This is a genomic window from Nonomuraea longispora, from assembly GCF_004348345.1.
GTDB classification, from domain to species: domain Bacteria; phylum Actinomycetota; class Actinomycetes; order Streptosporangiales; family Streptosporangiaceae; genus Nonomuraea; species Nonomuraea longispora.
In genome coordinates, this window is the sequence record NZ_SMJZ01000062.1 from 1 (window position 1) to 41,794 (window position 41,794).

Below are 41,794 nucleotides of genomic sequence, written 5' to 3' on the forward strand. Positions count from 1 at the left end.
GGGTGCTGCCGCGGGCCGGGAGGTTTCCGGCCGCGCTTGGACAGAGGTCATGGGGGCTCCGTTCCGGAGTGCGCGCACGCGAAGGGCGGGCGCGGGAAATGCGGGGGCGGCCTCGACCGGCAGCGTGACCGGCAGGCGGCCATGACGAACCGGCCGTCTCACAGCGGGACGGCGAGCCGCGCCGAAGGCGGGCGGGCACGGTCAGCGGCCCTGGGCGGAACGTCCGGCGTGTGGGATGCCGAGGCGTCGTGGGTGGGAACGTCTGGTGTGAGCGCTGCCGGGGCGTTGTGGGCGGCACGTCATGTGCGCGCTGCCGAGGTGCCGGGGCGGAACGTTCCGGTGGGTACGAGATCGCGGGCGGGCGCCCGTTACCGAGGCGGCCCCCGCCGGCACAACGTCCAGGCCAGCACGGGCGGGACGGCGACGTCGCCGGGAGCCGCGGGGACGAGCCCGGGGCGTGGCGCAGGGGTCGGCGCAAGGCGGGTGGTCAGCCGGTCCCACAGGCCGCGCAGCGAGCAGGCCAGCAGGGACGCCAGCGCCAGCAGCGCCGTCTCGCCGCGCCGCAACCACCACGCCGACACCGCCGCGACCAGCACGTGGGCCAACACCATGCCGGTCCCGGGGCCGAGCTCGGTCCCGGTGTGGAGGCCGCCCCCATGATGGCCGGGGAAGGCGGCAGCGCCCGAGCCGAAGAGGTGGTGCATGCCGTACTGCGCGGCGAAGGAGGCGGCGAGCAGGGTGCCCAGTGACCGCTGCCGCCGGGCGAGAACGTACGCGCCCGCACCCGTCACCAGGGTCGCGGCGACGACGGTCACCAGGCGGGCGTCCGGGCCTCCGGCCAGCACGTGCATGCCCAGCGCGGCGAACACGCAGACCACCGCGAACACCGCCGCCCGCAGCCCGCGCAGGCCGGCCCGGCCGGCCCGCGCGGTGTCCCTGCTGCCGGTGCCGCTTCCTTTCTGGTCGGCGTTCAAACGCGATCACCGCTCACACGAGGAGATACGGCGGCCGCCCGGCAACGGTTCAGCACCCAGGAGGCGCCCGTCAGGGTGTCACGACCGCCAGGTCTCCCGAGTCGCTGTTCAGTTCGATCGTCCGCCGGGCCGAGGGGACGCTCGGCGCCTTGATGTCCTTGTCGCCGTTGTCCGTCCGGGCCACGATGTTGTACGGCCCCCGCGGCACCAGGCCGGCCTCAGGGGCGCTGGTCGCGTGCGCGTGGCCCCTTCAGCGGTTCCAGGAACGCTGGAGGGCGTCCCGGAACCTGCGGCCCGGGGGCGGCGGCACCCCGTCGTCCGGGGAACCGTTCCCGCGGGGGAGGGCGGGCAGCTCGGCGGGTACGAGCACGGCGGCCTCCTCCTCGGTGACCGGCCGCTCGATCTCGCTGTACGCACCGTCGTGGCCGCGTACGATGACCCCGGTCTCCACACCGTGCGTGACGGTGTGCTGGTCGCGCGCCAGCAGCCCGAGGGCGATCCGCCGGGTGATCACGTAGCCCAGCACGGGCGCGGCGACGACGGCGACGCGGAAGATCCACGTCGTGGCGTTCAGCGAGATGTGGAACGTCGAGGCGATCAGGTCGTTGCCGCCGGCCAGCCAGAGCACGCCGTAGTAGGCGATCCCGGCGACGCCGAGGCCGGCGCGTACGGGCACGTCCCTCGGCCGGTCGAGAAGGTGGTGCACGGCGTGGTCGCGGGTGATCCACCGTTCCAGGAACGGGTAGAGCGCCAGCGCGGTGAACAGCAGTCCCGGCGCCACCAGGGCCGGGATGAGCACGCCCATGGTCACCGTGTGCCCGAGCACGGTGAACTCCCACGGCGGCATGATGCGCAGCGCGCCCTCCAGGAAGCCCATGTACCAGTCGGGCTGCGAGCCCGCGCTGATCGTGCTCGGCAGGTACGGCCCGTACAACCAGATGGGGTTGATCTGGAACAGCGTCGCCAGCAGCGTGATGACCGCCAGCACCCACAGGAAGAACACCGTCGTCTTGGCCAGGAACGTGGGGAAGAAGGGGGCGCCGCGCACCACCCGGTCGGTCAACCCTTTCGCCCTGAACTGCGTGTGCGTCTGCCGCCAGGTCAGCACCACCGCGTGCAGCGGGATGAGCAGGAGCAGCAGCGCGGGGATCAGCAGGACGTGGAGGCTGTACAGGCGGGGGATGATGTCCCCTCCGGGGAACTCGCCGCCGAACAGGAACATCGCGAGGTACGTGCCCACCAGCGGCACCGAGATCGTGACCCCGTGCAGAATGCGCAGTCCGGCACCCGACAGCAGGTCGTCGGGGAGCGAGTAGCCGAACAGCCCGTTCAGCATCACCAGCCCGAACAGGGCCACGCCGATCAGCCAGTTCAGGTCGCGCGGCTTGCGGAAGGCGCCGGTGAAGAAGTTGCGCAGCATGTGGACGACGATGGCGGCGAGGAAGATCAGCGTGCCCCAATGGTGCATCTGCCGCATCAGCAGGCCGCCCCGCACCTCGAAGCTGATCTCCAGGGTGGAGGCGTACGCCTCGCTCATCGCGACGCCCTGCAGCGGCACGTACGAACCGTCGTAGATCACCTCCTGCATGCTCGGTTTGAAGAAGAACGTGAGGAAGACGCCGGTGAGGAGCACGACCACGAACGCGTACAGGGCGATCTCGCCGAGCAGGAACGTCCAGTGGTCAGGGAAGATCTTCCGCATCGCCTTCTTCAGGAAACCGGCCCCGCCGATCCGGTCGTCGAGTGCTCCCGCCAAAGAGCTGGCCTTCATCCTCAACCCGCCTATGTCATGGTTAGCCCGTTACCTAACAAGACGGGACAGGCGCGGAGGATGTGACACCGGGCGGCCTCAGGCGAAGCGTTCGACCGTGACGGGGACCGGCCCCAGCGCGCGGACCGCCTGCCGGTGGTGGTCACGTAGTAGTCCACCCCTTCGGTGATCCTCGGCGGCCGGTCACGGTCGCAACACCGTCCCGCGCGGCGGCTCGCCGGTGAGCCGCCGCATGGGCCCCGCCCGTTCTGGGCAGGTAGGGCATCTGGCAGCGAAACCCCTATCCGTCAGGCACGGAGGCATCAGTGATGCGGAACGGCCGGACCGGCACCACCCACGGCGGCACCCTCACAGCGGCACTGCTCCTGATCGCCGGATGCACGGCGGGCGGCGGCTCGCAGGCCCCGGACGGGGCACGGCCACCGGAGGCCAGGCTGTCGATCACCCCCGCCGACGGCGCGGAGCGGGTCGCCCCGGACACCGGGGTCAGCGTCAAGGTCACGGGCGGCGATGTTGTCGCGCTGACCGTGGCCGACGCCAAGGGACGCGAGGTACGGGGCTCCGTGGGCGCCGACGGCACGTGGCGTCCCCGCTGGTCGCTGCGGCCTTCGACCCGGTACACGGTCAACGCACGGGCCACGGGCGCCGACGGCAGGCCGGTCACCGGCACGACCACGTTCACCACGCTGAAGCCGGAGCGTGTGCTGAAGAGCGGCATGTCGCCCCTGGACGGCGAGACGGTGGGGGTCGGGATGCCCGTGCAACTGCTGCTGTCCCGGCCGGTGACGGGCGGGAAGCACCGGGCCGCGGTCGAGCGGTCGCTGGAGGTGCGGATGTCCCAGCCGGTCGAGGGGGCGTGGAGCTGGGTGAGCGACCGTGAGGTGCAGTTCAGGCCGCGCGAGTACTGGCCGGTGGGGGAGCAGGTGACGGTGGTGGCGCATCTTGCGGGCGTACGGGCGGGCGACGGCCTGTGGGGCTCCAAGGATCGCCGGCTGACGTTCACCGTCGGGCCCGAGCACGTCACCAAGGTCAGCGCGGAGGCGCACAAGGCGGTGGTGCGGAAGAACGGCGACGTCGTCAAGACCATGCCGGTCAGCCTGGGCAAGCCGGGCGACGACAGCTACTCGGGCGTCATGATCGCCCAGGAGAAGGCACCGGAGATCGTCATGGACTCGGCCACCGTCGGCAAGCCGGGCGAATACCGCATCCGCACGAAGTGGAACGTGCGCATGACCTACAGCGGCACGTTCTTTCACGCCGCGCCCTGGTCGACCGGTGAGCAGGGCAGCCGCAACGTCAGCCACGGCTGCGTGAACGCGAGCCCGGAGAACGCCCGCTGGTTCTACGAGTTCACCCAGCGGGGCGACATCATCGAGGTCACCGGCACGTCCAGGAAGCTGAGGTTCGGCAACGGGCCGACGCCGTGGGCGAAGTCGTGGGAGGACTGGCTGGCCGGCAGCGCGCTCGGCACCCCGGTCAACGGCTGACGCCCGCGCGTCAGCGCACCCGGAGGCGCGGACCGGCAGGAGGACGCCACCGTCGCAGGACGAGTTCCTCGTGTTTCTCTAGACCCCCGGGCAGGGGGCCATGCCGGGCACGGGATGCTCGGCCCTGACGTGCGCCTGCGGGATGTAGCCCCATCCGCGGTTGGCCCACGACTCGTCGGCCATGGTGCGGTACCAGTGCCCGTCGTCCGCCTCGACGACGCACAGGAAGATGCCGGGGCCCTCGCGGTCCAGCCGTCCCACCTTCGTGGTGGCCGCGCCCGGCCCCGCGTGCACCGTTCCTCCGGCGTTCTGGCAGGCGAAGCCCTTCTCCCAGGTGACCCCGAGGTCAGGGTCGTCGACCGGCGGCTTGATGTAGGTGCGGGGGTCGGCTCTCCAGCACGCGGGCGGCGTGCCAGGGGACACGGGCACGAGGACCAGGCAGCCGGTCACGACGACGGCGGCCAGCGAGGCGGCCGCGACCCGCAGCGGCCCGCGCACCCACCGTGACGGCCCGGCCAGCAGCAGGCCGGCGTGCACGGCCAGCACCGCAGCGAGCGCGCCCCACACCCATGGGTTGTGCAGGTTGCTGGTGGCGAGATTGCCCGCCACACCGGTCACGGCCGGGAAGAGCAGGCTCAGGGCGACCTTGAACGTCCTGCCCCGCGGGGCCGGATCCTGCTCGGCGCCGTGCACGCGGTCCCACGCGGTGCGCCACAGGGCCTGTTCCTGGGCGATCTCCTCGTCGGAGCGGCCCCGTACGAGCAGGCAGGCGCGTACGATCTGCTCGGACGTGCGGCGGTCGGGGATGTCCGTGCGACCCTCACCCAGCACGTCGTCGATCGTGTGGGCGGCGAGGCCGGGCACCGCCGCGGCGAGCTCGGCGTCGCCGGGAGCTCCCGCCCAGGCCCGCAGCGCCCGCAGGCCGGCGACGTAGCCGTCCCGGGTCATGGCCGCGTCGGGCCGGGGAGGGAAGAGGAGCGCGCCGTCCTGTGCCACTGGTCACCGCCATCGAAGCGTACGATCCGCAGTCACGCAGCGTACCCGTTCGGATGCGCAGAGGCGCGGTGTTTTTCCGGGGTGTTCGCCCGGCGATGCCCTGGCGTCCGGTCTCGGGTGGACAAACCTCCACACTTGACGAGATAGGGGACAATTCATCCGATGACACTTTGCCCCTCGTCTGATGGAGCTAGGAGCAGGCAATGCAGATCGTACGGTTCACCAGCCCTCTGACCGGTGCGGACGCGGTCGGGATCGACAACGGTGAACAGGTAGTGGAACTGCCCGGGATCACCACCGTCGGCCAACTGCTCCGGCACCCGTCCGCCGGCATCCGTGCGCTGTGCGAGGACGCCGACGGTCCCCGGCACGCCCCGGCCGACGTACGGCTCCTGCCTCCGGTGGACGGGCGGATGGAGGTGTGGGCCGCCGGCGTGACCTACCGGCGCTCGCGCGAGGCCAGGGTCGTGGAGAGCGAGCGGGCCGCCGACGTGTACGAACTGGTCTACGACGCGGAAAGACCCGAGCTCTTCTTCAAGTCCGCGGCCTGGAAGGTCTCCGGGCACGGCGGACGCATCGCGGCGCGCGACGACTCGGAGATCGACGTGCCGGAGCCCGAGCTCGGCCTGGTGCTCAACGCCGCAGGGGAGATCGCCGGCTACACGGTGGTCGACGACGTGAGCTCGCGCACCATCGAGGGCGTCAACCCGCTCTACCTGCCGCAGGCCAAGATCTATCTGGGCGCGTGCGCGGTGGGCCCCGGGATCAGGCCCGCGTGGGAGGTCGCCGACCCGTACGCGCTGGACATCACGCTCACCATCGCCAGGGGCGGCGAGACGGTGTGGGACGGCAAGGCGAACACCTCGCAGCTCAACCGGCGCCTCGACGACCTGGCCTCCTACCTGTTCCGCGCCGACGTCTTCCCCGACGGCGCGGTGCTGGCCACCGGCACCTGCCTCGTCCCCGACCTGCCGTTCACGCTCCAGGACGGTGACACGGTGACCATCACCATCTCCGACGTCGGCACGCTGACCACCAGCGTGGTCAGGGGCCTGGACGCCATGCGCTGACGAGCACTCGCGACGGGTCACCCGCGACAGCAGCAGGCCCACGGTGGCGGGCGGGGACGTCCGCCACCGGGCGGTGATCAGTGTCGGTAGGTCCGGACATAGTCGAACCCGGCCACGGCGCCGGCCGTGTTCATCGAGAACAGGCCGATCCTGAGCGGGTCCTTCGCCGGGAGGGTCCAGACACCGTTGCGCACCCAGTGCTCGCCGTCCCCGCTCGTCGCGGCGCGCACCTCGCTCTCGTCGTTCGCGGTGTCATGGTGGTACGACAACCGCAACCACATCGTCTCCGCGGCGGGCCCGCCGAACATCGCGCCGTTGGCGTCGGAGACCGGCGGCGTGGTCGTCGGCCGCTCGCCCTCCTTGGCGAACTCGCTCGTCCGCAGCACCGCCCCGTCCCCCCTGGACAGCGGGAGCGCGGAGTGCGCCAGCTTGAAGTAGCGGTCGTCGTTCTCGTACAGCAGGATGCCGGCCTGCTGGTTGCCCTGCGCCGGCGCGAACCTCAGCTTCGCCTCCACCGTGTAGTCGCCCTCCGGCGCGTCCCTGAGCAGTACCGACGCGGTGTTGGTGTCCCGGAACAGCTCGGCGTTCTGGGTGGACCAGGACAGCACGCCGCCGGACAGTCCTCATCCGGCGGTGCCCTCCTTCTCGAAGGAGCTCAGCGTGGGGTCGTAGTCGAGGGCGCCGATGTCGTACATCGGGGTCATCCAGTGGTAGAAGTTGTCGCCGCGCTCGCGCAGCAGGTCGTACAGGCGGCGCATCATGCGACGGCGGACCGCGGCCAGCTCCTGGTGGGTGTAGCGGTTGCTCAGCTCGTGCGGGTCGGCGTGCAGGTCGTACAGCTCATTGACCGACTCCGGGTTGACGATCAGCTTGTAGCGGTCGTCGCGGATCATCCGCTGCGGGTAGGGGAAGTGGTGGCCGTGGAACTCGGCGAGCAGCTCGCCAGGCCACTCGGGCTGCTCGCCACGGACGATCGGCGCCAGGCTGCGGCTGTCCACGGCCGGCTTGGTGTCGCACCCGGCCAGTTCCAGGATTGTCGCCGTGCAGTCGGTGAGCGAGACGAACTCGTTCCTGACCTGCGGCTGCTCGCCGGGAATCCGGACGATGCCGGGGATGCGGTAGATGTCCTCGTACATCGCCGGGCCCTTGTCGTGCAGCCGGTGCGCGCCCGTGAACTCGCCGTGGTCGGCCGTGAAGAACACCGCGGTCTGATCGGTGAGCCCCAGATCGTCCATCCGGTCGAGGATGCGGCCGATCTGCTCGTCGATCAGCGTGACGTAACCCCAGTAGACCGCGATCAGCTTGCGGGTGACCTCGATCGGGATCGTGTCGAACGTCCAGTGCGCGCTGTAGTTGCGCTGCACCGGCGGCTTGCCCTCGAACGTCTCCGCGATCGACGGCGGCAGCTCCACCAGGCTCGGGTCGTACATGTCGAAGTACTCGTCAGGCAGCAGGTACGGCAGGTGCGGCCCGAAGAAGTGCGTGGCCAGGAAGAACGGCCGCCCGTCGGCGGCGTAGCGCTCCATGTGCTCGATCGCCCGGGTCGCCAGGTAGTGCTCGAACGTCGCCTCCACCGGCTGGTGCAGCCGCGCCGCCAGCAGGTTGCCCCGGTTGCCGTTGGGCGTGGTGCCCCGGATCAGGTCCGATATCCGGTACGGCGGCAACCCCCGCTCCTCCAGGTAGGCCAGGTAGTCGGGATGGTCGACCGGGTTGTGCCAGCCCGGCAGGTCGGGCCCGTCGAAGCCGTAGGAGGCGGCGTTGCGGCTCGTGCCGCCGTGCCACTTGCCGATCAGCCCGAGTTGGTAGCCGCGCTCCTTCAGCGCCTCGGGGAAGGTGAACGCGTCCTCGCGCAGGTCCTCCAGGTAGCCGACGTTGCGCTCGTAGTTGGCCAGCAGCCGGTGCCGGAACGGCGCCTGCCCGGTGAGCAGGCTCGCCCGTGCCGGCGTGCAGATGGCCGTCGGCGTGTAGAACCGGTCGAACCGCGTGCCGGTCGCGGCCAGCCGGTCCAGGTTGGGCGTGGCCACGTGCGGGTTGCCGTAACAGCCCAGGGTGTCGACGCGGTGCTGGTCGGTCATCAGGAACAGCAGGTTCACTTTTGGTAGGCCTCCGTGTAGAGGTCGCCGGTGTAGTAGGTCGCGGGGTCCGGGCGCGACTTCAGCTGGCCGGTGCTGACGAAGAAGTCGCCCAGGCTGTTCAGCCACTTGGCGACCGTGCCGTCCTTGGTCTTGGCGACCAGGTCGGAGGTGCTCATGACCTGTACGTTCGCCGCGTCGGCCGTGACCTTGGCCTCGTCGAGCTTGAGCAGCGCGGTCGCCTCGGTGACCGACTCCTTGGGATGCGCGGCCCGCCAGTCGTTGGCCTCCTGCAGCACCTTGATCACCTTGCGGGTGACCTCCTTGTCCACGCCGGTGCCGCCGACGAACGCGGTCGGGAACGAACTGTCGGGGAACTCCTTGGTGCTGGCCAGCTCCACCATGCCCGGCACCTTCTGCTTGATCGTGTCGATCAGCGGGTACCAGATGCCGGCGCCGTCGATCTGCCCGGCCGAGAACGCCGAGACGACCGTGGCCGGGTCCATGGGGATCTTCTGGATGTCCTTGGCGGTCATGCCCGCCTTCGTCAGGGCCAGGTTGAGCACCATGTCGCCGGACGTGCCCTCGGGCACGCCGACCTTCTTGCCCTTGAGGTCCTGCATGGTCCTGACGCCCGGCCGCCCGATGACGCGGTCGGCGTACGCGAGCGTGTTGACCGCCACGACCTTGGCCTTGCCGGTGGCGGGCAGCCACATGGCGCCCGGGCCGATGTAGCCGAAGTCGAGGTCGCCGGCGCCGAGCGCCTGGATCTGCAGGGGCCCGTTGGTGAAGACCTTGATGTCGGGAGTGAGGCCCTGCTTGTCCCACAGGCCCTGCTTGTCGGCGATGGCGAGCAGGCTCGCGCCGTTGTAGTCGCTGATGTAGCCGAACCTGACCGTGGAGCCGTCGTCGGAGCACGCGGTCACGGAGAGTGTCAGCAGGCTCACCGCCGAGGCGGCCGTCAGGGCGCGGCGAAGAGAACGCATGGCGGATCAGTCCTTTCCTGGTGGTGACAGCGGGGTCCGGAGGGGTCAGGCCGGGGCCTGGTGGTAGACGGCGTGCCAGACCTCGTTGCGGATCCGTCCGAACTCGGGCGACAGCCGCATCTCCTCCGTCCTGGGGTACGGCAGGTCCACGTCGATGATCTGCTGGATGCGGCCGGGCCTCGCAGCCATGACGATGACCCTCCTGGCCAGGTAGACGGCCTCGTCCACGTCGTGGGTGATGAACATGACCGTGCGCTGCTCCTGGCTCCAGGTGTCCAACAGCTGGTCCTGCAGTTGCACCCTGGTCAGTGCGTCGAGCGCGCCGAACGGCTCGTCCATGAGCAGCACCTGCGGGTTCACCGCGTACGCGCGGGCGATAGCGCAGCGCTGCTTCATGCCGCCGGACAACGTCTTGGGCAGCGCGTCGGCGAAGTCGGACAACCCGACCAGCTCGATCGCCCGCTCGGCCCGCCGCCGTCGTTCCCCGGCCGGGAGGTCGGTCAGCTTCAGCCCGAACTCGACGTTCTTGCGCACCGTCAGCCACGGGAACAGCGCGTACTGCTGGAAGATCACCCCACGGTCGGGTCCGGGACCGGCGACGGGCACGCCGTCGACGAGCACCCCGCCCGAGGTCGGCTCGACGAGCCCGGCGGCCATGCTCATCAGCGTGCTCTTGCCGCAGCCGGAGGGTCCCACGACGGTGACGAACTCGCGGTCGGCGATGTCCAGCGACACCCGGTCGAGCGCGGTGAACGTGCCGTCCTTGACCGGGTAGGTCTTGGCCACGTCGGTGAAAGAGATCTTGGCGTTCATCGGCGCTCCTGCCAGCCGGTGAGGCGCCGCTCGGCGAGCAGCAGCAGCCGGTCCATCAGCAGGCCCAGCAGGCCGATCGCGATCAGCCCCACGAAGATGGTGGACAGGTCGTAGTAGAGCTGGGCCTGCTGCATGCGGAAGCCGAGGCCCTCCTGGGCCGCGATCAGTTCGGCGGCGACCAGCGTGCCCCAGGCCGAGCCCAGCCCGACCCGCATCCCGACCAGGATGAACGGCGTGGACGCCGGCACCACGACCTTGAGGAAGATGGTCCGGTCGGAGGCGCCGAGCACGCGGGCCGCGTTGATCAGCGTCTTGTCCACGTCCACCACGCCCTGGAACGTCGCCACGACGCTGGACAGGAACGACGCCAGGAAGATCACGAAGACCTTCGGCACCTCGCCGATGCCCATGAGCACGATCGCCAGCGGGATGATCGCCAGTGGCGGGATGGTGCGGAAGAACTGCACGTACGGCTCCAGCAGGCCGCGCGCGGTGGCGTACCAGCCCATGAGGAAGCCGATCGGGACGGCCAGGAAAGTGCCGAGCAGAAAGCCCAGCAGCACCCTGCGCAGGCTGGCGAGGGCGTCGTCCAGCAGCGTGCCGTCGGCGATCAGCTCGCCCGCCTTGGCCGCCACCTGCAGCGGGCCGGGCAGGCCCTGCACGCCGATCGACGCCAGCAACGTCCAGATGATCAGGCCGAGGACGACCGCGAGCAGATTGAGCGCGATGGCGCGCCGGGGGCGTCCGGGACCGCGCCGCGCGGCCGGGGCCGCCGGCGACTTGCCCAGCGCGGTGAGCTGTGTCACGAGCCCACCTCCGCCGCTTCGGTGTGGTGAGGTGTCATTGGGGCTCCTTCGCGAGATCCGGGCCGGCCGGATAACGAGAAAGCAGTGGGGACTCGTGCAGCACCAGGGCGATGCCGCCGAGGGCGCCGGCGACCTCGCCGAGGGTGGCGCGGCGCAGGCTGACCCGGTGCCGGGACACGGGCATGACGTGGGCGCGCAGTGCCCGCTCGATCGGGTCGGTCAGCGCCGTCCCGGTCTCCGCCAGCTCGCCGCCGACCACGATCACGCTGGGGCCGATCGCGTTGCACAGGGCGGCGAGCACGCCGCCGACGTGGGCGCCCACGCCGTCCAGCACGGTCAGCGCCGCCGCGTCGCCCGCCCTGGCCGCCTTGGCAAGCTCGGGCACGCCTGCCGCGTGGCCGGAGTGCCCTCCGGCCGCGCGGTAGGCGTCGAGGACGGCCCTGATCGATGCGACGGTCTCCAGGCAGCCGGCGCCGCCGCAGTCGCAGCGGGCGCCGTTTTGGTCGACGGTGATGTGGCCGAACTCGCCGGACAGGCCGTACGCGCCGCGGTGCAGCGATCCGCCGACCACCAGCCCGCCGCCGACGCCGTGGGACAACCGCAGGTACAGCACGTCGCGTACGCCGGCCGCGGCGCCCCAGATCGCCTCGCCCAGAGCGGCGAGCCTGGTGTTGTTGTCCAGCAGCACGGGCACGCCGAACCGCTCGCGCAGCAGCACTTGCGCCGGGTGCGGACCGTCCGTTCCTTTCCCGGAGTCGTCGTCGGGGTCGCCGACCGGGCCGACCACGCCGACGCCGATCGCGCTGAGCGCTCCCAGGTTGAGCGTGCCGCCGGTGAGGGAGCCGACGAGCCGGGCTGCCAGCTCGGCCCGCTGCTCCCACGGCAGGTTGGCGTCGTGGGGTTCGCTGGCCGAGCCGACGATCTCGTGCGCCAGGTTGACGGCCGCGACGTGCAGCCCGCGACGGGCGAAGTCGATGCCGATCGCCTGGCCGGCCTCCGGGTTGAGGGTCAGGGTCTCGGCCGGCCTGCCGCGTCCGCGCGGCGCCTCACGCCGGCTCGCGGTGACGACCGCGCCGGCGGCCACGAGCTCGGCGAGGATGTCGTACAGGGTGGTGCGGGACAGCCCGCAGCGCCTGCCCAGCTCGCCGCGGCTGAGCGGGCCGTGCTTGCGCAGCAGCCCGAGCACGAGCTCCTCGTGCCCGCGCCGGAGCTGTGACAGGGGGCCACCGGGTTGTGACATACGGCCGAGTCTGCCCAGCCACCGTCTTTTTCGTCAATAACCCGGAAAAATCAATCTTGGTCCCCGATCACCTTTCTGAGCTGGGAAGGCAGGCACGAAAGAGTTCGAGGGCGAACTATAACGTTCACGTAACGGCCCCAGGCGCTGCGTGATCGCGACGGGCGGCCGTCACGAGTCGCTCAGCCACACGTCCGCCAGCCGCTTGCCCTGGTAGATCGGGCTGTCGTACAGGTCGCGCACCCGCTCGCTGTAGACCGAGTAGTCGAACTTCTGGATCGGGTAGTGGACCTGGCGGATCACCGTCTCCATCCGGATCTGCATCTGCGTGTAGATCTCGTTGCGCTTGTCGTCGTCGAGCTCGGTGCGAGAGCGGTCGAGCAGTTCGTACAGCTCCTTGTCGTCGACCTGGGTGTAGTTCTCCAGCGAGTCGGGCTCGAAGTCCCGCCAGACCTGGTCGGGCAGGTGCACACCGCGCAGCGCCTTGGCCACCGCGAAGTCGTGGGTGCGCCGACGGTCGATGCCCGTGCTCGGGTCGACCATCTCCAGCTCCATCTTGATGCCGACCTTGGCGAGGTCGTCCTGCATCCACTGCGCCTCGCGCACGTCCTCGTCGTCCACGCGCTGCACCATGAGCTTGGTGCTGAACCCGTTGGGCAGCCCGGCCTGCGCGAGCAGCTTCTTGGCGTTCTGCGGACTGTACGGCCTGAGCTTCAACACCTCCTCCTTGGTCAGCGCCGCGGTGGAGATGTCCGGCCTGACCAGGGAGGTCAGGTTGTAGCGGCCCCGGATGTTCTGACCCATGCCGTCCCAGTCGATGGCCTCCATGAAGGCCTGCCGGACCTTCGGATCGTCGAACGGCTCCCTCTCGGGGTTGATGAAGACGCTGACCGGGGCGCCCGGGGTCTCGTTGACGGTGAAGCCCTTGTCGTCGAGGCTCCTGGCCACGTTGACGTCGCTGGTGGTGCCGACGTCGAGGCGTCCGCTGCGCAGCGCGGCGGTGACGGCGGCGATGTCACTCATGATCGGGCGCCGGATCTCGTCGAGGTACGGCCTGCCCTTGATGTAGTAGTCGGGGTTCTTCTTGAACACCCACTCGACGTTCGGGGTGTGCTTGTCCAGCATGAACGGGCCGGTGCCGATCGCCTGCTTCTGCATGTCGAACTCGCCCTCGAGGCCCTCCCTGGGCAAGATCATGTTGAAGTGGTAGGCGAGGTAGTCCAGCAGCGGGCTGTAGGCGTGCTTCAGCTTGAACACCACGGTGTGGTCGTCCGGCGCCTCGATGCTCTCGACCGGTTCGATCATCCACTTGTGGACCTCGGTCGTCTTCTGCAGCGCCTCGAACGTGGCCACCACGTCGTCGGAGGTGAAGGGCCGTCCGTTGACCGGGGGGAGGTTGTGCCAGCGCACGTCCTCGCGCAGCTTGAAGGTGTAGGTCCTGCCGTCCTTGGAGATCTTCCACGACTCGGCCAGGTCGGGCACGATCTCCAGCGACGTGACGTCCGGCCCGGTCTTGTACTCCACCAGCTTCTCGTAGACGACGCCCGAGATGAGCCCCATCGTGGACGGGTCGCTGGTGGTCATCGGGTTGAGGCCCTCGTCGATCTCCGTGGGGAGCTGCAGCACGAGGGAGCCGCCCGGCCTGGGGTCGCCGGCCGGGGCGGCGTTGCCGCTCGCCTCGCCGTCGTCACCGCCGCCGCAGGCGGACAGGAGCAGCGCCGCGATGAGTGCCGCCGCGCCCAGTCGCGTACGGCGTATCACGCGGGCCTCCGGGGAGAAACGGCGATCGTCGCGCGGGTCGATGGGAGGTTCGCCTCGCCGGCAGCCTCGCCGGTCGGGGCGTACCGTCCTTTCCGTGCGTGTTCCATGTTCCTGCCTCCACTTGATCAGCGCGCCTCAGCGCGGTGGCTCCGAGGGACGGGGGGCTCCACCGGCCGCCCCGCCGGTGGATACGTTCTGCTCGGTCGCACGGACCAGGCTCGGGGCCAGCCGGGACAGCATGCGGCGCCCCCACCAGAGCCCGGTGACCCGGTCGGTGGCCGACCGGTGCAGGCGGGGGTCGAGATGGTCGCGCAGGGCGTCGCCGAGCAGGTTGAAGCTGAACACGGCGATCGACAGGGCGACGGAGGGCACGATGATCAGCCAGGGGGCGCGTTCCACGTAGCGCACCCCTTCGGAGAGCATCAGGCCCCATGACGGGGTGGGCGGTGGCGCGCCGATGCCGAGGAAGCTCAGCGCCGACTCCGCGATGATCACGCCGGCGAAGATGAGGCTGCCCAGGGTCAGCACCGACGCCAGCATGTTGGGCAGCACGTGCAGGGCCAGGATGCGCGGCGCGCGTGCTCCGGTCGCCCTCGCGGCCTCGACGTACGGCTCCTGGCGGACCCGCAGGGTCTCGGCGCGGGCGATGCGGTTGAACGACGGGGTGATGACCACGGTCAGCGCGATGATCGTGTTGCGCACCGACGGGCCCAGAACCACCGCGATGAACAGCAGCAGCACGATCCCGGGGACGGCCTGCACCGCGTCCATCACCCGCTGCACCACCAGGTCCAGCCCCCGGCCGAAATAGCCGGAGGTCACGCCGATCATGGTGCCGAGCACCAGGCTGACACCGGTGGTCGTGACGCCGACGATCAACGAGGTCCGTGCGCCGTGGATCGTCCGGCTCAGCACGTCGCGGCCCAGGTCGTCGGTGCCGAACGGGTAGGTGCCCGAGGGCGGCTCCAGGATGTCCCTGCGGAACTGCTCCAGCGGATCGAACGGTGAGATCCACGGAGCGAGCAGCGCCACCAGCACGAAGAAGCAGATCAGCAGCAGCGCGGCGGCGCCCAGCGGCTGCGAGCGCATGAAGACGCGCAGTGCCTTCAGCCCGCGCCGGAGCGCGGCTCCGCGCGGCGGCCGGGGCGCGGGAGAGACCGGGCGCGTCCCGGTCAAGGTCAGCTTCTCGGTCACGACAGCGCCTTCCCGGTCCGGATCCGCGGATCGACCAGCGCGTACAGCAGGTCGATCAGGATGATCGTGATGACGAACAGGGCCGCGTAGAAGATCGTGCAGGCCACCACCACCGGATAGTCCCGGTCGAGCACCGCCTGGTAGATGAGCTGTCCGGTGCCGGGGAGCCCGAACATGCGCTCGATGATCACCGTTCCGCCGAGCACGGTGGCCAGTTCCAGGCCGAGCAGCGTCAGCACCGCGATCGTCGAGTTGCGCAGCGAGTGCTTGAGCACCACGGTGCGCTCCCGCACGCCCTTGGCGCGCACGGTGCGGATGTAGTCGGAGCCCAGCGACTCCAGCATCGACGAGCGGGTCAGCCGGGCGACCGCGGCCATCCCTCCGGTGCCCAGGGCGAACACCGGGATCGCCATCTGCTGGGCCCAGCTGGTGAAGTCCTCGGTCGGCTGGGCGTACACCAGCGGCGGGGACCAGGCGAACCAGAGCGCGAACGCGGTCAGCAGCAGCAGGGCGATGACGAAGTTCGGGACCGACAGGAACGCCACCGCGAACACCCGCAGCGCGCTGTCCGTGACCGAGCCGCGGGTGACGGCGGCGATGATCCCGACCGTCAGGCCGAGCGCCGTGCCGACCAGCATCGCGAGCAGACCGAGCTGCACGGTCACCGGGACCCGCGCCAGGAACAGGTCGATGACCGGCTCCTTGTTGTAGAAGGAGGTGCCGAGATCTCCCTGGACGGCGCCGGCGAGCCATTCCCCCAACTGCACCCACACCGGGTCGTCCAGGCCGAACTCGCCGCGCAGCGCGTCGGCCGCCTCCTTGCTGACGCCGGTGTCCTGCAACTGCAGGCTCACCGCGTCGCCGGGCACCAGCCGCATGATCACGAACACGAAGACCGTGACCAGGCACATGACCACCACGCCGTACCCCAGCCTGCGCAGCGTGTAGCCGATCATCGTGCGCTCGCCTCCCGCCCGGCGTCGAACAGGTGACAGGCCGCGGCCCTTCCGTCCGCGACGCCGTGCAGGGCGGGCGCCTCCTCCCGGCACCGCTGCATCGCCTTCGGGCAGCGCGGATGGAACCGGCACCCGGGCGGGGGACTGCTCGGGCTGGCGGGCTCGCCGCGCGGCACCGCCCGTCGCGCCCGCCCGTCGGCCCGTTCGGGCGCGAACTCGGGCAGGGCGGAGACCAGCATCCCGGTGTACGGGTGACGCGGGTCGGCGAACAACGTGTCACCGTCGCCGCGCTCCACGATCTGCCCGAGGTACATGACGCAGACCTCGTCGGCCATGTACCGCACCACGTTGAGGTCGTGCGCGATGAACAGGTAGGACAGCCCGAGCTCGGACTGCAGCCGCTTGAGCAGGTTCAGCATCTGGGCCTGCACCGAGACGTCGAGCGCAGAGACGGCCTCGTCGCACACGATGAGGTCGGGGTCGGTGGCCAGCGCCCTCGCGATGCCGATGCGCTGCGCCTGCCCGCCGGAGAACTGGTGGGAGAATCTGTACAGGTCGGACGAGCGCAGCCCGACCCGCTCCAGTAGCTCCACCACGCGGTCCACCCGGGCGGAGCCCTTGGCGATGCGGTGCACGGCGAGCGGCTCCCCGACCGCGTCCAGCACCCGCATGCGCGGGTTCAGCGAGCCGAGCGGGTCCTGGAAGACGATCTGCATCCGGCGCCGCAGCGCCTGCATCTGGCCCCGCGAGGCGCGCAGCAGGTCGACGCCGTCGAAGGTCACCTGCCCCGAGGTGGGATCGAGCAGGCGCAGGGCCAGCCGGGCCACCGTCGACTTGCCCGACCCCGACTCGCCCACCAGCCCCACCGTGCGGCCGCGCGGGATCCGCAGCGAGACGCCGTTGACCGCCTGGACCACCGTGCCCCGCGACCGGAACCGCTTGACCAGGTCACGCGCCTCGAACAGCGGCGCCTCCGTCGTGGGCGCGTCAGGCGACATGGTGCACCTCGCCGGCCGTCGTGGGCGAGGCCTGCGGCGCGCCCTCGTGCAGCCAGCACCGGCTGGCCCGGCCCGGCTCCAGCCCGTACAACGGGGGTTCAGCCTCCGAGCAGCGCTCCAGCGCCGACGGGCAGCGCGGATGGAACCGGCAGCCGGAAGGCGCCTCCGCCGGTGTCGGCACGCTGCCCGCGATGGCCGGCATGGGCCGGTCGCGCGGGGTGGCCGGCGTCGGGATCGAGTCGATCAGAGCCCGCGTGTACGGGTTGCGCGGCGAGCGCAGCACCTCCGCCACCGGGCCATGCTCCACCACCCGCCCGGCGTACATCACCACGACCCGGTCGGCCGTCTCCGCGACCACTGCCATGTCGTGCGTGATGAGCAGCAGCGCCGTGCCGTGCTCGCGCTGCATGGTACGCAGCAGCTCCAGGATCTGCGCCTCGACGGTCACGTCCAGCGCCGTGGTGGGCTCGTCGGCGATGAGCAGCGCCGGCTCACCCGTCAGGGCGATCGCCACCATGACCCGCTGCTGCTGCCCGCCGGACAACTCGTGCGGATAGGCACGTACGCGCCGCTCCGGATCCGGGAGCCCGACCTCCCGCAACAACTCCACGGCGCGTGCCCTGGCGGCCCTGCGCGACATGGGCCGGTGCGCCCGCAACGCCTCGACCAGCTGGTCGCCGACCGTGAACAGCGGGTCCAGCGAGCTCATCGGGTTCTGGAAGATCATGGCGAGCTCGGAGCCGCGCAGTTGCCGCAGCCGCTCGGGCCCGGCTCCCACGAGCTCCTCGTCCCGCAGCAGCACCGAGCCCGCCGAGATGTTGCCCGAGCCGAGCAGCCCCAGCAGCGCGAGCGACGACACGCTCTTGCCGGAACCCGACTCACCGACCACCGCGACCGTCTCACCGGCCGAGACCGTGAACGACACGCCGGCGACGGCGTTCACCGGTCCGGCTGGAGTGGGGAAACGGACATAGAGATCTTTCACTTCGAGCAGCGGTGGGGACGGCACCGTCGTCGCTCCTTCGTCATCGGGGAGTTGCTAGGGAGGGGGCGGCCCGCGTGGTCAGAAAGGGTCCGGCGGCGCGCGGCAGATCGCCGCGACCTCATCGGGTGCGACTCTTGTCACGCCACTATGCGCTGGCCGGTATCGGCCCGCCACCGCCCTTTCGCCCTGCGAAAAGATTTCACCGGGGGCCGTGACACGGTTGCCGTGACCGGCGCGGACCGGCTCATCGGGGCGGGTCGACGCCCAGGAAGCGGTAGGCGTTGTGCCACGTGATGTCGGCCAGGGCGGCCTCGGGCAGGTCGAGGGAGCGCAGCGTGCGCCCGGCCGGGTCCTCGCGCTCCATGGCGGGGAAGTCGGAGCCGACGAGCAGCCGGTCGTGCCCGAGCAGGTCGATGAGATAGCGCAGGGCGCGGCGGTCGAAGACCATCGAGTCGTAGTAGAAGCGGCGGGCGTGGTCGAGCGGCGACGGGCCCTCGGTGTGCGCGATCGCGCGTTCGGGGACGGGCGGCTCCTCGTTCCAGGTGCCGCTCCAGAAGTACTGCGCGCGGGGGAGCACGAGCGGGAAACCGCCCGCGGCGTGGCTGAAGGAGACACGCAGGTCCGGGCAGGCCGCGGCGGTGCCGCCGGTGATCAGCGACGCGGCGGCCAGCGCGCCCTCCAGGCCCACGACGTACGTGCCCATGGCCGAGCGGGGCAGCCGGTCGGTGGGGGCGGGCATGGCGTGCACGAAGATCGGCAGGTCGAGCCGTTCGGCCTCGGCGAAGAACGGCAGGAAACGTTCGTCGCCGATGGAGGCGCCCAGGACGTTGGAGGCGATCTCCACGCCGTGCAGGCCCGCCTCGCGTACCGCCTTGAGCTCGGTGGCGGCGGCGTCCGGGTCCTGCATCGGCACCATGCCGAAGCCGATGAGCCGCCGGGGGTCGGCGGCGCACAGCGTGGCGGTGAACTCGTTGACGTGCCGGGCCAGCGACAGCCCGTCGGCCGGCGGCAGGTCGTAGCGGAGCAGCGGCGGCATGGGCGTGAGCACCTCGGCGCTGACACCGGAGGCGTCCATCGCCTCGACGCGGCGCTCGGCGTCGAAGAACACCTCGCGGGCGCGGAACCGGGTGGCGCCGAACACCAGCAGGCGCGCGGTGTCGCCGTCGATCGGCTCCATGCGCGGGAAACATCCGGGGGCGTCGGCCGGGTAGTCGCGGGGCAGCAGGTGGGCGTGGGCGTCGACAAGCATGGCGAACCTCAGAGACCTCAGGAGTGGGGGTGTACCGAGACGTGTACGGCGGCCTCACCCGGCACGCCGCCGCCGAGGGTCTCGATGGCGAGGACGGTGTCGTCCAGCCCGAAGGAGTGGGTGTGCAGCTTCTCCAGGGGATGGCGGCGCGACTCGATGATGCCGATCGCCTCGCGGTAGGCACGGTGGTCCACGCCGAACGCGCCGACGACGGTGAGGGCGCGATTGATGATCAGATCGGTGCGCAGCGGGATCTCGCGGCGGCCCTTGAGCCCGGCCAGCACCACCCGGCCGCCGTGCCGCGCCGACAGCAGCGCGTCCGTGACCGGCCCCGCGGCCATGGGGGTGAGCTCCAGCACGACGTCGGCCAGTTCGCCGCCGGTGATCTCGCGTACCCGCTCCACGGTGTCCTCGGCCTGCTCGCCGTCGACGACGATCGTGTGGTCGGCTCCGAACTCGCGGGCCAGGGCCAGCTTGTGGGCGTCCGGCTCCAGGCCGGTGACGATGATCGTGCCGGCGCCGGCCGCCCGCGCCGCGATGACGGCGGACAGGCCGCGCTGCCCGGCCCCGAGCACCAGCAAGGTGTCGCCGAGCCCCACGCCGCCCAGATGACAGGCCCAGCGCACGCCCGCGCCGAGGGGGTTGAACATGGCGGCCACCTCGGCGGGGAGGGCCGGGTCGATGGGGTGCAGGATCGTGTGGGGCGACAGGTACATGTACTCGGCGAACCCGCCCCAGAGCGACGGCGCCACGTCCAGCGACGCCACTCCGTGGCCCGGCCTGCGGTTGGGGCACGACTGGTAGTGCCCGGTCAGGCACCGGCGACAGGCGTGGCACGGAATGATGATCTCGACGGCCACCCGGTCGCCGGGCTTGACGCCCCACCGTTCGGCGGCCCGCTCGCCGACCTCCTCGACGATGCCCATCGGCTCGTGGCCGGGCACGAACGGCTTCGGGTTCTCCTGGTCCATCGACCCGAGGTGCCCCCTGAAGATCTCGACGTCGCTGCCGCAGATGCCGTTGGCCTCCACGCGCAGCAGTCCGTCGTCCTCGCCGATCCGCGGACGGGGGAACTCGCGCACCTCGATCTTGTTGGGGGCGATCTGCACTGCCGCGCGTACCGTGTCTGCCATCGAATGCGGGCCTCTCTCCTGGCGGGTTTCGCTGCCAGGATGTCGGCGACGGCAGGGGAATGCGACGAGGATTTCACGTCACGGAAAGCAATCATGCGCGCTGTTCACAGGCGTGCATTTGCTTTCCGCGACGCGAAAGTCAGGTGGCCCGTCATCCGGCCCGCTGGGCATAGTGAAGCACCGCTGACCTTCGCTCGAAGGCATCGCCTCGACTCCGACTCATGCGCCGCGGCCGCTTCGCCACGGCTTCGTGGCGCGGGGCACCGTGAGTGCTTCCGCCGCCCATCCGAGCACCGGCACTCCCACCTCCCGGAAGGACGATCAGTGATCAAACCCGGCTTCGTCGCGGCAGAGGACCGAGAGACCGTCACCGCGATGCTCCGCGCGCAGCTCGCCGGGCTGCCCGCGCGCTCTCCGTTCTACGCCGACCTGTTTGCCGGGCACGGAGTCGACACGGCGGCGCTGGTCACCCTCGACGACCTGCGCAAACTGCCTTTCACGGACAAACAGCTGCTGCGCGAATCTCAGGCCGGTTCGCCCCCGCTCGGGCGGCACGCGGGCGCGGACATGGCCGACGTGATCCGCGTCCACGCCTCCACCGGCACGACCGGCAAGCCGAGCTGGGTGGGCGTGACCCGGCGTGACTCCGAAACGTGGACGGAGATGGTGGCCCGCGCGTTCATGACCATGGGCGCGCGGCGCGAGGACGTCGTGCTGCACGGCTCGGGGCTGACGTTGTTCGTGGGCGGGCTGCCGATCAGGGACGCGCTGGAACGCATCGGCTGCACGATGGTCCCCATCGGCACCGGGGCGTCGGACAAGGCGGTGCAGGCACTGGAGTCCCTGGGCGTCACCGCGCTGCACGCCACCCCCTCGTACGTGCGCTACCTGGCCGAATACGTACGCAAGCTGGGACGTGACCCCAGGGAGTTCGGCATCACCAAGATCTTCGTGGGGGGCGAGCCCGGCGGCGGGGAGCCCGCGTTCCAGCAGCGCATGGAGGAGGAGTGGGGCGCCCGCGTCACCGAGGGGCTGGGCAACGCGGACATGGCGCCGGTGTTGTTCGCCGAGCCTCCGGGCGCCGGCGGCATGCGGTTCACCGGTGGCCGGCACGTGGTGGTGGAGCTCATCGACCCGGACACGGGGGAGCCGATCGACCCCGAGCCGGGCGCCACGGGCGAGCTCGTCTACACCTCGGTGGACCGCGAGTGCTGCCCGCTCGTCCGGTTCCGTACGCGGGACCGGGTGCTGGTGACGGGGCTCGCCGGCGACGGCGCGCCGCTCATCCGGTGCGTGGGGCGTACCGACGACATGCTGATCGTGCTGGGGGTCAACGTGTTCCCCACCGCGATCCGTGATCTGGCGCAGACCCTGCATCCCCGGACGAACGGCGTGGTCCAGGTCGTCCTGCCCGGCCCTGGACCGCGGGTGGAGCCGCCGCTGCGGGTCGACGTGGAGCTCGGCGAGGAACCGTGCGACCAGGAGCGGCTGCGGCAGGAGATCGAGGAGCTGATCAGGGCCCGGCTGACCGTGCGGGCGACTGTCGTGCTCGTGCCGCCGGGCTCGCTGGAGCGTACGGAGATGAAGTCCCGCCTGACCCGGATCGCCGGCTGACGGCCCGGCCGCGGGCGGGCCGGTCAGGCACACCAGGATAGGAGCAGGCAATGTCAGACGACCCGATGATCGACCCCTTCGCCGACGCGGGGCACCGGTGGATGACCGGACGCACCGCGCTGGTCACCGGGGGCGGCCAGAACACCTCCTACCCGGGTGTCGGGTACGCCATCTGCCGGGTGCTGGCCAGGCACGGCGCGCGGGTCGCCGTGCTCGACAGGAACGCGGAGGCCGCCGAGCGCACGGTGAAGCTGATCGCGGAGGACGGCGGTGAGGCGATCTCCGTGATCGCCGACGTGACCGACGACCGGGCCTGCGCGAGTGCGGTCGCCGAGGTGGTCGACCGCCTGGGCGCTCTCGACACGGTGGTCAACAACGTCGCGGCGGGCGACCGGAGCGGGCTGTTCGACACCACTCCCGAGCACTACGACCGGCTGATGGACATCAACCTCAAGTCCGCGTGGTCGATCACCCGGCACGCCGTCCCCGTGCTGCCGCGCGGCAGCTCCATCGTGAACATCTCGTCCGTCGGGGCGCGCAGGCGCGGGCCCGGACTGGTCTACTGCGTGGCCAAGGCCGCCATGGAGAACATGACCGAGGGCGCGGCGACCACGCTCGGGCCGCAGGGCATCCGCGTCAACTGCGTCGCGGTCGGCGCCATCTACGGGGCGTTCGCCGCGAAGGGCCCCATGACCCAGGAGATGCGCGAACAGCGCCGCGAGGGCACCTCGCTGAAGACCGAGGGCACCTCCTGGGACATCGCCCACGCCGCGCTGTTCCTGCTGAGCGACCGGGCCCGGTGGATATCCGGGCACATCATGCCGGTCGAGGGCGGCCCCCCGCACCGCTACTCGACCGAGCCGATCACCTCCGTGCCGTTGGGGGAGTGACCGGCCGCGTACGGGACCGGCCCGCGTCAGGGGAGCGGGCCGTTCCCGGCGCGTTCGCGTGAGGCGCGCCGCTCAGGAGCCCACGGCGCTGGAGTACTTCACCTCGCGCACCTGCCAGTGCGCGGTCTGGCGCGGCACCCCGGCGTCGGCGACGGCCGAGGGCGCTCCGAGCGCGCGCGAGATGCTGCGGGAGGTCGCGGCGAGCGCGGGCACCAGGGAGTGCGGGGACGGCGAGCCGAGCGGCACGGTGATGCCGACCGCAGCCACGACGCGGTCGCGCGGGCCGCGGATGGGGACGGCGACGGCCATAACGTCGTAGGTGAGCTGGCTCTGCACGATGGCGACGCCCGACTTGCGCACCTCGGCCAGGAAGTGCCGCAGCGCGTCGGGGTCGGTGAGCGTGTGGTCGGTGTAGCGGCGCAGCTTGGAGGCGAGCACCTCCTCCTGGAACTCCTGGGAGGAGTGGGCGAGCAGCACCAGCCCGGTGCCGGTCGCGTGCATGGGCCAGCGCCCGCCGAGCCGGCTCGGCACGGGGACGGTGTCGCGGGCGCGCAACGACTCGACGTAGATGACGTCGTGCCCTTCCGGCACGCCGAGGTGGATGTTACCCCGGGTGGCGTGCTGCAGGTCGTGCAGGTACGGCAGCGCGATCTCCCGCAGCTGGCCGCCCTGCGGCGCCAGGGTGCCGAGCTCCAGGATGCGCAGGCCGATGCTGTACTTGCCGTCGCTGTGCCGGGACAGAGCACCCCAGCGGCGTAGTTCGTTGAGCAGCCGATGGGTCGTGCTGAGCGTGAGGCCGGTCCTGCGGCTGATGTCGCTGAGGGACAGCGCCAGGTTCTCGGTGTCGAAGACGCCGAGAATGGAGAGCACGCGCTGGGCCGATGTCAGGCGATGGGGTTCGAGAGATTTGTCTGCCAGGACAGTCACCAATTCACCTGCCTGTCCGTATGACGTGACCTAGGTTACATGGGCGTAAACCAGGCTACATAAACGGACAGCCTTTCGATAGTAGAACAAATTGGGCGAAAATCCCTTCCGCTGGACGGAAAGGGGGCTTCCCTCTCGAACGACAAACAGGGCATGCGGACGAAATGCAACTAGCCCTTCCGTGTCACGAAAGTCGAGATTTCATCTGAGATGCCACGGTCTACATTGCTCTGAGCAGGGTCGTAGTCGCACCCGGTCACCCCGCCGGACGTTCCCCGCGGCCCCGATCACGAGTGAGGCGAAGATGCGCGACGAAACACGCCTGGAGCAGATCCGGTCCACCCTGGCCGTCGACGGCTACCAGCTGACCGTCGAGGAGGCGGGCCCCGGCTTCGACGTGCGGATCACCGCCGGAGCCGGAAGCTGCCCCGACTGCCTGGTCCCCAAGAACATGATGGTGAGCATGCTGGCGCCGATCCTCGGCGTGGGGCCCGACGGCATCCGGCTCTCCTATCCCGGCGACGTCGCTCCGGCGAACCACGCCTGATGAGGGGCCACGAGCCGAGAAGAGGTGCCTGAGGGATGCTCGACCGAATCCTTGACCCGACCGGCCTGTCAGTACGGCCCGCGAACGTGGCGGTGCCCGCGAGAAGGCTGCCGAGTCTGGCCGGCGCCCGCGTCGGATTGTTGAACAATACCAAGCGGAACGCCGCGCAGCTGCTGACCGAGCTCGGCGACCTGCTCCGTGACCGTTACGGCGCGGTGGTGACGATCCAGCGCACCAAGCCGCATGTCGCCTTCCCGGTGGACGAGCCGACGCTCAAGGAGATCGCCGCCGTCAGCGACGTGGTGATCACCGGCGTGGGCGACTGCGGGTCGTGCAGCGCGTCAGCGGCGGCCGACGGCATCGCCTTCGAACGGGTGGGCGTCCCGGCCGCGGTGATCGTCAGCGACGCGTTCGAGGTGACCGCGCGGGCGATGGCCGGCGTGCACGGCGACGAGAACTTCGAGATCCTGCTGACCCCGCACCCGGTGGCCGTGCTCAACGAGGAGCAGATCGCCGAACGCGCCACCCAGCTGGTCGCCGACGTGGCCGGCCGGGTCTGCGAGCCCGCCCGATGACCGGCGGCACCCTCGACGCCCAGGTCACCGACCCTCTGGACGGCGCGCACAGGTCCATCGAGTACATGTACGACCAGGGCTGGACCGACGGCCTGCCCGTCGTGCCGGCGACGCGCGAACTGGTCGACACGTTCCTCGCCACCACGTCACGGCCCGCCGACGAGGTCATCGGCCGGCTCGACCACCTCAAACGGGAGGTCTCGGTCGAGCTGGCCGCCATCAACGCGGCGATGGCGGGCTGCCGGCCCGAATACTTCCCTGTGGTGCTGGCCGCCTGGGACGCGCTGATGGCCGAACGCTCCACCGTGGGCGGCGGCTGGCAGAGCACCAGCGGCCCCGCGCCGCTCATCGTGGTCAACGGCCCGGTACGCCGGCGGCTGGGTTTCAACGCCACCGGCGGCGTGTTCGGGCCCGGCTTCCGCGCCAACGCCACCGTGGCCAGGGCGATCGGGCTGATCGTGCGCAACGGGCTCGGCGTGGTGCCGCACGTGCTGGAGCAGGCGACCCAGGGCGTCCCCGGACGGTGGGCGATGTGCGTCGCCGAGAACGAGGAGGAAAGCCCGTGGGAGCCGCTCTCGGTGGACGGCGGGGTGGCCGCCGGCGTCGACGCCGTCTCCACGACCCTGCTCAGGACCAGTGAGTTCGTCGACAACCGGCACACCGACGACCCCGAGGCGCTGCTCGGCGACTTCGCCGACACGATCTCGCGTACCGGTAGCTGGATCTTCCGCCACGCCAGCGCGGGCGTGGTCTTCTGCCCGGAGCACGCCCAGATGCTGGCCGCGGCCGGAATGAGCAAGGCCGACGTGCGCGACTGGCTGATCGAGCGCTGCGGGCGGTCCGAGGCCGACCTGGCCAGGGCCGGCAAGAACCACGTGCACGGCAACGTCCGGCGCCAGAGCGACGACGGCGAGCCCGGCGCCTTCCACCGGTACTTCGCCGACGGCGCGCCCAAGAACCTGCCGATCGTCGTGGCGGGGGCCCGCAACGCCGGGATCTCCATGGTGGTCCGGGTGTTCTCCAACTGGTCCGGCATCTCGGCCAGGGTCGAACCACCCCGCGACGGCGCGGCGCCTGCGGCCCCATGAAGCGCACGACCCCGGCCCCGGACCTTCCGCGCGGTCCCGGGGGCTCGTGGCAGGGCCGTTCGACAGGGGAGGAGCTCATGTCCGACGATCCGCCGGCCGATCCGTTCGCCGGCGCCGGGGCCCGGTGGATGGCGGGTCGCGCAGCCCTGGTCACCGGGGCCGGGCAGAACGGAGCGCTGCCGGGCGTCGGCTACGCCATCGCCCGGGTGCTCGCCGCGCACGGCGCGCGCGTCGCGGTGCTCGACCGGGACGCGGCCGCCGCCGGCCGCACCGTGAAGGTGATCGGCGAGGACGGCGGCGATGCGGTGCCCGTGGTCGCCGACGTGACCTCCGACCGGGCGTGCGCCGCCGCCGTCACCGGGGCGGCGGCCCGCCTCGGCGGGCTCGACGCCCTGGTGAACAACGTCGCGTCGGGCGACCCCGCGGGGTTGTTCGAGGTCGATCCCGACCGGTTCGCCGAACTGATGACGGTCAACCTCACCTCAGCCTGGCAGGTCACCCGGCACGCCGTCCCCGTGCTGCCGCGTGGCGGCTCGATCGTGAACATCTCCTCGGTGACCGTGCGGGCGCGCGGGCCCGGGATGGTGTACTCCCTGGCCAAGGCGGGGCTGGAGAACCTGACCGAAGGCGCCGCGGCCACCCTCGGACCGCAGGGCATCCGGGTCAACGGCGTGCGCGTCGGCATGATCTGGGGGTCGTTCGCCGCCGCCAACATGCCCGAGGAGGCGCGCGCGGCGCGGCGCGAGAGCACCGCGCTCATGACCGAGGGCACCGCCTGGGACGTCGCCCAGGCCGCGCTGTTCCTGCTGAGCGACCGGGCCCGGTGGATCTCCGGGCACCTCCTCGACGTCGACGGCGGGCCCTCGCGCCGGCCGCCGCCCGTGGCGGCCCCTGCCGGCCGCGACCGCGACAGATGACGTAGTCCAGGTGCCGCAGATGACCCACGATCTGCGGCACCCGTACGAAATACGGTCCCTACAACTCCGCAAACCGCCGACATCCACCCCGCTCTGAGGAGTGCCACCCATGACCCACAACGGCACGTCCAAGCCTCCATCGATCAAAGGGCTCTTCGCAGCCAGCTTCATCGGCACGTCGATCGAGTGGTACGACTACTTCATCTTCGGCACGGCCGCGGCGCTGGTGTTCCCCCGGCTGTTCTTCCCGGACGCGTCGCCCGAGGCCGCCACGCTCGCGTCGTTGTCGGCGTTCGCCGCCGGATTCCTGGTCCGGCCGCTGGGCGCCGCGGTCATCGGTCACTTCGGCGACAGGATCGGCCGCAAGTCGATGCTCGTGCTGACGCTGATCCTGACCGGTGGGTCCACCTTCCTCATCGGAACGTTGCCGACGTACGCGGCGATCGGCATCGGAGCGCCGCTGCTTCTGGTCTCGCTCCGTCTCGTCCAGAGCTTCGGCGTGTCCGGCGAGTGGGGCGGCGCGCTGCTCATCTCCACGGAGAACGCCGCACCACACCGTCGCGCGGTTTATGGAAGTTTCGCCCAGTTCGGGGTTCCGATCGGTGTGCTGACCTCCAACCTGGCGTTCCTGGCCGTCGCCGGCATGGACGACGAGGCGTTCTTCTCCTACGGCTGGCGCATCCCGTTCCTGCTGAGCGCGGCGCTGGTCATCGTCGGCTTCGTCGTACGCCTGCGCCTGTCGGAGACGCCCGAGTTCGCCAAGGCGAAGAAGGAGCGCACGATCAGCAAGGTTCCCTTCGCCGAACTGCTGCGCCGGCACCCGCGCAACCTCATCCTGGGCGGCCTGGCCGCGATCGCGCCGCCCGCGGTGGGCTACGCCGTCACCGTGTACATGCTCACCTACGGGACCCAGGTGGCCGGCTTCGAGCGCAACACGCTGCTCACGATGATCCTGACGTCGACCTCGGTGTGGATCCTCGCGATCATCGCGTCCGCGGTGTTGTCCGACCGGTACGGCGCCAAGCGGCTCTACATCGTCGGCGCGATCACCGCGGTGGTGTGGCCGGTGCCGATGTTCGCATTGGTCAACACCGGCGAGATCGTGCCGGCGCTGATCGCGTTCCTGGTGGCGGCGGTGGTGCAGGGCATCATGGCCGGCGCGCAGGGCGGCCTGTTCAGCGAGATGTTCGACCTCAAGGTCCGCTACAGCGGCATCTCCATCGCCTACGCCGCGGGCGGCACGGTCGCCGGCGCCGTGACCCCGGCCTTCCCCGCCCTGTACGCCGCGTTCGGCTCGTCCACGCCGGTCGCCGTGTTCCTGACCGTGCTGGGCGCGGTGAGCCTGGTGGCCGTGAGCGGCATCAAGTACACCGCGGCGGCGCGCGAGCCCGTGAAGAAGGTCGGCGCCCCGGCCGTGGCGCCGGAGGTCTAGCCGGGGTGCACGATCCGCCGCGCGGGAGCGAGGGCGCCGGGCTTCGACCCGCGCGGCGTACATTTGTCCCGGTGTGGTTCCGCGGCGTCGCGCCGCGGCGAGAAGCAGGAGGCCGGACACGTGCCAGACCAGATGCCGGGGCGGCTGAACCTCGACGACCTGCTCGCGATCGACGTGCACACGCACGCCGAGGTCTCCAGGAACGGGCACGGGTCCCTGAGCCCCGAGTTGTTCGAGGCCTCGGCGACATACTTCAAGGCGCATCCCCGTCCGACCATCCCGGAGATGGCCGCGTACTACCGGGAGCGGCGGATCGCGGCGGTCGTGTTCACGGTGGACGCCGAGCACGCCACGGGGCATCCGCCGATCGCGAACGAGGAGGTGGCCGAGAGCTGCGCCGAGCACGCCGACGTGCTGATCCCGTTCGCCAGCATCGACCCGTGGCGGGGGAGGGCGGGTGCGCGCGAGGCCCGCCGTCTCGTCGCGAACTACGGTGTGCGCGGCTTCAAGTTCCACCCGAGCGTGCAGCGCTTCTCGCCCGACGATCCCATGGCCTACCCGTTGTACGAGGCCATCGAGGAGCTCGGCGTGCCGGCATTGTTCCACACGGGCCAGACGGGCATCGGCGCGGGCGTCCCCGGCGGCGGCGGGATCAGGCTGCGGTATTCCAACCCCATGCTGCTCGACGACGTGGCGGTCGACTTCCCCGAGCTGCGGATCGTGCTGGCGCACCCGTCGTTCCCCTGGCAGGACGAGGCCCTCGCGGTCGCCACCCACAAGCCGTACGTCTACATCGACCTGTCGGGGTGGTCGCCGAAGTATTTCCCGCCGCAACTGGTGCGCTACGCCAACTCGCTGCTGAAGGACAAGGTGCTCTTCGGCTCCGACTATCCGGTGATCACGCCGGACCGCTGGCTGGCCGACTTCGACGAGCTCGAGATCAAGCCGGAGGTGCGCCCCCTGATCCTGAAGGACAACGCCGCGCGCCTGCTGGGGCTGCGGGGCTGAGTCAGCCGCGTGAGGGCACGGCCATCTCGCCGAGCTCGGACCAGTCGTCCTGCGGGACGGTAGTGTTGACGATGCGCGGGGTCTCGGCGAGGTGGGGCGGCAGCGTCTGCCGGGCCTTGCGGAAGTGGTCGGAGCCCACGTGCGCCGCGCCGGCCTCGTCGTCGCGGAACGCCTCGACGAGGACATATTCGGTGGGGTCGTCGAGGCTGCGTGACCAGTCGAACCACAGGCAGCCGGGCTCGGCGCGGGTCGCCTCGGTGAACTCCGCGGTGATCTCCGGCCAGCGGTCGGCGTGCTCCGGCAGGACGCGGAACTTGGCGGTGATAAAGATCATCTGAGTGCTCTCCCGGTCGGCGGCGCCACTGGTCCGAGTCTATCGGCTGCCGAATTGCGTTCTAAGGAATCGCCCAGTGAGACGAGACCGAACTCCGGCCTGTCCCGACCCGGATGTCATTACGACGGCGTACGCCATACGCGGTTTCGGCTCCGAGGCGGTATGCCTGGTACCCACGGGTCAAAGGACGTTCTATCCACCGGTGGAGCCCTACGAGACGGGAACGCTCGACGTAGGCGATGGCAACGAGCTCTCCTGGGAGGTCAGCGGCAACCCGGAGGGCCCGGCGGGGCACGTGCCGGCGGCACATGCGTGGGCCGCCTGGGACCTGCATCCGGCCTGGCCGGGGGCCGACTTCCAGCTCGTGGACGACGCCGGGCACGCGGGTGCGGAGCCCGGCACGCTGCACCGGCTCGTCGCGGCCACCGACCGTTTCCGCGGCGGGGCCTAGGCTCGGATCATGTAAGGCCAGGATCCGCGGCTCCGGCATCCCTGCGGAGCCGTCCCGGCCGGCTCGCCACGGTGCTGGGCGTGTTCTATGACACGGCCGAGGCCCGGCGGGTGTCCGCCGGGCCTCGGGGATGGGTGTCTAGTAGATGCGGTACTTGCGGCCGCAGTTGTCGAACTTGCCCGCCCAGCAGGTGAACGTGTAGGCCTTCTTGACGCCCCGCCCGCTCCAGCTGCCGACGACCTTGCCGTCCCAGGCCTTGTTGAACCTCTTCCAGTGGCCGTTCTGGTAGACCTCGAACCAGACCCAGGCCTTCTTGCCGCCGCGCTTGTCGACGCCGTACCACTTCGTGTGGACCTTGCCGCGCTGCTTCCAGGTCTTCCCGAACGTGTACGCCTTGCGGTCGCTGGAGAAGAACTTGCCCCAGCTGCCACCGCTGTGGAACGCGTCGGCGGCGGTCGTAGCGGTGGACTGCGTGGCGGCCTGCGTGGCGGCCTGGGTGGCGGCCTGGGCGGCGGGGGTGAGAGCGATGCCGGTGACGGCCATCGAGCCGGCCAGAGTCGCGATCGCAAGGGTCTTACGCATTTGGGTCCTCCCCGTGTCGGTGTGCCGGTCGTTCCCGGCACACCAGGGACATTACGGAGACTCGCCGCGATCATCTGTGGACAAATCCACACACAGCACTTATGTGGATAAGTCCACAGACCAGGCACCTTGCGCAGGCGGCCCCGGAGGGGCCGAGTATGGCGATATATCGGCCTTTGTGCAGGTCAGCGCTTGACGGTCGTCCGGCCCGTCGGGAACGGCACGAACGGCTTCTGCTCCGACTTCGCGGTCGCGCCGCCCTTCCCGCACAACGCCAGGACCAGATGGTTGCCCATCGCGTTGTCGATCTCGCTCGGCTCCAGCTGGCCGTCGTCGCCGACGCGCTGGTACTTCATCAAGTTCATCCCGAACGAGATCTGGCGCTTTCCGTCGGGGCTGGACAGTGACTGCGCACCCATGCCGAAGACGGCTCCGTCGTGCCCCCAGAACCGGCCGCACGGCAGGTCGGCGGCGTAGAGGCCGAGGCCGTAGAGCAGGTATCCGCCGCCCGCGTTCACGGGCACCGTCTTCTGCATCTCGGCCAGCTGCTTCGCGCCGACCAGCCGCCCGCGCAGCAACTCCCGGTAGAACCGGTTGAGGTCGTCCATCGTGGACACGACGTCACCGGCCGTGCGCACGAACGACATGTCGTAGACGCTGTAGTCGCGCGGCGGGTCGATCAGCCCGTACCACGACTCGTACGCCTTCGAGTGGGCCCCGGGGATGCGGGGCGTGCGCGGGTAGGACGTGTGCCGCAGGCCCGCCTTGCGGATCACGTTGCGGGTGATGTGGCGCTCGGCGTTCTCGCCGGTGACCTTCTCCAGGAGCAGGCCGATGATCACGTAGTTGGTGTTGGAGTAGGAGCCGGGCGTCGCGCCGGGCTCGCCCGTCGGGGTTCCCTCCAGGCCCATCTTCACCAGCTCCGCCGGCTTGATCTTACGGAACCGGTGCTCGTCCAGGCTGCCGGTCTTGCCCTCCAGCAGCGAGGGGAACGCCGGAGCGAGGTAGTCGGCGATGTGGCTGGTGTGGTTGAGCAACATCCGCACGGTGATCTTCTCGCCGCGCTCGCTGGAAACGAGGTCGGGCAGGTAACGGCCGATGGGGGCGTCCAGTTCGATGGTGCCGCTCGCCACCTGCTGCAGCACGGCCACGGACGCGAAGGTCTTGGAGATGCTGCCGACCCGGTGCGTCATCCTCGGGTGCATCGGCCGTTCGGTCGTCACGTCGGCGACGCCGGTGGCGCCCTGCCACGTACGGTTCCCGTCGCGGACCGTCGAGAGCATGCCGTACATCCCCGCCTTGTGCGCGGCGTCCAGCGACTGCTGCAGCGCCTGCCGGTCCAGCACGGGATCCTGAGCGGCCGCGGCGGTGCCCGGGGCCATCAGGGTCGCCGTGGTGAGCAGCGCGGCTGCGGCGGCCAGCCGCCTGGTGTGTCGCATTCGAGGGGAGATCATGACGATTATCCTGATCCATCCAGCCTGGTCATGGGCAGTCCGCGCTGTCACCGGCTCGACATGACAGACGTCATGTCGACGTCATGACATAGGTCTTGGTCAGGGACCGACCAGACCCGCCTGATGGGCGAGCAGGCCCGCCTGGGTGCGGTTGGCGAGGTCGAGCTTGCCCAGCAGGCGCGAGATGTAGCTCTTGACGGTCGAGTCGGACAGGAACAGGCGGGCCGCGATCTCGCCGTTGGTCAGGCCCTCGCCGAGGCAGGCCAGCACGTCGCGCTCGCGTTCGCTCAGCCCGGCCAGCTTCTCCCGCACGGCGTCGTCCGCCGGCGCCGAGCGGGACACGAGGTGACGGGCGGCGGACGGCGACAACACGGTGGCGCCCTGGGCCGCGACCTTGACCAGGTCGATCAGGTCTTGCGGTGGGGTCGACTTCACGACAAAACCGTTCGCGCCGGCCTGGAGCGCGCGCAGCACGTGGGTGTCCGAGTCGAACGTGGTCAGGGCCACCACCACCGGGGGCGTGCGCAGCCTGGCGATCTCGGCGGTGGCGGTGATGCCGTCCACGCCGGGCATCCTGATGTCCATCAGCACGACGTCGGGAGCGGCGCGCAGCACGGCCTCCACCGCCTCCGCGCCGTCCTCGGCCTCGGCCACCACCTCCACCTCGCCCGTCGAGGTGAGGATGGCGCGAAGGTGGTGGCGGACCATGGGGTCGTCGTCGGCCACGAGTACTCTGATCATGGGGTGTCCAGGCGGTCGTCCGTGGGCACTGACACGGGCAGGGTGGCCGAGACCCGGAATCCGCCGTCCGCTTCGGGGGCAGCCGCGAAACGGCCGCCCAGCAGCGACACCCGCCGCCGCAGACCGTCGAGCCCCAGCCCGGAACCGCTCGCCGCCAGCCCTGACCCGGCCGCCACGGAAACCGCCGCCGAGCTCGCCGCCGAACCCGCCGGTGGAGGGGCGTTGGCGACCGTGACGGTCAGCCGGTCGCGGTCATGGGCCAGCTCGACCTCGACAGGCGCGCCGGGCGCGTGTTTCCTGGCGTTGGTGAGCGCCTCCTGCACCACGCGGTACGCGCCCCTCGCGATCGCCGGCGTCACCGCCTCCGGCGTGCCGGTGACCCGCAGGGTGGCCGGGTTGCCCGCGGAGGTGGCGGAGCCGACGAGGACGCCCAGACCGGACGGGTCGAGCGTGACGCGCGCAGGCTGGCAGGGCTCGTGCGCGTGGCCGCGGCGCAGGACGCCGATCAGGTCGCGCAGCTCCGTCAGCGTGCGCGAGCCCGCGTCGCGGATGTGCTCGGCCGCCGCCCGGACCTCGTGGTCGGCCGCCGATACCTTCAACGCCCCGGCGGCCAGGACGATCTCGGTGACGTGGTGGGTGACGATGTCGTGCATCTCGCCCGCCACCCGCTGCCGCTCCGCCGCCTTCGCCCGTTCGGCGAGCAGCCGCCGCTCGCGCTCGGTGCTCTCCGCCCGCTCCCGCAACGATCGCAGCAGCTCGCGGCGGGCGCGGGCGTACACGCCGAGAGCGCCGGGCAGCACCGTGGCGACGATCCCGCCGTAGGCGATCTCCCACTCGGGCCTCCACAACCGGGTGGCGGCCAGCGCCAGGACCGCGACGTACGCCACCGCCTCCCGGCGCGGCAGCCTGTTGACAACGAACCACACGATCGCCGGCGTGCACAGGGGCACGGTCGTCGGCGTCACAGGGTCGAGCGGCGTGAACGACCCGGGAGCCAGCGTGTCGCCGACGGCGGCGAGCGCCGAGCCCGCGCAGACGAGCATGGCGACCACCCGCGTGAACCGTACGAGGAACGGCAGGCAGGCGTCGGCGGCCAGGCTTAGCGCCAGCCCCGCGGCCGGGCCGAACGGGCCGCTCGTGCGCTGCACGCTCCGGTAGAGTGCCAGGTCGAGCAGGGCGAACGCCGCCATGACGACGACCAGGAAGGCCTGGACCCTCCTGGCGTCGCTCGAAGACGGTGTGGTGTCGGTCATGGTCGATCGAAGTGGGCGCACCGGGGCGCGGGCGTCGTGGCGGTGCTTCCCGGCCGCTCGGTGATCAGGTGCGCGACCCGCCCGCCGGAGCCCCAGCGCGGCCAGGCCCGGTCGCCGGAGGACGGCGTGCCGGTCCGCGCGAACGACGCCCAGGCGGCCACCATATCCCGGGCCACCGACAGCTGGGTCCGGGTGAGCGGCACGGGCTCGCCGTCCAGGTTGATCGGCTTGTCCCGTACGTCGAACAGGTACGCCAGCTCCGAGGCGTGCTGCGCCCCCGCGGGGAACCCCGGCAACGTCGGCACGAACGGCGGCGCGGTGTCGTCGCCGAAGACGTAGGCGTACACCTTCGTCCGGCGGGTCAGGGCATCGCCGTCCCTCGCGTGGGGGCAGGCGAACATGGCGTCGGTGTTGGGGGCGGCCCACGCCTCGCTCGGGGTGGCGTAGTCGTCCCTGGGGTACCGGCGGGCGATCTCCTCCGCCCTGCGGCCGAAGCCCTGACGGAGCAGTTCGGGGAGGTTCTCGTCGGTGACCGGCTCGCCGAGCAGGCTCATCACGCCGGCGAACACCAGCGCCTCCTTGCTGGTGTGCCCGGTGAGCACGGGCACGCGGGCGAAGTCGCCCTTGCGCAGCGCCCGCTCGGGGGAGAGGGGCAGCGCCGGGCCGCCGTACGAGGCCGCCCTGAACATCCCGGTGAGTTCCAGCAGCTCCTTGACCGGTTTGCCGCGCAGGCAACGGAGCGTCTTCGCCGCGTCCTTCCCCGCCGGGCAGCCCACCTGCCGCGCCGCCGAGCGGGTGGCGGCGTACGTCTCCTTCAGCGGGCGCCAGAACGACAGTTTCGGCGTGCCGGGACCGGTCGCGTTGGGCAGCAGGGCCGTGCCGCACGAGCCGCTCTGGACGATGGCCCTGTGGAACAGGCCCTTGCCGCCGGGCGCGGTGAGCTGGCCGCACGTGGCGATGCCGCCGCCGGACTCGCCGAACAACGTCACGTTGCCCGGATCGCCGCCGAAGGCCGCCGCGTTCCGCCGTACCCAGCGCAGCGCGGCCTGCTGGTCCTGCAGCCCGAACGTGCCGCCACCGGGCATGCCGGGCAGCGCGACGTAGCCGAGCACGCCGAGCCTGAACTCCACGGTGACCACGACGACGTCGCCCTGGACGGCCAGGCGGCGCGGGTCGTAGTCGGCGCCGCGGCCCGCGGTGAAGCCGCCGCCGTGCAACCAGACCATCACCGGCCTGCCCGCGCCGCCCGACGCGCCCGAGCCGGCTTGGCCCGAGCCTGGTTGGCCGGAACCCGTCTTCCCGGAGCCCGCCTTCCGGGAGCCCGGTTCACCGGGGACAGGTGCGCTGGGGGCCGGCTTTCTGGGGACGGTGACGTCGAGGGTGAGGCAGTTCTCCTCCTCGCTGCTCTCCTTGGGGTTCTCGCTGGCCTGGGGGCAGGCGGGGCCGGACGTCGTCGCGTCGCGCACACCCTGCCACCGGGCGACGGGCCGGGGCGGGCGCCAGCGCAGGTCCCCGGTGGGCGGCTGGGCGTACGGGATACCGCGATATCGCACGACATCCCCGTCATGGACTCCTCGGATCCGTCCGCTGTCCAGCACCGCATCAGGACCGCCCGCACCGGCACCCCGCGCGGGCGTCGCGCCGCCCTGCGGCGTGGCGCAGCCCTGGGCGAGCAGGAGCGCCACGGCCCCCGCGACCACCGTGTTCCGCCGTCTCATATCCATGACCCGCACGTTAGGAACGCCGCCCCGCCCGCCGGTACGGCCGGAGGTTGCGACCCTTCATCCAATGGTTGACATCCGGCCGTCCGGAACGACGCGACCGCGTGACGCCGAGGACACGACGGGGATGCGCCAGGCCGGAGGAGAAGGCATGATCGCGGTGTGGGTTACGACGAGCTGATCCAGGAGGCGCTGGCCACGCCGTTCGAGGGCTGGGACTTCGCCGTGTTCGACGGCCGCATGACGGTGACGGGCGACCTGCCGTGGGACTACGCGGGCATGGTGCGCGAGCGGCTGCCCGGCACGGCTTCGCTTCTCGACCTGGGCACGGGAGGCGGCGAGCTGCTGGCGTCGCTGGCCCCGCTGCCGCCGCGCACGGTGGCCACCGAAGGGCACTCGCCGAACGTGCCGGTCGCCCGACGCCGCCTGGAGCCGCTGGGCGTCGAGGTGGTGGCGGCCGGTGGGGAGGGGACGCTACCGCTCCCCACCGGGGCGTTCGAGCTGATCGTCGACCGGCACGAGGCGTACGACCCGCACGAGGTCCGCCGTCTCCTCGCCCCGGGGGGCACGTTCGTCACCCAGCAGGTGGAGGGCCGCGACCTGGAGGAGATCAACGCGGCGCTGGGCGGGCCCCCGCACGAGGACGCGCGCTGGAACCTGGACACGGCCGTTGCGGGGCTGGCCGGCGCGGGCCTCGACGTCACCTGGCGGCAGGAGGCCGGCTACCCGGTCGCGATCGGCGACGTGGGCGCGCTCGTGTTGTACCTGCGAATCATCTCGTGGCAGGTGCCCGGCTTCGACGTGCACGACCAGGGCGACAGGCTGCGCGCCCTGCACGAGGAGATGGAGCGCGGCCACCCGCTACGGGCGACCGCCCGCCGTTTCGCCCTGGTCGCCCGCCGCCCGGGCTGACCGCTCCCGCTTCGCGCCGGCGAGGGGACGGGGGTCAGTAGGTCCAGGCCTGGCGCAGTTCGGCCTGCCAGCCGTCGTTCGGGAAGTAGTTGTGGATGATGAACGCCGGCCCCATGCCCTTGGCGAAGATGTTGTCCCGCTTGTGCCGCAGTTCCAGAGGCCCGCCGACGTCGCCGTTGCCCCGGTTGTTGTCCTTCCAGATCTCGAACTGCTTGATGCAGGTTCGGCCCTTGAAGTACTTGTTGGCGCAAGTGGGCCCGGACGGCGGGAACCACACCTGCTTGTGGTAGAAGTCCACGTCGGTGCCGCCGGGGATGAGGATCTTCCCCCAGGCCTCGAGACAGTACGCCTCCGGCTGGACGGTCCACTTCACATAGTGCTGCTTGCCGTCGAGCGACAGCAGCGGCTTCATGTTCTTGCAGTTGACGTCGCCGATCCGCTCCTTGGTGACGCGCTGCTTGAGCATGCCTTCGCTGTTGCCGTAGCCGTCGAGCTTCACCCAGTCGCCGACGCGCTGGAACTTCTCGTAGTTGGCCGGCGGCCACTTGGCCGGGTCGCCCCACCTGATGTGCGAGACGTTGCCGCCCTTCGGCTCCCATGCCCACTGGTTGCGCCACGAGCCAGACCAGAACTGGCCGGCGCTCTTGTCGAACATGCGGGAGAAATCGCCGTACGTGCCGAGCCCGGCGGCGTGGGCGGGTGCGGCGCCGGCGACGAAGGCGAGGGCGAGGGCCGCGACGGCCACCGCCGACTTCCTGATAGCAGAGAACATTCAGCCGAGGCTAGCGGCGAACATTGACCGGGCGTCCCACTTCAAGAAACGGTTAACCGTCAACGTTCCCGCACCTCAGCGGGGCTTCTCGCCGGTGGGGATCTCGGGGATGTCGAGGCGCCACCCGGGTTCGATGTGGTCGGGGGTGATGCCCTCGATGTCGTCGTTCGCCTCGTAGACGGTCTGCGCGTGGCGCGGGTCGCCGTACTCGTCCTCGGCGATGTGGCTCAGCGTGTCGCCGGGCGCCACGATCCGCTCCCCGCCGCCCGGCGTGGGCGGCGGCAGGGTCGGTACGGGCGCCTCGGACGTCCAGTCGTCGTGCCCGGGGACGGACAACGGCGGGGTGTCGACCTGGCCGCGCGGCACGAGGCCGTAGGAGATCGTTCCGGGCAGAAGACCCAGCAGGCGGCCCTTCACGAACGGCGAGCCGTCCAGAAAGGCGCTGACCGGCTTGGAGCTGAAGTTCACCAGCCCCTGCGCGGGCACCCGCGCGGCCTTGGGCCAGTTGCTGATCTTGTTCAGGGCGGACTGGGGGTTCCACAACTGGAACTCCCGCGCCCTGGCCGACACGCTGTTCTTCGGCGCCCAGACGGTCGTGGGGTCGCCCGCGCCTCTCCCCACCACCGGCACGTACCCGTGCTTGGCCGGGTCCATCCAGGAGAAGAGGCGGCGGGGGGTGAACTGCGCGTTCATCGGCGTCAGCGGCTTCGACGGGTCCGCCGCCGACAGTCTGAGGTCCCACTTGTCCGCCTTGTGGAAAGCGTGGTGGCGCAGGCCGGTCCTGTCGCGTAGAAACCGCGCGTACCCGCCGCCGAAGAGGGCACTGACGCCGCCGACGGTCAGGCCGTCCTTCAGCGCCGCCCCCAGCGGCTTGCCGTCGTAGAGCAGGCTGAGGCCGGTGCTGGCGCCCGCGTTGAGCGCCCCTTCGAGCCCGATGGCGAACGCCATCGGATGGTTCTGCGCCAGCCGCGCAACGGGGGCGAGGCCCTTCACGAAGCCGACCCCTCCGCCGAGGAGCGAGAGGCCGGTCAGTGTGCCGGCCATCTTGACGTTGATCCCCCACGGGTCCTCGCGTCCCCGCAAGGTGTTGGCCAGGCTGGAGTTGACGTAGTTGGTGCCCGCCACGAGCCCCGCGTTCTTCGCGTACGCCGACAGCACCGTGCGTCCGGCCTCCTTGGCTCCCAGCAGCCGCGTCCCGGAGCGGAGCCCCAGCATCCTGTTGAGGCGGAGGAGCATGGCGCCGAGTTTCGCGTGGCGGGTGGACAGCAGGAGCGCCACCCTGCCGAGCGCCTGCCGTGCCGCCAGCCGGTTGACGGCCCGCGCGCCCAGGCTCAGCGCCGCGCCCACCCCCACGGTCACCCCGAGGCTGGCCAGGAAGAGGGCGACGTACTTCTTGGTCTCCTGGGTGGCCTTGATCGCGTTGTCGATGATCGCCGCCGCCTCGTCGGCCCGCGCGGCCAGGTCGGGGAGGCCCGGCGTCTCGGTATTGCCTTCCGGCGGGTTCACGTGGGTGCGCCAGGTCTCGCGGAAGGCGTCGGCGGCGTCGCCCGCCCAGTCCGCCCGGCTCACGTGCGCCTCGATCGCGGAGATGTGCTTGTCGTGCACGTCTCTGAGGCTCTTCGCGGTGGCCAGGCAGCTCTCGCGCATCTGGGCGAGCTGCTCCTCGTACGCGCCGCCCATTCCGAGCATGTCCAGGGTGGCGTTCCAGATGATCGACACCGTGCCGGGGTCCGGTGGCTCGGCCGCCGTGGGCGCCGGCTGCGGTTCGGACCGCCCGCTGCCGGCCGCGTCGTAGGTGGCCGCGCCGGCCAGCAGCCCCTCGGCGAGCTGCACCAGGGTCGTCTCGCGCTTCCACAGGGCCGACGACAGGCCGTTGAAGAACGCCTCGTAGCCCTTGGCGAACTCGGCGGCGCCCTCCTCGATGAGGTCGTACGTGTCCACCTCGGGGGCGGCGCCGGCTTGGAACTCGCGCAGGACGCCGGACAGCGCGGCGGCCGTGTCGGCGCACGCCTTGCCAGCCTTGTGGAGCTCGTCGAGACCGCCGGGGCCGATGGAGACGAACCCTTGACTCACACGAACACCCTTCCCTGGAGAGGACTCGCGGACCCGGGACAGGCGGCCGGTGGCGTGCGCGTGCCGCCATCGGTAAGGCGTATTTCCCCGCCGGCTACTTGGTGGGAATGCTCCATTAATGTTCGTGTACGCGCAATCGATTTTGACACCCTTCAACTTTTTCCGAAGTGGACTCGGCCCGCCGTACTCTCCCCGCAGAAGAGCCGGGAGGTACGGTGAACGACTTCGACCCCGAGGATCTGGAACGCATCACCGCGCGGGCGGAGGAGATGCTGTCCCGCGTCGAGGAGCTCAGGAGTGAGATCGACATGGCGGTCGGCCGCGGTGCGGCGGCCGACGGGCAGGTGCGTGTGACGGTCGGCCCCTCGGGCCGGCTGACGGAGGTCGAACTGGCGCCGCGGGCCATGCGCATGGACAGCCGGCGTCTGGCCGAGGCGATGTTGCGGGCCGCGCAGGAGGCCCAGGACGACGTGGCGCGGAAGGTGGAGGCGGTGATGGCGGGCACGCTCGGCGTGGGCCTGCCCGACGAGAACTTCGGCGATCTGCTGGAGTCGTACGAGACGTCGATGGAGGAACAGTTGCGCGCCATCGAGGATCGGCAGCGCGACGGGCGCTGACCGACATTTCCAGGTTGTTTGAAGGAACGTTCTCAGGCACGGGCCCGGCCCTAGGGTGTGCGCGGATACGCACGTGCACAAATGTCGCGGGATGTGAATAAGTGGCCATGAGGTGGCGGGGTGCGGCGGGGCGGCGCGTGGCGGGAGTCGTCGCGTCCGTGCTCGTCGCCGTGCTGGTGGGGGCCGGTCTGTTCCTGGGCTCGGGAGTGTCGAGCGCCCGGCCCAAGCTCTCCGACGTGGGAGCCTGGCTGGCCAGCGCGCTCAACGGCGAGGTCGTGCACGCCAACGGCCTGTCCGGGCAGGTGGACGGCCGGGTCGACCTGGCCTCCTCCGAGGGCGACGCGCTCAAGGTGGTGCAGGACGGCGACAACGTGCTCGTCGTCGACGAGTCCACGGGCAAGGTCAGCCGCATCGACTCCACCCAGCTGGAGGTCGCCCAGACCGGCAAGCTCGGCGCCGGCGGCATGGAGATCGTGATGGCGGCGGGCAAGGCGTACGCGCTGGACCCGCGCGGCGGCACCGTCCAGCAGCTCGACCCGCTCACCGTGGCCACGGTCGGCGCGCCCATCACGCTGAAGCCGCCGTTCGGGCAGGCGGGCATCGACAAGAACGGTACGCTCTGGGTGCCCGTCCCCGAGGAGGGCACGCTCGTCCAGATCAACGGCGCCCAGAAGGGCAAGGCCGTGACGGTCGGCGAGCCGGGCGACCCGCTCACGCTGACGATCGCGAACGGCGTGCCGCTGGTCACCAACTCCGCCCGCGCCTCCGCCATGGTGATCGGAGCGACCGGCACCCGGCTCGAGGTCAGCCTGCCCAGCACCGTCACCGACGCGGGCACCGGCGGACTGCTCGTACCGGCCGTGGCCGAGAGCAACGTCGTGCCCGTGCTGGCGCCCGCGCAGGGCGCGCTCGTCCTGGTCGACACGGCCAGCGGAGCCCTGACGACCGTCGCGGTGAAGGGCGGCAAGCTGGGCAGGCCGCAGGCGCTCGGCCGGCGGATCTACATCGCGAACGAGAGCACGGGCCGGCTCATCGTGTACGACACCGTGGCCAAGAAGTTCGAGCCGGAGAAGGTCGTCACGGGCAAGGCCGGGCCGCTGGAGGTCTTCGTCAAGGACGGGCTGCTCTGGGTGAACGACCAGTTCAGCGAGACAGCCCTGGTCATCCAGAAGGACGGCAGCGGCCACCGGGTCGGCAAGTACGACGAGGCGCTCGGCCAGAAGGACACGCCCACGCCCCTGCCGATCCCCACCTACACGCCCACGGCGGTCCAGCCGACGGCCGTGCCGACCCGCTCGGCCGAGCGGCCCACGGGCACGCCGACGTCCGTCCCGACCAGGACGAAGACCGCGCAGCCGACGGTGACCGTCACGGCCACCCCCACCCCGACGCCGACCC

40 protein-coding genes are annotated in these 41,794 nt (G+C 71.0%); 14 read left to right on the top strand and 26 right to left on the bottom strand.

The genetic code is table 11. The features are described 5' to 3' along the window. Positions 1–368: 368 nt before the first annotated feature. From E1267_RS17970 to qcrB, 3 genes are all read right to left on the bottom strand, one after another. Positions 369–974, bottom strand: a complete 606-nt coding sequence (locus E1267_RS17970; RefSeq protein ID WP_132333728.1) for a hypothetical protein — start codon at positions 972–974, stop codon at positions 369–371. Positions 975–1,044: 70 nt separating this feature from the next. After that, positions 1,045–1,182: a hypothetical protein gene (locus tag E1267_RS44390; RefSeq protein WP_165959664.1), complete on the bottom strand. Its 138-nt coding sequence runs from the start codon at positions 1,180–1,182 to the stop codon at positions 1,045–1,047. A 42-nt stretch (positions 1,183–1,224) separates the two neighbouring features. Further along, entirely contained in the window at positions 1,225–2,745 is a 1,521-nt protein-coding gene (gene qcrB / locus E1267_RS17975) for a cytochrome bc1 complex cytochrome b subunit (protein WP_132333729.1), read from the bottom strand. A 308-nt stretch (positions 2,746–3,053) separates the two neighbouring features. Here qcrB and E1267_RS17980 point away from each other — a divergent pair, with 308 nt between their 5' ends. After that, positions 3,054–4,232, top strand: coding sequence for a L,D-transpeptidase (locus E1267_RS17980; protein ID WP_132333730.1), 1,179 nt, complete (start codon positions 3,054–3,056; stop codon positions 4,230–4,232). Between the two features lie 78 nt (positions 4,233–4,310). On the opposite strand, the gene E1267_RS17985 is transcribed toward E1267_RS17980, so the two are convergent. After that, positions 4,311–5,228: a hypothetical protein gene (locus E1267_RS17985; protein ID WP_132333731.1), complete on the bottom strand. Its 918-nt coding sequence runs from the start codon at positions 5,226–5,228 to the stop codon at positions 4,311–4,313. Positions 5,229–5,431: 203 nt separating this feature from the next. On the opposite strand from E1267_RS17985, the gene E1267_RS17990 reads away from it, so the two are divergent. After that, a complete protein-coding gene (locus tag E1267_RS17990) occupies positions 5,432–6,298 on the top strand; it encodes a fumarylacetoacetate hydrolase family protein (RefSeq protein ID WP_132333732.1) in 867 nt (288 codons plus the stop codon). A 77-nt stretch (positions 6,299–6,375) separates the two neighbouring features. Here E1267_RS17990 and E1267_RS17995 read toward each other — a convergent pair whose 3' ends face one another. The 13 genes from E1267_RS17995 to E1267_RS18050 all read right to left on the bottom strand — a co-directional run bounded on the left by E1267_RS17995 (position 6,376) and on the right by E1267_RS18050 (position 20,488). Then, a complete protein-coding gene (locus E1267_RS17995) occupies positions 6,376–6,906 on the bottom strand; it encodes a DUF1349 domain-containing protein (protein WP_220449538.1) in 531 nt (176 codons plus the stop codon). A 15-nt stretch (positions 6,907–6,921) separates the two neighbouring features. After that, complete coding sequence (locus tag E1267_RS18000) at positions 6,922–8,391, bottom strand: sulfatase family protein (RefSeq protein ID WP_132333733.1); 1,470 nt, start codon at positions 8,389–8,391, stop codon at positions 6,922–6,924. Next, positions 8,388–9,356 (bottom strand): aliphatic sulfonate ABC transporter substrate-binding protein, encoded by a 969-nt coding sequence (locus tag E1267_RS18005; protein ID WP_132333734.1) that lies wholly within the window; start codon positions 9,354–9,356, stop codon positions 8,388–8,390. The genes E1267_RS18000 and E1267_RS18005 overlap by 4 nt, the downstream gene beginning before the upstream one ends. Before the next feature lie 45 nt (positions 9,357–9,401). Further along, positions 9,402–10,169 (bottom strand): ABC transporter ATP-binding protein, encoded by a 768-nt coding sequence (locus E1267_RS18010; RefSeq protein ID WP_132333735.1) that lies wholly within the window; start codon positions 10,167–10,169, stop codon positions 9,402–9,404. Then, entirely contained in the window at positions 10,166–10,975 is an 810-nt protein-coding gene (locus tag E1267_RS18015; RefSeq protein ID WP_246063986.1) for an ABC transporter permease, read from the bottom strand. Before E1267_RS18015 ends, E1267_RS18010 begins: the two co-directional genes overlap by 4 nt. Positions 10,976–11,009: 34 nt before the next feature. Further along, complete coding sequence (locus E1267_RS18020; protein ID WP_132333736.1) at positions 11,010–12,215, bottom strand: ROK family transcriptional regulator; 1,206 nt, start codon at positions 12,213–12,215, stop codon at positions 11,010–11,012. Positions 12,216–12,383: 168 nt separating this feature from the next. Beyond that, entirely contained in the window at positions 12,384–13,973 is a 1,590-nt protein-coding gene (locus E1267_RS18025; RefSeq protein WP_132333737.1) for an ABC transporter substrate-binding protein, read from the bottom strand. Positions 13,974–14,108: 135 nt separating this feature from the next. Further along, the gene (locus tag E1267_RS18030) at positions 14,109–15,167 is read right to left on the bottom strand and encodes an ABC transporter permease (protein ID WP_220449539.1); all 1,059 of its coding nucleotides are present in this window, start codon (positions 15,165–15,167) and stop codon (positions 14,109–14,111) included. Then, a complete protein-coding gene (locus E1267_RS18035) occupies positions 15,164–16,123 on the bottom strand; it encodes an ABC transporter permease (RefSeq protein WP_132333738.1) in 960 nt (319 codons plus the stop codon). The genes E1267_RS18030 and E1267_RS18035 overlap by 4 nt, the downstream gene beginning before the upstream one ends. Next, the gene (locus E1267_RS44395; RefSeq protein WP_165959665.1) at positions 16,120–17,121 is read right to left on the bottom strand and encodes an ABC transporter ATP-binding protein; all 1,002 of its coding nucleotides are present in this window, start codon (positions 17,119–17,121) and stop codon (positions 16,120–16,122) included. The genes E1267_RS18035 and E1267_RS44395 overlap by 4 nt, the downstream gene beginning before the upstream one ends. Continuing rightward, on the bottom strand, positions 17,111–18,130 hold the full coding sequence (locus E1267_RS44400; protein ID WP_181957816.1) for an ABC transporter ATP-binding protein: 1,020 nt from the start codon (positions 18,128–18,130) through the stop codon (positions 17,111–17,113). The genes E1267_RS44395 and E1267_RS44400 overlap by 11 nt, the downstream gene beginning before the upstream one ends. A 220-nt stretch (positions 18,131–18,350) precedes the next feature. Next, positions 18,351–19,355 carry an amidohydrolase family protein gene (locus E1267_RS18045; RefSeq protein ID WP_132333739.1) on the bottom strand — a complete coding sequence of 335 codons (1,005 nt, stop codon included), beginning with the start codon at positions 19,353–19,355 and terminating at the stop codon, positions 18,351–18,353. A gap of 17 nt (positions 19,356–19,372) precedes the next feature. Further along, positions 19,373–20,488 carry a zinc-dependent alcohol dehydrogenase gene (locus E1267_RS18050; RefSeq protein WP_132333740.1) on the bottom strand — a complete coding sequence of 372 codons (1,116 nt, stop codon included), beginning with the start codon at positions 20,486–20,488 and terminating at the stop codon, positions 19,373–19,375. A gap of 324 nt (positions 20,489–20,812) precedes the next feature. On the opposite strand from E1267_RS18050, the gene E1267_RS18055 reads away from it, so the two are divergent. Continuing rightward, positions 20,813–22,102, top strand: coding sequence for a phenylacetate--CoA ligase family protein (locus tag E1267_RS18055; RefSeq protein ID WP_132333741.1), 1,290 nt, complete (start codon positions 20,813–20,815; stop codon positions 22,100–22,102). A 50-nt stretch (positions 22,103–22,152) separates the two neighbouring features. Further along, positions 22,153–22,992 (top strand): SDR family NAD(P)-dependent oxidoreductase, encoded by an 840-nt coding sequence (locus tag E1267_RS18060; protein ID WP_220449540.1) that lies wholly within the window; start codon positions 22,153–22,155, stop codon positions 22,990–22,992. A 72-nt stretch (positions 22,993–23,064) separates the two neighbouring features. Here E1267_RS18060 and E1267_RS18065 read toward each other — a convergent pair whose 3' ends face one another. Further along, the gene (locus E1267_RS18065; RefSeq protein WP_220449541.1) at positions 23,065–23,919 is read right to left on the bottom strand and encodes an IclR family transcriptional regulator; all 855 of its coding nucleotides are present in this window, start codon (positions 23,917–23,919) and stop codon (positions 23,065–23,067) included. A 304-nt stretch (positions 23,920–24,223) separates the two neighbouring features. Between E1267_RS18065 and E1267_RS18070 the strand changes: the two genes are divergently transcribed. The 6 genes from E1267_RS18070 (at position 24,224) to E1267_RS18095 (ending at position 29,486) form a co-directional block, all read left to right on the top strand. Continuing rightward, a complete protein-coding gene (locus E1267_RS18070; protein ID WP_132333742.1) occupies positions 24,224–24,466 on the top strand; it encodes a hypothetical protein in 243 nt (80 codons plus the stop codon). Positions 24,467–24,501: 35 nt separating this feature from the next. After that, positions 24,502–25,041 (top strand): UGSC family (seleno)protein, encoded by a 540-nt coding sequence (locus tag E1267_RS18075; RefSeq protein ID WP_132333743.1) that lies wholly within the window; start codon positions 24,502–24,504, stop codon positions 25,039–25,041. After that, on the top strand, positions 25,038–26,129 hold the full coding sequence (locus E1267_RS18080; RefSeq protein WP_132333744.1) for a patatin-like phospholipase domain-containing protein: 1,092 nt from the start codon (positions 25,038–25,040) through the stop codon (positions 26,127–26,129). The genes E1267_RS18075 and E1267_RS18080 overlap by 4 nt, the downstream gene beginning before the upstream one ends. A 77-nt stretch (positions 26,130–26,206) precedes the next feature. Then, positions 26,207–27,046, top strand: a complete 840-nt coding sequence (locus E1267_RS18085; RefSeq protein WP_220449542.1) for an SDR family NAD(P)-dependent oxidoreductase — start codon at positions 26,207–26,209, stop codon at positions 27,044–27,046. Between the two features lie 109 nt (positions 27,047–27,155). Then, positions 27,156–28,478: an MFS transporter gene (locus E1267_RS18090; protein WP_132333745.1), complete on the top strand. Its 1,323-nt coding sequence runs from the start codon at positions 27,156–27,158 to the stop codon at positions 28,476–28,478. 120 nt (positions 28,479–28,598) lie between these two features. Further along, a complete protein-coding gene (locus E1267_RS18095; RefSeq protein ID WP_281283652.1) occupies positions 28,599–29,486 on the top strand; it encodes an amidohydrolase family protein in 888 nt (295 codons plus the stop codon). 1 nt (position 29,487) lies between these two features. On the opposite strand, the gene E1267_RS18100 is transcribed toward E1267_RS18095, so the two are convergent. Next, a complete protein-coding gene (locus E1267_RS18100) occupies positions 29,488–29,820 on the bottom strand; it encodes a putative quinol monooxygenase (protein ID WP_132333746.1) in 333 nt (110 codons plus the stop codon). 202 nt (positions 29,821–30,022) lie between these two features. On the opposite strand from E1267_RS18100, the gene E1267_RS47920 reads away from it, so the two are divergent. Next, complete coding sequence (locus tag E1267_RS47920) at positions 30,023–30,271, top strand: hypothetical protein (RefSeq protein WP_425465084.1); 249 nt, start codon at positions 30,023–30,025, stop codon at positions 30,269–30,271. 138 nt (positions 30,272–30,409) lie between these two features. On the opposite strand, the gene E1267_RS18110 is transcribed toward E1267_RS47920, so the two are convergent. From E1267_RS18110 to E1267_RS18130, 5 genes are all read right to left on the bottom strand, one after another. After that, positions 30,410–30,853 (bottom strand): hypothetical protein, encoded by a 444-nt coding sequence (locus E1267_RS18110; RefSeq protein WP_132333747.1) that lies wholly within the window; start codon positions 30,851–30,853, stop codon positions 30,410–30,412. 185 nt (positions 30,854–31,038) lie between these two features. After that, on the bottom strand, positions 31,039–32,307 hold the full coding sequence (locus tag E1267_RS18115; protein ID WP_132333748.1) for a serine hydrolase domain-containing protein: 1,269 nt from the start codon (positions 32,305–32,307) through the stop codon (positions 31,039–31,041). A gap of 99 nt (positions 32,308–32,406) precedes the next feature. Then, the gene (locus E1267_RS18120) at positions 32,407–33,048 is read right to left on the bottom strand and encodes a response regulator transcription factor (RefSeq protein ID WP_132333749.1); all 642 of its coding nucleotides are present in this window, start codon (positions 33,046–33,048) and stop codon (positions 32,407–32,409) included. Next, positions 33,045–34,301, bottom strand: coding sequence for a sensor histidine kinase (locus tag E1267_RS18125; RefSeq protein WP_132333750.1), 1,257 nt, complete (start codon positions 34,299–34,301; stop codon positions 33,045–33,047). The genes E1267_RS18120 and E1267_RS18125 overlap by 4 nt, the downstream gene beginning before the upstream one ends. Then, positions 34,298–36,025 carry a carboxylesterase/lipase family protein gene (locus E1267_RS18130; protein ID WP_132333751.1) on the bottom strand — a complete coding sequence of 576 codons (1,728 nt, stop codon included), beginning with the start codon at positions 36,023–36,025 and terminating at the stop codon, positions 34,298–34,300. Before E1267_RS18130 ends, E1267_RS18125 begins: the two co-directional genes overlap by 4 nt. Before the next feature lie 159 nt (positions 36,026–36,184). Here E1267_RS18130 and E1267_RS18135 point away from each other — a divergent pair, with 159 nt between their 5' ends. Beyond that, complete coding sequence (locus E1267_RS18135; protein WP_246063987.1) at positions 36,185–36,934, top strand: class I SAM-dependent methyltransferase; 750 nt, start codon at positions 36,185–36,187, stop codon at positions 36,932–36,934. A gap of 34 nt (positions 36,935–36,968) precedes the next feature. On the opposite strand, the gene E1267_RS18140 is transcribed toward E1267_RS18135, so the two are convergent. Further along, on the bottom strand, positions 36,969–37,706 hold the full coding sequence (locus E1267_RS18140) for a hypothetical protein (RefSeq protein ID WP_132333752.1): 738 nt from the start codon (positions 37,704–37,706) through the stop codon (positions 36,969–36,971). Between the two features lie 75 nt (positions 37,707–37,781). After that, positions 37,782–39,779 (bottom strand): LysM peptidoglycan-binding domain-containing protein, encoded by a 1,998-nt coding sequence (locus tag E1267_RS18145; RefSeq protein ID WP_132333753.1) that lies wholly within the window; start codon positions 39,777–39,779, stop codon positions 37,782–37,784. A 215-nt stretch (positions 39,780–39,994) separates the two neighbouring features. Here E1267_RS18145 and E1267_RS18150 point away from each other — a divergent pair, with 215 nt between their 5' ends. Both E1267_RS18150 and E1267_RS18155 read left to right on the top strand, forming a co-directional pair. Next, positions 39,995–40,396, top strand: a complete 402-nt coding sequence (locus tag E1267_RS18150; protein WP_132333754.1) for a YbaB/EbfC family nucleoid-associated protein — start codon at positions 39,995–39,997, stop codon at positions 40,394–40,396. Between the two features lie 107 nt (positions 40,397–40,503). Further along, positions 40,504–41,794 (top strand): NHL repeat-containing protein (locus E1267_RS18155; RefSeq protein WP_484213941.1); only part of this gene is annotated, 1,291 nt, incomplete at its 3' end.

What these genes read in the sequence shown, in the direction of transcription:
- E1267_RS18090 (WP_132333745.1), top strand. Translation starts at nt 27,156, where the DNA reads ATGACCCACAACGGCACGTCCAAGCCTCCATCGATCAAAGGGCTCTTC.
- E1267_RS18070 (WP_132333742.1), top strand. Translation starts at nt 24,224, where the DNA reads ATGCGCGACGAAACACGCCTGGAGCAGATCCGGTCCACCCTGGCCGTC.
- E1267_RS18130 (WP_132333751.1), bottom strand. Translation starts at nt 36,025, where the DNA reads ATGGATATGAGACGGCGGAACACGGTGGTCGCGGGGGCCGTGGCGCTC.
- E1267_RS18110 (WP_132333747.1), bottom strand. Translation starts at nt 30,853, where the DNA reads ATGCGTAAGACCCTTGCGATCGCGACTCTGGCCGGCTCGATGGCCGTC.
- E1267_RS18010 (WP_132333735.1), bottom strand. Translation starts at nt 10,169, where the DNA reads ATGAACGCCAAGATCTCTTTCACCGACGTGGCCAAGACCTACCCGGTC.
- E1267_RS18005 (WP_132333734.1), bottom strand. Translation starts at nt 9,356, where the DNA reads ATGCGTTCTCTTCGCCGCGCCCTGACGGCCGCCTCGGCGGTGAGCCTG.
- E1267_RS18075 (WP_132333743.1), top strand. Translation starts at nt 24,502, where the DNA reads ATGCTCGACCGAATCCTTGACCCGACCGGCCTGTCAGTACGGCCCGCG.
- E1267_RS18045 (WP_132333739.1), bottom strand. Translation starts at nt 19,355, where the DNA reads ATGCTTGTCGACGCCCACGCCCACCTGCTGCCCCGCGACTACCCGGCC.
- E1267_RS18115 (WP_132333748.1), bottom strand. Translation starts at nt 32,307, where the DNA reads ATGATCTCCCCTCGAATGCGACACACCAGGCGGCTGGCCGCCGCAGCC.
- E1267_RS18020 (WP_132333736.1), bottom strand. Translation starts at nt 12,215, where the DNA reads ATGTCACAACCCGGTGGCCCCCTGTCACAGCTCCGGCGCGGGCACGAG.
- E1267_RS18140 (WP_132333752.1), bottom strand. Translation starts at nt 37,706, where the DNA reads ATGTTCTCTGCTATCAGGAAGTCGGCGGTGGCCGTCGCGGCCCTCGCC.
- E1267_RS18050 (WP_132333740.1), bottom strand. Translation starts at nt 20,488, where the DNA reads ATGGCAGACACGGTACGCGCGGCAGTGCAGATCGCCCCCAACAAGATC.
- E1267_RS18080 (WP_132333744.1), top strand. Translation starts at nt 25,038, where the DNA reads ATGACCGGCGGCACCCTCGACGCCCAGGTCACCGACCCTCTGGACGGC.
- E1267_RS18120 (WP_132333749.1), bottom strand. Translation starts at nt 33,048, where the DNA reads ATGATCAGAGTACTCGTGGCCGACGACGACCCCATGGTCCGCCACCAC.
- E1267_RS18035 (WP_132333738.1), bottom strand. Translation starts at nt 16,123, where the DNA reads ATGATCGGCTACACGCTGCGCAGGCTGGGGTACGGCGTGGTGGTCATG.
- qcrB (WP_132333729.1), bottom strand. Translation starts at nt 2,745, where the DNA reads ATGAAGGCCAGCTCTTTGGCGGGAGCACTCGACGACCGGATCGGCGGG.
- E1267_RS17980 (WP_132333730.1), top strand. Translation starts at nt 3,054, where the DNA reads ATGCGGAACGGCCGGACCGGCACCACCCACGGCGGCACCCTCACAGCG.
- E1267_RS18100 (WP_132333746.1), bottom strand. Translation starts at nt 29,820, where the DNA reads ATGATCTTTATCACCGCCAAGTTCCGCGTCCTGCCGGAGCACGCCGAC.
- E1267_RS18085 (WP_220449542.1), top strand. Translation starts at nt 26,207, where the DNA reads ATGTCCGACGATCCGCCGGCCGATCCGTTCGCCGGCGCCGGGGCCCGG.
- E1267_RS44395 (WP_165959665.1), bottom strand. Translation starts at nt 17,121, where the DNA reads ATGTCGCCTGACGCGCCCACGACGGAGGCGCCGCTGTTCGAGGCGCGT.
- E1267_RS18125 (WP_132333750.1), bottom strand. Translation starts at nt 34,301, where the DNA reads ATGACCGACACCACACCGTCTTCGAGCGACGCCAGGAGGGTCCAGGCC.
- E1267_RS17990 (WP_132333732.1), top strand. Translation starts at nt 5,432, where the DNA reads ATGCAGATCGTACGGTTCACCAGCCCTCTGACCGGTGCGGACGCGGTC.
- E1267_RS18060 (WP_220449540.1), top strand. Translation starts at nt 22,153, where the DNA reads ATGTCAGACGACCCGATGATCGACCCCTTCGCCGACGCGGGGCACCGG.